Source organism: Bradyrhizobium sp. AUGA SZCCT0177, from assembly GCF_018130125.1.
Lineage (GTDB): Bacteria > Pseudomonadota > Alphaproteobacteria > Rhizobiales > Xanthobacteraceae > Bradyrhizobium.
Genome location: NZ_JAFCMA010000007.1, coordinates 1 through 57,671 on the forward strand (window position 1 = coordinate 1; position 57,671 = coordinate 57,671).

The following is a 57,671-nucleotide window of genomic DNA, read 5'->3' on the forward strand; positions in this document are numbered from 1 at the left end:
GTGCGATTGTGCTAAAGAAGCTGCACACGAGCATACAGGGCAGCGGAGAGCATCCGACATTCCCTGCGCAGTGGCTTTACGACTTATGACGCGCTCTCCCCGGTGAGACGGCCTCTATTGCCACCGTCGCCCCTCGGAAGCGTTGGCTCCCGAAAGACTTGACGCCGTTACGGGCGCCAGGACCACACGCTTTCGCCGTACGCCTTTGCCGCGACCGTCAATCGCAACATCAGCGTCCACCGCAACCCGCCCCTCGTTGTGACGATGGCCAACGCCCCTCTGAGTGGGACGGGATGCGGAGGATGTAACCGGTGAGTCGGGGGTGGCGTCAAGATAAAATTCTGAAAATCGGAACACGATGTCGGCGGCAGCGCATCTCTCACCATTCGTCATGGCCGGGCTTGTCCCCGCCATCCACGAGTTGCTTCATTGCCGCAAGTAAAGACGTGGATGCCCGGGTCATCTAGCGCGAAGACGCGCTTCGCGCTTTAGCCCGGGCATGACGGGCTGAGAGATCACGGCCTCCTAGAAAGTCTAAACCGGCAACCCGTTCTTCTTCGCCAGTTCCTTCAGCGATACCTGCGGCCGGGCACCGATGTGCTGGATCACTTCGGCCGCCGCGAGCGCGCCGAGGCGGCCGGAATTTTCATGACCGGCGTTGCGGACGAGGCCGAACAGGAAACCGGCGGCGAACAGATCGCCGGCGCCTGTGGTGTCGACGAGTTTTTGAATCGGGAAGGCCGGCACCGCGACGACGCCGTCTTTCGACGCCACGACGCAGCCCTTCTCGCTGCGGGTGACGATGCCAAGTTTGGTGTCGGCGCGCAGCTGCTTCAGTGCGGCGTCGAAATCCGCCGTCTCGTACAGGGATTGCAGTTCGGCCTCGTTGGCGAACACGAGGTCGACCGTGCCCTTGCGCATCAGGTCGAGAAACTCGTCGCGGTAGCGGCCGACGCAGAACGAATCCGACAAAGTCAGTGCGACCTGACGGCCGGCGCCATGCGCGATGGTCGCGGCCTTGACGAAGGCTTCCTTGGCGTTTTTCGGATCCCAGAGATAGCCTTCGAGATAGATGATGCCGGACGCTTCGATCTGCGCCGCGTCGATATCGTCAGGCATGAGTTCCTGCGCCGCGCCGAGATAGGTGTTCATGGTGCGCTCGCCGTCCGGCGTCACCAGGATGTAGGAGCAGCCGGTGGCGGGGCCGCCGCTTGCGGCTTTGGTTTCGAACGCGACACCGGCGGCGCGGATGTCATGGGTATAGAGGCCACCGATCTGGTCGTCGCGAACCTTGCCGACATAGGCCGCACGCGCGCCGAGATTGGCGATGCCGACGATGGTGTTGGCAGCGGAGCCCCCGGACATTTCGGTGGCCGGGCCCATATCGGCGTAGATCGCCGTGGCGCGCGCCTCGTCGATCAGCGCCATGCCGCCCTTGGTCATGCCATGGCGGCCGAGAAAGGCATCGTCGGTCTGCACCAGCACGTCGAAAATCGCATTGCCGATCCCGAGAACGTCATATTTTGCGTCGGCCATCTCACCGTCCTGTTGCAGCCATCATGAAGGGCTGGGGCTATCACGGCCGGCGCAGGGCGTGAACCCATAAATGGCGTGAATCGATAGATTCAGATTGCCGGCCGACGTCCGCCTCGCGCGCAGGACCGACACAAGCCGGACACCACGCCAGGTCCGCTTTGCCACCATAAGGGCGCTATCGCAGCGGCATGACAAAGGTGAAGCGGGTTTCCTCAGCCGTCGACGTCACGTTAAGCGAACCCTCGTGGGCCTTTGCGATCTGCGACGCGATGTGGAGCCCAAGGCCAAGCCCCTGCCGGCTGGCACGAACCTCGCCGCGAAAGAATGGCTCAAACAGCTTCTCCATCGCGGCCTCGGGTATTGGCTCCCCGCCATTGGCGACCGACAATTTGAACAGCCCATCCTCCGTCACCGCGCGGACGCGCACCGGTTCATTGGTCGCGCCGTGGCTGAGCGCGTTTCCGACCAGATTGGAAACCAGCTGTCCAATCCGGATTCGATCGCAATTCACGGGAACGTCGATGGCATACTTGGCTTCGATCTGGCGTCCCGGCGACGACAGCCGCAGTTCATCGATCACCTGATGCAGCATCTGTTCCACGGGCGCGTTGGCATTGCGGTCCAGAATAATGCCCCCACCGAGCCGGCCTCGCGCAAAATCCAGCACGTTGTCGATCAGCCCGGCCATCCGCATCACGGTGGTCTCCAGCATCGCCAGGATCTGGTGCTGTTTCTCCGTTGTTGCATCCCGTCCCAGAATGCGCGCGCCGGCGCTGATCGACGCCAGCGGGTTGCGCAGGTCATGCCCCAGCACCGCGATGAACTGCTCGCGCAACTCCGAATTCTCGCGCTCGCGCGCAAGGCCCATAGCGGCCGTGTCGCGCGCTTCCAGAAGTCCCCGCTCATATAGCCTTCGATCGACGGCCTTGATCAGGGCAATCCGCGTGAACAGAGTTTTTCCGCCGGCGTCCCGGCCATCGGTGGCGCTCGCAATCATCTGCAGATGCTCGCCGGCCGCGGTCACCATGTCGATGGCGAACCCGTCGAAGAAACCCTGCATCCGCAACAGCGGCGCGATGTGGGTTTCGTAGTAGATGCGGCCCGCCATGTTGAGGAAGCCAGAGAACGGCTTGCCGATCATTTGATCTGAGGTGTGGCCGGTCCAGCCAAGAAGCGTCCGGTTCACCCGCGCGATACGGCCGTTGGTCAGCAGCGTGACATAGCCGCAAGGGGCGTTGTCGAACATGTCCTGGAAATCATCGATGCGGGGACTGTCCACCGCGCCGCTCAGACGAACGTCTTCATGGCGGCGATCACTTCATCAGGAGCGCTCAAATTGGGACAATGCCCGGTCGCCTCCAATATGATGAGTTCGCTGCCCGGAATTCCGCGGTGAACAAACTCTCCAACCTCCTTTGAGGCGATGACGTCCTCGCTGCATTGTAAGACCAGCGTTGGAATATCGACTTTGGCCAGATCGGCGCGATTGTCCGATTTGAACGTGACGCGGGCGAACGCCTTGGCGATTTCGGGATCGGTTCGGCAAAAGCTGTTGGTCAGCTCTTCGCCAAGTTCAGGGCGATCGGGATTGCCCATGATCGCCGGCGCCATCTGGGCCGACCATCCCATGTGGTTGGAATCAAGAAACTGCAGAAGTTCCTCGATCTGCTGTTCGCTGAATCCGCCGACGTAATGGTCATCGTCGATGTACCGGGCGGAAGGCCCGACCATGACAAGCTTGCCAAACATGCCGGGCGCCTTCTGCACCGCCAGCGCGCCGATCATGCTGCTCACGGAATGCCCGACAAAGACGGCATCCTTCAGGCCGAGTTCGCGACCGATCTCGACGACGTCGTCGGCATAACCGGCAAGCGTGGCATATTTCGATCTGTCGTAAGCCTTGAGGTCTGAGCCGCCCGCGCCGACGTGATCGAACAGCACGGTCTTGAAGTCCCCGGCGAACGTCGGCTCCACGAACCGCCACATGTTCTGGTCGCAGCCAAAACCGTGGGCGAACACCATCGCCTTCTCACCCGTCCCGCGGACGCGGACGTTATTTCGCGCAACGACGCTCATATCCTGCACCGGTCTGAGCCATTTAGCCGCGAGGCTAACACCATTGCTTCCGCGCGCACCACTCACTCCGGCGAACAGCCATCGAATGAGTTAGCGCTGGATTGCATGGAACCGGCAGACCCAAGACGATCGATGCTGTTGGACACCGGTGTCCGGATCGTCATCAGGTCAGCCACCCGGTCGCGAACGATACAACTTCAGATGGGCCGGCCGACGTCCGCTTGGAAGCACCGAACGGACTCAAAGCCGGACCCCAGCGCCATCGCCGCCGGCTTTCACGCCCGCCGGTGCTTGCACATGCACACCCCATTTGATCCAGTACGGCGAGCGCATCGGACCAGCGCAGGGAGCAATGAGTGGCGGCGCAGTTCAACATCGATGCCTATAGCGACGCGCTCGTCCTGCTGGGGACGGCCGGCATTGTCGTTCCCATGGTGCGCCGCTTTGGGCTTAGCCCCGTGCTCGGCTTTCTGGCCGCAGGCGCGCTGCTCGGCCCGCTCGGACTGGGCTCGCTGATCCACGCGCTCCCGTTCTTGTACTGGCTTACCGTCGTCGATGCCAAGAACGTGGCCGGCATCGCCGAACTCGGCGTTGTCTTCCTGTTCTTTCTGATTGGCCTGGAGCTGACCTACGAACGTTTGAAGGCGATGCGCCGGCTGGTGTTCGGCCTCGGAAGCCTGCAGTTCATCCTGACGACGGCCGTAATCGCCGGCATCGCGGCCCTTTTCGGCAACCCATCCGCCGTATCGATCATCCTCGGCGCCTGCCTTGCGTTATCCTCGACCGCGATCGTCATCGAGGTCCTTTCCAACCAAGGCCGGCTTGGCACCACGGCAGGCCGAACCAGCTTCGCCATTCTGCTGGCGCAGGACCTCGCGGTGATTCCGGTCCTGGTCTTCATCTCCATCCTGGGCAAAGGCTCGAGCAGTTCGGTCATGGCCAGCCTCGCCCTCGCGCTGGTCAATGCCACCGTCGCCGTTGTCGCGATGGTCATCCTCGGACGTCTGTTGCTGCGGCCGCTGTTCCGGCTGGTCGCCGCCACCGGCGCCAGTGAATTGTTTGTCGCGGCCACCCTGTTCGTCATTATCGGGACCGGTGTCGCCGCCGCCGTGGCCGGCCTTTCCATGGCGCTGGGCGCCTTTATCGCGGGGTTGCTGCTCGCCGAGACGGAATTCCGCAAGGCCATCGAAACAACCATCGGCCCTTTCAAGGGACTGCTGCTTGGCTTCTTTTTCTTTACCGTCGGCATGAATATCGATGTGCGCGAAATCGCACGCGAACCATTCTGGCTCGTTGCCTCCGTCATCGGCCTGATCGGCATCAAAGCCATCCTGCTCGCCGGCCTCGCCCGGACCTTTCGACTGCCTTGGCATGCGGCGATCGAAACCGGTCTGCTGCTGGGCCCCGGCGGCGAGTTCGCCTTCGTCGGCATCGGCCTTGCCACCTCGCTCGGCCTGATCAGCGCCAATGTGTCGAGCTTCACCCTGGCGGTGACATCGATCACGATGGCGCTGATTCCGGTGCTGGCCCTGGTCGCACGGCGGCTGGCGCCGAAGTTTCGCGAGCTCAAGGCGCTCGATCCGGAACTGGGCATTGCGCCGAGTGGAGGCGCCGGACATGCCATCGTGATCGGGCACGGCCGGGTTGGCGAAGTCGTCTGCTCTCTGCTGGGCCGGCACAACTGTACCTACCTCGCCGTCGACAACGACGCCGACGCAGTCCCGGGCCACCGCAGGAGCGGGCGCGAGGTCTATTACGGTGACGCGACAGACCCGGAATTTCTGAAGAGCTGCGGCGTGATGGACGCAAAGGCGGTCATCGTAACGGTAGCCGCCAAGGCTGCGATCGACGAAATCGTCCGGCAGGTACGCGCGCTGAGAGCGGATATCGTTATCGTCTCGCGCGCCCGCGATGCCGACCATGCACGCCACCTTTACGAGATCGGCGTGACCGACGCCGTGCCCGAGACCATCGAAGCCAGCCTGCAACTGTCGGAGGCGGCGCTGATCGGACTGGAGCAGGCGATCGGACCGGTGATTGCCTCCATTCACGAGAAGCGGGATGAATTTCGACGCGAGCTGCAGCAGGCGGCTGCAAAGAGCCCCGCCGAAACCACGCGTGCGATCCGCCCGAAAAGCTTTCGATCGCCCAGGGCAGGACTTTAGCGACAGCATCGCCAGGTCCGCTTTGTTTCGTTCGCCGGGGCTAGCGCCAGCACCGCAAACCGCTGCTATAGAGCAGTCATGATCCGCTCCTTTCTCACGGTATCGACGGGAACGCTGGCCTCGCGCCTGCTCGGATTCGTGCGCGATTCACTGGTCGCCGCGCTGCTCGGCGCCGGCGCTGTCGCGGATGCGTTCCTGGCGGCCTTTCAACTGGTCAACGTGATCAGGCGCCTGCTTTCCGAAGGCGGGCTGAACGCGGCGCTGGTGCCGGCATGGCTGCGCGTGCGCGAGACCGGCGGTGCTGTGGCGGCGGCCGCATATGCGGGCCGCGTGCTCGGCACCGTCACGGCCGCCTTGTTCGTCGCCACGCTGCTGCTCGGATTGCTGATGCCGCTGGTGATCATGGCGCTGGCGCCGGGGTTTTCTGGCCATCAGACGCTGCAGCTCGCCGTCGACAATGCCCGCCTGATGCTGCCGTACCTCGCCTTTGCCGGGCCGGTGACCGTGATGATGGCGCTATTGAACGCGCAAGGCCGCTTTGCACTTACCGCGTTCTCGCCGCTGCTGTTCAATATCGCGTTGATCGCGGTCATGGCCGTGCTGCTGGCATCGCGGCCGGGTGCGGTGCTCGCCGCACAGATCCTCGCCGCCACCGTCGGCGTCGCCGGCCTGCTGCAGCTTTCCGTTCTGGTGCTGCGGCGTGGCGGCAACATCGCAACGCCGCTTCGGGTCTCGTTCGATGCGGAAATCCGCGACTTTCTCGGCAAGGCTATCCCCGGCATGATCGCGAGCAGCACGCCGCAATTATTGATGGTCGCGGGTGCGATCGTCGCATCGTCGTCGCCCTCGGCGGTGTCGTGGCTCTATTTCGCCAACCGCCTGGTCGAGCTGCCGCTCGGCATTGTCGGCGTCGCCATGGGCACGGTCCTGATTCCGGAAATGACGCGCGCGTTGCGCGGCGGCGATCCGGCCGCGGTCGCGCATGCGGAATCGCGCGGCCTCGAACTCGCGGTCGGGCTGGCCCTGCCGGCGATGCTGGGGCTGATCGTGCTGAGCGAGCCTGTCGTGCGCATGCTGTTCGAACACGGCGCCTTCACCGCAGTAGACACCACCGCGACATCTCGTGCGCTGATGTGGCTGGCGCTGGGGCTGCCCGCCAATGTGCTGGTGAAAGCGCTGTCGCCGGCGTTCTTTGCGCGCGAGGACACGCTGACGCCGCTACTCGCGACGCTTTGGGGCGTCGTCCTTGCCATCGTCCTTTCCGTCCTGCTCGGCCGTTGGTTCGGCGCCGGCGGCATCGCCGCCAGTCTCGCGATCGGGGCCTGGAGCACGGCCTTCAGCTTGATCGTAAGGGGCGGCGGAACGTTCGGATTTTCGATCGACGCCGCCGCACGGCGGCGGCTGCCCGGCATTCTCGCGGCTGCACTGGCGATGGGCGCGGCCTTGTGGCTGGCGACGCGGTTCACGCCGGCCCTCGCGCCTGATGCCCACGGCCTGGTGCAGGCGATCATCCTGCTCCTCCTGATTATCGCGGGTATTGCGATTTACGGCCTGTTTCTGCGGCTTTTCGGCATCACGGACTGGCGCCAAGCGGTTAAGGCGATCCGGCAGAACCAGCCCCGCGACTTGCGCGACTAAGGCTTGCGTGGCAAACGAGCGCGCCAAACCGACAATTCGCAGGAAGCATTACCATGGCCATGGTTGAACGGGTTTTTTCAGGCGTCCAGCCGACGGGCAATCTGCATCTCGGCAATTACCTCGGCGCGTTCGTCAACTTCGTGAAGCTGCAGGAAACGCACAACTGCATCTATTGCGTCGTCGACATGCACGCGATCACGCAAGGGGTCGACGTCTGGGGCGGTCCGGCCGAACTGACGCGCTGCACCCGCGAGGTGACCGCGGCCTTTATCGCCAGCGGCATCGATCCGAAAAAGCATATCGTATTCAACCAGAGCCAGGTCACCGGTCATGCCGAGCTCGCCTGGATCTTCAATTGCGTGGCGCGGATGGGCTGGCTCAACCGCATGACGCAGTTCAAGGACAAGGCCGGCAAGGATCGCGAGGCGGCCTCGGTCGGGCTGTACGATTATCCGGTGCTGATGGCCGCCGACATTCTGGTGTATCGCGCCACCCACGTGCCTGTCGGCGAGGACCAGAAGCAGCATCTCGAACTCTCCCGCGACATCGCGCAGAAGTTCAACAACGACTTCGGCGACTCGATCCGCGGCCATGGCTTCAACGACGGATTGTTCTTTCCGCTGCCGGAGCCCGTGATCACCGGGCCCGCGACGCGGGTGATGAGCCTGCGCGACGGCACCAAGAAAATGTCGAAGTCGGATTCGTCTGACAATTCGCGGATCAACCTCACCGACGATGCCGAGACCATCGCGGCGAAGATCCGCAAGGCCAAGACCGATCCGGAACCGTTGCCGTCGGAAGAAAAGGGGCTGGAAGGCCGCCCGGAGGCCGACAATCTCGTCGGCATCTATGCGGGGCTGTCGGGCCGCAGCAAAGCCGAGGTGCTGGCCGAGTTCGGCGGCGGACAGTTCTCCAACTTCAAAAACGCGCTGGTGGAACTTTGCGTCACCAAACTCGCGCCGATCGCCTCGGAAATGAAACGGCTGGTCGCCGACCCCGGCCACGTCGATTCGATCCTGATCGACGGCGCCGAGCGCGCCGAGGCGATCGCCGCCGAAACCATGAAGGCCGCCAAGGACATCGTCGGCTTCATCCGCAAGCGGTAGTATCCGGCGTGATCACAGGATTTGCAACGGCGCTTGTCTGACACGGCTGCGCCGTGGCAGCATGCGTCGGTTTGGCGCAGCACCGGGACATGCATGACCACCCAGCGACGAAGCTACGAGACGGGTCACAAGCCAAAATGTCTTGTCATCGTTGACGACACCGCGGAGTGGGACCGCGCGGTTTACTATGCCAGCCGCTGGGCGATCCGGGTCGGCGGCGGCGTGGTGATGCTGCGCATCATCGAAATCGAGGACCAGAACCAGCAATGGCTGGGGGTCGCCGACATCATGCGCGCCGAAGCCGAGGACGCTGCCAATGAGGCGCTCGACCGCGCCTCCGGCCGCGCCAACGGCATTGCCGCGATCACGCCGGAACGGGTGATTCGCGAGGGCAATCCGACCGAACAGATCCTCGACGTGATCGACAAGGACGTCGATATCTCGATGCTGGTGCTGGCGGCCAATCCGGGCGCCGAAGGCCCCGGCCCGCTGATCGCCCTGATCGCACAGGCCGCCGGCTCGTTCCCGATCCCGGTCACCATCGTTTCCGGCGACCTCAAGGACGCCGAAATCGACGCACTTTCCTGAGCGGAATTAAGGGAATAGGGGCTTGGAAGGGCTGCCCTGCGCCCCTTGATCGTGCGTTGGCCGTCGCCATCTGCTAAAGGGAAACCCACGCGCCGGCCTTGAACCGGCGACGCCGGAGAAATCAGATGTTTATCCAGACCGAAGCGACCCCTAACCCCGCCACCCTGAAATTCATTCCGGGCCGTACCGTGCTCGACACCGGCACGATGGAATTCTCCAACCGCGAAGCAGCCTCCCGCTCGCCGCTGGCCGAACGGCTGTTCGACGTGCAGGGCGTGAAAAGCGTGTTTTACGGTGCCGATTTCGTCACCGTGACCAAGGACGACAGCGACTGGCAGCATCTCAAGCCGGCAATCCTCGGCGCCATCATGGAACATTATATGTCCGGCGCGCCGCTGCTGGCCGACGGCACGGCCGGCAATGACGAGGCGCTCGACGAGGAAGACGAGTTCTTCAACGAGGCCGACGCCGACACGGTGGCGACCATCAAGGATTTGATCGAGACGCGGGTGCGCCCCGCGGTCGCCAATGACGGCGGCGACATCACCTTCCGCGGCTTCAAGGACGGCGTCGTCTATCTCAACATGAAGGGCTCCTGCGCCGGCTGCCCGTCCTCGACGGCAACCCTGCAGCACGGCATTCAGAACCTGCTCAAGCACTTCGTGCCGGACGTGGTCGAAGTCCGGCCGATGTAAGCCGGGCGTCGAAAATACGCGATTTGTCTCTACGTGATGCCCGGGCCCTCCCGGGCATTCACATTTTATGAGCTGCGACAAAGCCGTGGATGGCCGGGACATAGGCGAGCGGAAGCGACGCCGTCCTTCCGGACGGCTATGGCGAGCGGAAGCGACGCCGTCCTTCCGGACGGCTATGGCGAGTGGAAGCGACGCCGTCCTTCTGGACGGCTATGCCCGGCCATGACAGCAAGAACACCGCGCCTTTCATCGTGAAAAATGTTACCAATCGTCCATGTTAATCCTAGCCATCGATACCGCGCTTGATGCCTGCGCTGCGGCCGTGCTCGATACCGACACGACGAAGATCATCGCGCAGGAATCGCAGCCGATGAAGCGCGGCCACGCCGAAGCCCTGATGCCGCTGATCGCGCGGGTGATGAAAGCATCCGGCATCGCGTTCACGTCGCTCGACCGTGTCGCCGTGACCAAGGGGCCCGGCAGCTTTACCGGATTGCGTGTCGGCCTCTCGGCCGCCCGCGGCATTGCGCTGGCGGCCGGCAAGCCGGTGGTGGGATTGACGACGCTGACCGCCTACGCGGCGCCTTTCGTCGGCGAGAACAGCGAGCATCCGATCATTTCCGCGATCGATGCGCGCCACGATCATGTGTATTTCCAGGTTGTCAGCGGCGACGGTGGCTCGCTGGTCAAGCCGAAAGTGGCGCCGATATCGGAAGCACTCGACGCCTCCCGCTTCGGCGCGCCGCACCTGGTCGGCAACGCCGCCAGAATGCTCGCCGATCGCTGGCCGGCCAATGCGCCGCCGCCGTTCCGGGTCGACGCACAGCCGGCGCCCGACATCACCTGGGTAGCGTGGCTGGGCGCCGCCGTCAGCCCGGAGATGTCGCCGGCCAGTCCCTATTATCTGCGCGCGCCCGACGCCAAGCCGCCAAAGGACCCGTTGCCGCAAGCCTCGCAGCCAGCATCATAATGGCCGTGAAAATGGCCGTAACAATAGCCTTGGGATCCCTGATTTCAAAATGGTGGCGCGGCGGCACGCCGGTGGTCGAACCGGCCAGCCAGCGCGACGCGGCGCGGCTGGCGCAGCTGCATGGCGCCTCGTTTCACCGTGGCTGGGGTGAAGGCGAGTTCGAGGCGATGCTGACCGAACGCAACACGCTGGTTCATCGTCTCCGGCAAGGGCGCAAGGTGATCGGCTTTGCGGTCTCGCGCATGGCCGCGGACGAAGCCGAAATATTGTCGATCGCGATCGATGCCGGCGAGCGCGGCCGCGGCCTGTCGCGCAATTTGCTGCTGACCCACCTTGGCCATCTCGCCGGCCGCGGCGTGCGTTCCATCTTCCTGGAAGTGGAGGAAAACAATCAACCGGCGCGGCGGCTGTATGAATGGGCCGGATTCGGCGTCATTGGGCGCCGCGAGCGCTATTATCAGCAGCCCGGCGGGGAGCAATTGAATGCACTTCTGATGCGGCGTGACTTGTCGTAAACTGCACGGGGTGGCAAAACACCCCTGCCCTGCTCGCTAGAGCCAGTTCGGTTCTGATGAGATCAGAACCGGGCTCTCGATCTTTGTTTTTTGACGCGTTTTCTTCACGCGAACCGGTAGCCACTTCGCTCGAAAACGCCATGAGGCCAAGACACCATGTCCGTTCTGAAATCCCCGCCCGCGCACAAGAATACCGGTATCGAGGCACGCTGCGCCGCCACCGGCATGCGCATGACCGAGCAGCGCCGTGTCATCGCGCGGGTGCTGGCGGATTCGGTGGATCATCCCGACGTCGAGGAACTCTACCGGCGCTGCGTCGAGGTCGACGACAAGATCTCGATCTCGACCGTGTACCGCACCGTAAAGCTGTTCGAGGACGCCGGCATCATCGAACGGCATGATTTCCGCGAGGGCCGGGCGCGCTACGAGCAGATGCCGGACAGCCATCACGATCACCTGATCAACCTGCGCGACGGCAAGGTGATCGAATTCACCTCGGAAGAAATCGAGAAGCTGCAGGCCGAAATCGCCCGCCAGCTCGGCTACAAACTGGTCGATCACCGGCTCGAACTGTATTGCGTGCCGCTGGACGAAGATAAGTCGTCATAGCGTTTTCAAGCGAAGTGGGTACCGGTTCGCGTGAAGAAAACGCGTCAAAATAAAATGCAGATTCCACAGCTCATCATTTTCGATTGCGACGGCGTGCTGGTCGACAGCGAAGTCATTTCATGCCGCGCGCATGCGGAGACGCTGACGCGCCACGGCTATCCGATCACGGCGGATCAGGTGCTGCAGCGGTTCCTCGGCGTCTCCGATCGTGAGGCGCGCCTGACCGTCGAGGCCGAACTGGGTTGCAGTCTCCCGGACGATTTCGAAGCGCAGATGAAACAGGCTGCACTGCAACGATATGCTGACGAGCTGGGAGCAATCCCCCATATCGGCGAAGCGATTGCCGCAATCGATCTTCCGAAATGCGTGGCATCGAGCGGTACCCCGGAGAAGATTCGCCATGGCCTCACCTGCGCGGGGCTCTACGACGTCCTCGCGCCCAACATCTTTTCCGCCACGCAGGTCACGCGCGGCAAGCCTGCCCCGGATCTGTTTCTGTTCGCTGCCGAGCAGATGAATATCCGGCCGGCCCAATGCCTTGTCATCGAGGACAGCGTGGCCGGCGTCACCGGTGGCCGGGCCGCCGGGATGACCGTGCTCGGCTTTCACGGCGGCAGCCATTGCAGCGCAGGTCACGCTGAATTGCTTCGCGACGCAGGCGCCGCGGTCACTTTCGGCGATATGCGGCAATTGCCTGATCTAATTGCCCGGATTGGGGCCGATTAGACATGGTCATTCCGGGACGCGCGAAGCGCGGACCCGGAATGACGGGGCTAATAAGCTGGATTTTCGGCCATTTAGGCTATAATTGACCCCCAGACTGGGCGCCGCATGGGCGCCGACCAACCCCGCACTCCGGTTCCATGAATCGCCAAGGATGAGGCCGCGTGCAAACGTTGAACGCCAATTTCGATCTCATCATTTTCGATTGCGACGGCGTGCTGGTCGACAGCGAGGTGATCTCGTGCCGCGTTCATGCCGAGGTGCTGACGCGTCACGGCTATCCGATCACCGCCGAGCAGGTGCATCAGCGATTTCTCGGACGCACATCGCTCGATGCAACCACCGAAGTCGAGCGGGAACTCGGGCGGCCGTTGGCCGAAACGTACGAGCATGAACGGCAAACGACATTGTTTGCAGCGCTCGCGGAGGCTGTTGAACCAATTCCGCATCTTCACGAGACGCTCGACGCCATCGACCTGCGCAAATGCGTCGCCTCCAGTGCCGTGCACGAAAAGATTTTCGCGAGCCTGTCACGGGTGAAACTGTACGAGCGCTTTGCCCCGCATATTTTTTCGGGATCGCAGGTGCGCAACGGCAAGCCGGCACCGGATCTGTTTTTGCTCGCGGCGGGGCAGATGAAAGTCCCGCCGGCGCGATGCCTCGTGATCGAGGACAGCGTGGCCGGCGTCACCGGGGGCTGGGCCGCCGGCATGACCGTGCTCGGGTTTCACGGCGGCAGCCATTGCCGTCCGGACACCGCAGATACGCTGCGTGCCGCAGGCGCCGCGGTCACTTTCGACGATATGCGGCAATTGCCCGATCTAATTGCCCGGATTGGGGCCGATTAGGCCCGGAATGACCGGCGCAAGTCGCTGGATTTTCGGCCATTTAGGCTATAATTGACCCCCAGAGCGGGCGCCGCATGGGCGCCGACCAAGCCCGCATTCAGGTTCCATGAAGCCGCCGCGCAAGCTGCATATCAAGTCATATGGCTGCCAGATGAACGTCTACGATGCGCAGCGCATGGTGGACACGCTGGCGGGCGAAGGCTTTGTCGAGACCGACAGTGCCGAGGATGCGGATCTCGTCATCCTCAACACCTGCCATATCCGCGAGAAGGCTTCCGAAAAGGTCTACTCCGAACTCGGGCGCTTGCGCGTCGCCAAGGATGAAGCCGCGCGCCAGGGACGCGAGATGCGCATCGCGGTCGCCGGCTGCGTCGCGCAGGCCGAGGGCGAAGAGATCATCCGCCGCGCGCCGACCGTCGACGTCGTGGTCGGCCCGCAGAGCTATCATCATCTGCCGCAGCTACTCGCCCGCGCCAAAAGCCATGGCCGCGCGCTGGAGACTGAATTCCCGGTCGAGGACAAGTTCGGCTTTCTGCCGCCGCCGAAGCCCGCGGCGATCCGCGCGCGCGGCATCTCGTCGTTCGTCACCGTGCAGGAAGGCTGCGACAAGTTCTGTACCTTCTGCGTGGTGCCTTACACGCGTGGTGCGGAAGTCTCCCGGCCAGTTGCAAAAATCATCGACGACGTGATGCGGCTCGCCGACAATGGCGTGCGCGAGATCACGCTGATCGGGCAGAACGTCAACGCCTATCACGGCGAAGGTCCGGACGGACGGACCTGGCCGCTTGGCAGGCTGCTCACTCGTCTCGCCGAAATCCCCGGTATCGTGCGCCTGCGTTATTCGACCAGCCATCCCCGCGACGTCGATGATTCGCTTCTGGAGGCACATCGCGACCTGCCCGAACTGATGCCGTTCGTGCATCTGCCGGTACAATCCGGCTCCGACCGCATTCTGGCTGCCATGAACCGGAAGCATACCGCCGATGATTACCGCCGCGTCATCGACCGATTTCGCGAGAGCCGCCAAGATATTGCATTTTCATCGGATTTTATCGTCGGCTTCCCCGGCGAAACCGAGGGAGAATTTGCCGCCACCCTCGCGCTTGTCACGCAAATCGGATACGCTGGGGCTTATTCGTTCAAATATTCGCCGCGGCCCGGCACGCCGGCGGCGGACATGCGGGAGACGGTGTCAGCGGCAGAAATGGACGAGCGATTGGGGCGGCTTCAGGAATTGATCGACAGCCAGCAATCGGCCTTCAACAAGGCCATGATTGGCAAGACTGTCGATGTGCTGTTCGAACGCGCGGCCCGCAACCCCGGCCAGATCGTCGGCCGCACCGCTTATCTGCAGCCCGCGCATGTGATGGCATCACCTGACATCATCGGAAAAGTGGTGCCGGTCTCCATCGACAGCCTGGAGCGCTACAGCCTGCTCGGCGAACTCGCTGGCGCCTCCGCGCGACCCTCTTTATCGACGCTTTCACCCATGACCGATTCTTCTCGAATAACAACGGGAGCCTGAACCCTTGCCCAAAAGCGCATCGGATTCACCTTCGCTTGCTCCCAGCCGCAAATTTGATCGCGACATGCAAATTCCGCCCGAAACCCAAGTCGTCATCGACTTCGACGACAACCGTGCCGCTTCCGCGCTGGTCGGCCCTTACGGCCAAAATCTCGCGCTGATCGAGCGCCGTCTCGGCGTCGTCGTGGATTCGCGCGGCAATCACATCACCATCGCCGGATCGCGCGACGGCTGCGACGCGGCGCGGCGCGTGCTCGAGACGCTCTACGCCCAGGCGGTGCAGGGACAGGATCTGGCGCAGGGCGACGTCGAAGGCGCCATCCGCGCCGTGATCGCGCAGGGATCGCTGTTCGAATTCGATCCCAAGGCCGCCAAGACCGCGTTCGAGACCATCAATCTGCGCAAGCGCCCGGTGCGGGCGCGCACCGCCGCGCAGGATTCCTACATCCGCGCACTGAAACGCAGCGAGATGGTGTTCGGCGTCGGCCCGGCCGGCACCGGCAAGACCTGGCTTGCGGTGGCGCATGCCGCGCAATTGTTCGAGCGCAAGGAAGTCGATCGCATCATCCTGACGCGACCCGCGGTCGAAGCCGGCGAACGGCTCGGCTTCCTGCCCGGCGACCTCCGCGAAAAAGTCGATCCCTATCTGCGGCCGATCTACGACGCGTTGTACGACCTGATGGACGCGCGGGTGGTGGAACGCGCGCTGCAGGGCGGCGAAATCGAGATCGCGCCGCTCGCCTTCATGCGCGGCCGCACGCTGACCAACGCCGTCATCATCCTGGACGAGGCGCAGAACACCACCTCGATGCAGATGAAGATGTTTTTGACCCGGCTTGGCGAGAACAGCCGCATGATCATCACCGGCGATCCCTCGCAGGTCGACCTGCCGAATGGCCAGACCTCGGGACTTGCCGAGGCCGTCAAGCTGCTCGATGGCGTCGAGGGGATCGCGCAGGTGAAGTTCACCGCCGAGGACGTCATCCGCCATGAACTGGTGGCGCGGATCGTCGCCGCCTATGAGGGCTTGCCGCAAAAACCGGCGACCGGCAGATCCTGATGGCCAGACCTTTGGCTTTGGGCCCGCAGCAGGCGGGCCCGGGCCGCAACCCGAATGCTGGACTGCAAAACCCTGGAACGAAATTGTCTTCCGTCCACCCCGTAACCGAAGTCCTCGTGGTCGCCGATTGCTGGCAGACCGAGCCCGACGCCGAGGCGGTGATCCATCGCGCCATCAACGCGGCCGCCGAAATCGCCGATGCCGATGTCGGCGAAGCGGAACTGGCAGTCATGCTGACCGACGATTCCGGGATCCGAACCCTGAACAGCAATTGGCGCGGCATCGACAAGCCGACCAATGTGCTATCGTTTCCGGCGTTGCAGCCGACCGGTGCGGGAACGCCCGACGATGCACCGCGCATGCTCGGCGATATCGCCATCGCCTATGAGACGACGCGCAAAGAGGCCGACGACGAACAAAAACCGTTCGATCACCATCTCAGCCATCTTGCGGTGCACGGGTTCCTGCATCTGATCGGCTACGATCACGAAAAAGACGACGACGCCGAAGCCATGGAGGGTCTCGAGCAGGAGATCCTCGCGCAACTCGGCATTCCGGATCCGTATGCGGATCGCGATCCCCATGCGGACCGGGAGCGGATGGACTGACATGCCGGACTCCGACCCTACCCACGACAATCCGCGCAACACGTCCAACCTTCCGGCCGTGGTGCAGGAAGGCGAGGTGCTGCGCCCGACAGCGGAGAACTGGCTGACCCGCGCGATCCGCACGCTGTTCGGCTGGAAGCCGGGATCGGTCCGCGCCGATCTGCAGATCGTGCTCGATGCCTCGACGCCGGACGAGGTGGGCTTTTCCGCCATCGAGCGCACCATGTTGCGCAATATCCTCGGGCTGCACGAACGGCGCATCGCCGACGTGATGGTGCATCGCGCCGACATCGTCGCCGTCAAGCGCGACATCCCGCTCGGCGAATTGATGAGCCTGTTCGAGAGCGCGGCGCATTCGCGCCTCGTCGTCTACAACGAGACCCTCGACGACCCCGAGGGCATCGTGCACATCCGCGACCTCCTGGCGTTCATGACCGCGAAGGCGCGGGTCGGCGACACCACCAAGGCGAAGCGCAAGAAGCCTTTCCCCGCGGGCCTCGATCTGCGCGCGGTCGACCTGGCGCAGCCGCTGGCGGACGCCAACATCATCCGCAAGCTGCTCTACGTGCCGCCGTCGATGCGGGCGATCGACCTTCTGGCGCAGATGCAGGCCTCGCGCATCCATCTGGCGCTGGTGGTCGACGAATATGGCGGCACCGACGGGCTGGTGTCGATCGAGGACATCGTCGAGCAGATCGTCGGCGAAATCGACGACGAGCATGACAGCGACGAGCCGCCGGCGATCGTGCGGCAGGCGGATAATTCATTCATCGCCGATGCCCGCGCCAGCCTCGAGGACGCCCGTTCAGTGATCGGCGAGGACTTCATCACCGGCGAGGCCGGCGAAGAGGTCGCGACCCTTGGCGGCTATCTGGTGTCGCAGGTCGGCCGCCTGCCGGTACGCGGCGAAGTCATTTCAGGGCCCGGTACTTACGAGATCGAAGTGCTCGACGCCGATCCGCGGCGGGTCAAGCGGCTGCGCATTGCGGTTCGCAAGGAACGGCCCGCCCCCCGCACGCAGCGCGAAAGCCGCCGCCGTGAAGCTGCGCCCGACACCAATGCGCCGCAGGCCAATGACAACGCGCCGCCATCGTCCAGCGATGGAGCCGGTTCGCAGTGATTCCCGCCAGCAAACTTCGCGCCGCCGGTCTTGCGATCATCCTGGCCTGGGGATGGAAGCGCGCCGCTCTTGCGCTGGTGGCCGGCGCATTGTCGGCACTGGCAATGGCGCCGTTCAATGCATGGCCGCTGCTGTTCCTGACCTTTCCGGTCGCGGTCTGGCTGATCGACGGCGCCGGTGCGGGGCGATGGCGCGGCGTGCCGGCGGCGGCGATGTCGGGCTTCTGGTTCGGGCTCGGCTATTTCGTCGTTGGACTTTACTGGATCGGGTACGCCTTCCTGGTCGATGCGCCAACGTTCGCCTGGCTGATGCCGTTCGCGGTGCTGGGCCTGCCGGCCTATCTCGCGCTGTTCACCGCGGCAGGCTTTGCGCTGGCGCGCCTGCTCTGGACCCGCGACGCTTCGCGCCTGCTCGCGCTCGCGATCAGCCTGACGATAACAGAGTGGCTGCGCGGCCACCTGCTGTCGGGATTTCCCTGGAATTCGTTCGGCTACGCGCTGTCGGAGCCGCTGGCGCTGGCCCAGACGGCATCGCTGATCGGGCTGTGGGGGATGACGTTCCTCACCGTGGCGATCTTCGCAAGCCCGGCGGTCCTGATCGATGGCACCTCGCGCGGGCGAAAACCCTGGCTCGCGCCGGTGGCGGCGCTCGGCTTGCTCGCGGTCATGGCCGTGTTCGGCGCCGTCAGGCTGTCGATGCAGCCGACCGTGCTGGCAAAGGTCAAGCTGCGCATCATGCAGCCCAATCTGCAGCAGGACGTCAAATTCAATTACGCCGCCAAGGCGGAGGTGATGCAGAAATATCTGACACTGTCCGATCGGGCTTCGGGGCCGCAATCGACCGGCGTGAGCGATGCACAGATTTTGATCTGGCCGGAATCGGCGTTCCCGTTCTTTTTGACCCGCGAAGCCGATGCGATGGCGCAGATCGCCGACCTGCTGCCGAGGGGTACCGTGCTGATCACCGGCTCGGTGCGCGCGCCCGACCTCCCGCCCGGCGTGCGAATCACGCGCGCCTACAACTCGATATATGCGATCGACCACGACGGCAGCGTGCTGTCGGTTTATGACAAGCTGCATCTGGTGCCTTTCGGCGAATATCTGCCGTTTCAGGATTGGATGGAAAAACTCGGCTTCGTGCAGCTAACGAGAGTCCAGGGCGGCTTCATTCCGGGCACCCGCCGCCGCGCCATGGACATCCCGAACGCGCCGCGGGCGCTGCCCCTGATCTGCTACGAGGCGATATTTCCCGGCGATATAACGACACGCGACGATCGCCCGGGCTGGATCATCAACGTCACCAATGATGGCTGGTTCGGAATTTCGACCGGCCCCTATCAGCATCTGCAGCAGATGCGCCTGCGCGCCGTCGAAGAAGGCTTGCCCGTTGTTCGTGCAGCCAACACCGGCATTTCAGCCGTGATCGATCCCTCGGGGCGTATTGTCGCACGGCTCGGCCTTGGCATTGAAGGCGTCCTGGATGCCAACCTGCCATCGGCTTTGCCGCCGACGATTTATGCCCGTGTTAGAGACATTCCAACGGGCATGATTCTGGCTGTTGCGTTGCTGCTGGTCATCCGGCGCCGCTTTGCAAGGCGAAAGTCCTGAGACTTGCATGTTGCTGGTTGTTGCTGTCGCGGAAAAAAGCGGCCCGCGCGAATCCACTAACTAGTTGACAGACCGACCGCGCAATTCGCATTCTGGGTTCCGCAACCAAAAACAAGAACCAGTCAGTTCATTGCTCAAATTGTCCGCAGTTCAACCCGATCCTCCGAGCAGGATTTGACGGTACCGGCGCCTGAGGCATAGTCCGCTTATGCCTCATTCCCCGGCGCGTAATCCCAGGAGTGTTGGAGATGTCCACCAAAGCGCCAGACCCTGTTGACAAATATGTCGGCAGCCGCGTTCGCATGCGACGCATCATGCTGGGCATGAGCCAGGAAAAACTCGGCGAGGCATTGGGCCTCACCTTCCAGCAGGTTCAGAAATACGAAAAGGGCACCAACCGGGTCGGCGCCAGCCGCCTGCAGCGGATCTCGGAAATCTTGCAGGTGCCGGTATCGTTTTTGTTCGACGGCGGGCCGAGCGGTGCTGTCAATGCCGACGGCTTCAGCGAATCCGGTTCGCCCGCCTACGTTTCCGACTTTCTCGCCACCTCCGAAGGCCTGGCGCTGACGCGGGCGTTCACGCGCATTACCGACGCCAAAATGCGCCGCAGTATCGTCGAACTGGTCGAACAGATCGCCGCGCGCGAAGGTCCCGACCAGCGCTGATATCAGCTGCCATAACCGGATGTTCCGATTGACGCGCCCGCCGGCGCGAGCGCATGACATTGGAGCGTTTTTGAGCGAAGTGGGAACCGGTTCGCAAAGCAATCAAGTTTACGCAGATTGCGTAGACTTATCTGCGGTAGAAAACGCGTCAAAGCAAGAATCTAGAGTTTCGGTTCTGATTCAATCAGAACCGAAGCTCTAGCCGAATTCCATGAAGGCAAAGCGCTGATGACCGGAACCACCGCCAATCCGTTTGATCCCAGTTCGATCCTCGACGGCATCCGCCGCTGGGTCGAAATCGAGACGCCGACCGAGGTGCCCGCACAGGTCAACAAGCTCGCCGACCTCGTTACTGATGGCTACCGCGACCTGCCCGTGACCGTTGAGCGGATCGCAGGAAAAGACGGATGCGGCGATCATCTGGTCGCGCGTTCGTCATGGGGGCAGGACGCGCCGGGCATCCTGGTGCTGAGCCATCTCGATACCGTGCATCCGCTGGGATTCATCGAGCGGCTGCCGTTCAAGATCGAGGGCGACAGCGCCTTCGGTCCCGGCATTTATGACATGAAGGGCGGCGCCTATCTCGCCTACCATGCCTTTCGCCAGATTTGTGCCGACAGCGCGCGACCGCCGCTCGGCATCACCCAGATGTTCGTCTCCGACGAAGAAATCGGCAGCCCGACGTCGCGCGCACTGATCGAGGTCGAGGGGCGCAAGGCCAAGTATGTGCTGGTGACCGAGCCCGCCCGCGACGGCGGCAAAATCGTCACCGGACGCAAGGGCGTCGCGCGCTTCGAAGTCTTCATCAAGGGCGTGCCGTCGCATGCCGGCACGCGGCCCGAGGACGGCCGCAGCGCCATCCGCGAACTCGGCAACGTCATTCAGACGCTGGAGGCGATGAACGACCTCAAGCGTGGCGTGTCCGTCAATGTCGGCGTCGTCAGGGGCGGCACCAAGCCGAACGTGATCGCGGAGGAGGCCTATGCCGAGGTCGACATGCGCGTGCCCGGTATTGCCGAATCCGACGAGTTGGTGCCGAAGATCCTCGGCCTGAAATCACGCACCGAGGGCGTCAGCATCACCGTCACCGGCGAACTGAATCGCCCGCCTTACGAAAAGAGCAACGCCGGTGCGGCGCTTTATGAGCACGCCAAAACGCTGGCGGCCGAAATCGGTTTCGATCTCGTCGACACCTTCACCGGCGGCGGCAGCGACGGCAATTTCACCGCGCCCCACACGGCGACGCTCGACGGCCTCGGGGTCGACGGCAAGGGCGCGCATACCCATTACGAGCAGATGTACATCTCCTCGATCGAGCCGAGGGCGCGGTTGCTGCACCGGCTGTACCAGACGCTGCGATGACGGTCTCACCCCGCGACATCGGCGATCACGACGCGCCGCCGGATGACGGCGCCGCCGCGCATGCGCACGGCTCGTTCTTCGGCCGCCGCAAGGGCCACAAGCTGCGCATCCATCAGGCCGACCTGATCGACAATCTGCTGCCGCATCTGGCGCTCGATATCAGCATGCCCGCGCCTGAGGATCTCACCGACATCTTCGAGTCGAAGCCTGATGCTGTCAGGCTGGAAATCGGATTTGGCGGCGGCGAACATCTGATCGCCGAAGCGCAGGCCTTTCCCGATATCGGATTCATCGGCTGCGAGCCCTATGTCAACGGCATGGCGAAAATCCTGACGCAGATTGAAGCCCACAACATCGGCAATATCAGGCTCTACGCCGGCGACGCCGCCGAATTGCTGGCATGGGCGCCGCCGCGATCTCTGGCGCGGATCGATCTGATCCATCCCGATCCCTGGCCGAAGCGCCGGCACTGGAAGCGGCGCTTCGTGCAGGATGCCACCGTGGCCGCGATGGCCCGCATCCTCAAGCCCGGGGCTGAATTTCGTTTCGTCAGCGACATCGACGATTATTGCGCGTGGACGCTGGCGCATCTGCTGCGTTCGCCGGATTTTTCCTGGATGGCGGAACGCGCCATCGACTGGCGCGAGCCGTGGGCCGGTTACACGATGACGCGCTATGGGCGGAAGGCCGAGCGCGAGGGACGTGTCGCGGCGTATCTGCGGTTTCGGCGGGCGGGCTAAGGCCTGAGAACTCAAACCGTCGGGCGGGTCTTCCAGAAGCCGACGACGCGCTCGGCAGTCGTGGGCATCAGGCGCGCGAAATTCACGCGCGCGCTTTCGATATCGGCCGGCGACGCCGTCCGGTTCGGGCCCAGCCGCAGCAGGATCAGTGCGCGCACGGTGGCCCATTCGAGGCCGATCGCCTTGCCGGCGATCAGGATCGGATCGTAGCGGTCGCCGGCAATCAGCCGGTCGAGGGTCGCGATCTTCACGCCGGTCATCGCCGCCAGCGCGGCGACGGATTCCTCGTATTTGTTTGCCTTGGCGAAATTGAGCAGCGCGCTTTCAACCAGCTGACCATCGCGGTGCAGCGCGAGGACCGTGCGCTGCGCCGCCTCGAAGTTGCGGCCGCTGTCTGTTCGTTCGACGGCGCCGGAGATTTCGTTGATCGCCCGCTTGATCGCCACCTGCCGCGCCGGCTTGACGACTGTGAACAGGCGGCGGCGGACCACATCGATCGTTCCGGCCAGAAGGTCTTTCAGTTGTTCGGTAGAAAGATCGTCGCGCTGGCCGATCTTGAGCGTCAGCACGCCGTCCTGGCCGGCGCGCTTGATCAAGGTCGAATAGCCGTCCGACGAGAACGCTGCACCGGCATTGCCCGCCGTGCGCCTGACGACATCGCGGTCGCCGCGGCGCACGATGACATCGGTGAGGTCGGGAGAGAGCGTCGGCCGATCCGACATCGCCAGCAGATGGCCCTGCCCCTTCACGCCAGCGATTTCGATCAGGATCTGTTCGTCGATCACCGGCGAACGCCGCAGCAGCGGACCGGCGATGGCAATTTCGTCCTCATGGGCGAGCTGCCCGACCAGCCCACGCGGCGCGTTGACAAGCAGCGACAGCCGCTCGGCGAGCTCGGCTCGCGCGGCAATGTCGGCATGGGGGACCAGGCTGCTCAATACGCCGTCGAACAGATCGACGTGATCGGCGCCGAAATTGGCAGCCCCCTGCAGGAATAATTCACTGATCCGGCGCGCCGCATCGGCGCGGCGCTTGGGATCGCCGCCCCTGACGATGTCGTCCAGTCCTGGGATCAGCGTTGTCGCTGGCGTCATAAACCTATCCAAACCGGCCGAATTGGCTGGTTTTCGGCAATCTAGGTACCGTTCGTGAATGAAGGGTTAGGCTTTGGCCCGCTCGGACAGGACTCAAAATCTCCCTTAACGAGGCGTGCAAGGCCTTGCCGGATTGCGGGAAAACCGCTATATCCGCCGCAACTTATGGTTCTCATACGATCGCGTATTGAGAGTGGGCCCTTCGGGACCCGCTCTTTTTTATTACCTGAACGAGCCCAGCCCAGAAGGGCCTCACGGCACGGTTCAGGGAACCGGCCGGATCCGGGTTAGACCCGGCCTAACCTCATGTAAGTAAAGACGCTTTTGACCCTGGACATGACCGAGCCAACTGCTGTTTCAGAGGATCTTGACCTGCTCGCCGAGCCGCGGCTCGTGGTCGAGCCGGGCGTCGCCGCGCGGGTTTCCGCCGTGGCAGGGCCGGTATTGCAGGGTATGGGCTACCGGCTGGTGCGGATCAAGATTTCCGGCGAGGCCGGCTGCACGGTCCAGATCATGGCCGAACGGCCCGACGGCACCATGCAGATCGAGGATTGCGAGGCGATTTCGCGGGCCTTGTCGCCGGTGCTCGACGTCGCCGATCCGATCGAGCGCGCCTACCGGCTGGAGATCTCATCGCCCGGCATCGATCGTCCGCTGGTGCGCCGTTCGGACTTCGAACGCTATGTCGGTCATCTCGTGAAGATCGAGATGGCGCTCGCCTATCAGGGCCGCAAGCGCTTTCGTGGTACGCTGCAGAGCGTCGAGGGCGACGCGGTGCGGCTTCATCGCGATGACATCCGCGCGGACGAAGATGCCGACGTGCTGCTGGTCATGGAAGACATCGCCGACGCCCGTCTGGTTCTCACCGACGAGCTGATCGCGGAATCGATGCGGCGCGGCAAGGCCGCCGAGCGCGAGCTGCGGCAGAATCTCGGGCTTGAGCCACCACCGCCGCCGCACGCCAAAAAAAGCGATCCGGCCAAGAGCAACAAGCCGAAGCCCAAGACACTGAACAAGCCGCTGAAGAAGCCGTTACCGAAGAATACCAAGAAACATCGCCTCGCCGCGCAAGGTTTGCCCGGCGGCGAATTCGATCCCACCGAAGGAGACTGAGCCATGGCAGCTGTCAGCGCCAATAAACTCGAACTGCTGCAGATCGCAGATGCGGTTGCCCGCGAAAAGTCGATCGACCGCGGCATCGTGATCGCGGCGATGGAAGACGCCATCGCGAAAGCGGCCCGCGCCCGCTACGGCAGCGAGACCGATGTTCACGCCGAGATCGACGCCAAGAAGGGCGAACTCCGGCTGTCGCGCCACATGCTGGTCGTCGACGTGGTGGAGAATTCGTCGAACCAGATTTCGCTGGCCGATGCGCAGCGCGCCAATCCGGGCGCCCAGGTCGGCGACACCATCGCCGACACCCTGCCGCCGCTGGAATATGGCCGCATCGCCGCGCAATCCGCCAAGCAGGTGATCGTGCAGAAGGTGCGCGAGGCCGAGCGCGACCGGCAGTATCAGGAATTCAAGGATCGCATCGGCGACATCGTCAACGGCATCGTCAAGCGCGTCGAATATGGCAGCGTGATCGTCGATCTCGGCCGCGGTGAAGCCATCGTGCGCCGTGACGAGATGCTGCCGCGCGAAGTATTCCGCAACGGCGACCGCGTCCGCGCCTATATCTTCGACGTCCGCCGCGAAACCCGCGGGCCGCAGATCTTCCTGTCCCGCACCCATCCGCAGTTCATGGCAAAACTTTTCGCGCAAGAAGTGCCGGAAATCTATGACGGTATCGTCGAGATCAAGGCGGTCGCCCGCGATCCCGGTTCGCGCGCCAAAATCGGCGTTATTTCGCGGGATTCCTCGGTCGATCCGGTCGGCGCCTGCGTCGGTATGCGCGGTTCGCGCGTGCAGGCGGTGGTGAACGAACTGCAGGGCGAGAAGATCGACATCATTCCGTGGTCGCCCGATATCGCGACCTTCGTCGTCAACGCGCTGGCGCCCGCCGAAGTCGCCAAGGTCGTGATCGACGAAGACCGCGAGCGTATCGAGGTCGTGGTGCCTGACACCAACAACCAGCTGTCGCTGGCGATCGGTCGCCGCGGACAGAATGTACGGCTCGCTTCGCAGCTCACCGGCTGGGACATCGACATCCTCACCGAGCAGGAAGAATCCGAGCGCCGTCAGGCCGATTTCGAGAACTCGACGCGGGTGTTCATGGAAGCGCTGAATGTCGACGAAGTGGTCGGCCAGTTGCTGGCATCGGAAGGCTTCACTTCGGTCGAGGAACTCGCGCTGGTCGACGTCAAGGAACTCGCCGGCATCGAGGGCTTCGACGAGGAGACCGCCAACGAACTGCAGAGCCGTGCAAAAGAATACCTGGAGCAGCTCGAGACCGAGCTGGAAAACAAACGCAAGGAACTCGGTGTGGATGACGCTTTGAAGACAGTACCCGGCGTGACCTCGAAGATGCTGGTCAAGTTCGGCGAGAATGACATCAAGTCGGTCGAGGATCTGGCCGGTTGCGCCACCGACGATCTGGTTGGCTGGACCGAGCGCAAGGAAGGCGCCGAGCCGACCAAGTTCCCCGGCATTCTCGACGCCAACGAAATCTCGCGCGACGATGCCGAGCGCATGATCATGCAGGCCCGCGTCATCGCCGGCTGGATCACCGAGGCCGACCTTGCCAAGCAGTCCGAGGCGGCGGAAGCCACCGAAGACCAGACGGCGTAAGGAGATGCCCCGCGCATGCTCGCCATGGCTGACCCCGATCTCGACAACGGACCGCGGACCGACAGGTCCGCGACGATGCGGATGTGCGCGGTCACCCGTGAGGTGCGCCCGATCGACGAACTGATCCGATTCGTGGTCTCGCCCCAGGGCGAGGTCGTTCCGGATCTGAAGCGCAGGCTCCCCGGCCGTGGCCTGTGGGTCTCGGCATCGCGCCGGACCGTTGCGGAAGCGGTGCGGCGTAACCAATTCAGCAAGGGTTTCAAGCGCGACATCCGGGCCGCCGCGACCCTCCCCGCCGACACCGAGGCTTTGCTGGTTCGCGGCGCGACCGAGGCGCTGGCGATGGTCGCCAAGGCCGGCCAGGTCGTCTCCGGTTTCAGCAAGGTCGAGGGCGCGCTCCGGGACGGGGAGGCCCAGGCCCTGATCCACGCTTCGGACGGTGCGGCCGACGGAATCCGCAAATTGGACGCGATCGTGCGGCAAAAGCGCGGAAATGCGGATGAATCGGAGGAATTTTCGACCAGATTTCCGATCGTCAATGTTCTGACGTCGGGAGAATTGGATTTGGCACTGGGGCGGTCAAATGTGATACATGCTGCCCTGCTCGCGGGCCCGGCGAGCAAGACGTTCCTGTCGCGCTGCCAGATCCTGGTCCGATACCGGATGGCCGATGACGACAAGACCGAAGGAAGCGGCCAGAAATTCTGACTAACAAGATGTGCTTTAACGACTGTGCGAATGCGCACTACGCAACAAGATTAGGACTGCTGAATGGTTGATACCAAAACGCCTGGCGACAAGACTTTAAGTGTCCCGACCAAGACCTTGACGCTCAAGCCGCGCGTCGAGACGGGCACCGTACGCCAGAGCTTCAGCCATGGCCGGACCAAGCAGGTCGTGGTCGAGAAGCGCGGCAAGCGCCGCCTCGGTGGCGACGCGCCCGCCGGCGAAACCCATGCGCCCGAACCTGTGGTCGCCAAGCCGGCGCCGGTCGTCGCCAAAGCGCCAAGCCGCCCCTCAGCGTCAGCCGCGCCCCGCGCCGGCTCCGGCGTGGTGTTGCGCACGCTGACCGAGGATGAACGTTCCGCGCGCGCCAGCGCGCTGGCCGATGCCAAGGTCCGTGACATCGAGGAACGTCGGCTGGCGGAAGAAGAAGCCAAGCGCCGCAGCAGCAAGGAAGGCATCGAGCAGGCCGAACGCGAAGCCGCCGAAGCGCGCCGCAAGGCCGAGGAAGAACGTCACCGCCTGGAAGAAGAAGCCAAGCGCAAGGCCGAACTCGAAGCCAAGAAGCGTTTTGGCGAGGCCGAAGCCAAGGCCGCAACAACCGCAGCACCCGGCACCACCACTACCACCGCGCGCCCCGCGGCCCGGCCGACGGCCTCGGCAGTGCCGCCCGCGCGCGCGCCGGGCGTTGCCGCCGATGCCTCCGATGAGGATGAAGGTCCGCGCCAGATCCGCCGTGGCCCCGGCGGCGCCATGCGCCCCGCCGTGCCGCCGAAGACGACCCACAAGCCCGGACCGCAAAAGGAACGCGGCCGCCTGACGCTGGTCACCGCCCTGGACGCCGACAATGTGCGCGAGCGTTCGATCGCCTCGTTCCGCCGCCGCACCCAGCGCCTGAAGGGACACGCCTCGAACGAGCCGAAGGAAAAGATCATCCGCGAAGTGGTGATCCCGGAAGCGATCAACATCCAGGAACTCGCCAACCGCATGTCGGAACGCGCGGTCGACGTCATCCGCCTGCTGATGAAGCAGGGCGCGATGCACAAGATCACCGACGTGATCGACGCCGACACCGCGCAGCTGATCGCCGAGGAACTGGGCCATACCGTCAAGCGCGTGGCCGCGTCCGACGTCGAAGAGGGTCTGTTCGACATCGTCGACGATTCCACCGACACCGAACCGCGGTCGCCGGTCGTGACCGTGATGGGCCATGTCGATCACGGCAAGACCTCGCTGCTCGACGCGCTCCGCCATGCCAACGTGGTTTCGGGCGAAGCCGGCGGCATCACCCAGCATATCGGCGCCTATCAGGTGACTTCACCGGAAAGCGGCAAGAAGATCACCTTCATCGATACGCCCGGCCACGCCGCGTTCACCGCGATGCGTGCGCGCGGCGCCAAGGTCACCGATATCGTGATCCTGGTGGTGGCGGCCGATGACGGCGTCATGCCGCAGACCATCGAGGCGATCAACCACGCCAAGGCGGCGAAGGTTCCAATGATCATCGCGATCAACAAGATCGACAAGCCCGACGCCAAGCCGGAGCGCGTGCGCACCGAGCTGTTGCAGCACGAGGTTCAGGTCGAGTCGTTCGGCGGCGACGTCGTCGACGTCGAGGTATCAGCCAAGAACAAGACCAATCTCGACAAGCTGCTGGAAATGATCGCGCTGCAGGCCGAACTGCTCGACCTCAAGACCAACGCGGAACGTCCCGCCGAAGGTACCGTGATCGAAGCCAGGCTCGATCGCGGCCGGGGTCCGGTTGCGACCGTGCTGGTGCAGCGCGGAACCTTGCGCATCGGCGACATCATCGTGGCCGGCGCCGAAATGGGCCGCGTCCGCGCCCTTATCAACGATCAGGGCGTGAACATCGACGAGGCCGGACCTTCAGTGCCGGTCGAGGTGCTCGGCTTCAACGGTCCGCCGGAAGCCGGCGACCGCCTCGCGGTGGTCGAGAACGAAGCCCGCGCCCGCCAGGTCACGAGCTATCGCGCCCACCAGAAGCGCGAAAACGCGGCTGCCTCGATTTCCGGCATGCGCGGCTCGCTCGAACAGATGATGTCGCAGCTCAAGACGTCGGGCCGCAAGGAATTCCCGCTGATCATCAAGGCCGACGTGCAAGGTTCGCTCGAAGCCATCTTGGGATCGCTGGAAAAGCTCGGCACCGACGAAGTTGCCGCGCGCATCCTGCATGCGGGCGTCGGCGGCATCTCCGAATCGGACGTGACGCTGGCGGAAGGTTTCAACGCCGCCATCATCGGCTTCTCGGTTCGTGCCAACAAGGAAGCGGCGGCCGCCGCCAAGCGCAACGGCATCGAGATCCGCTATTACAACATCATCTACGATCTGGTCGACGACATCAAAAAGGCGATGTCCGGCCTGCTCGCGCCGACGCTGCGCGAAACCATGCTGGGCAATGCGCAGATCCTGGAAGTGTTCAACATTTCCAAGGTCGGCAAGGTCGCCGGCTGCCGCGTCACCGACGGCACCGTGGAACGCGGCGCCAATGTACGCCTCATTCGCGACAACGTGGTTGTGCATGAAGGCAAGCTCTCGACACTGAAGCGCTTCAAGGACGAAGTGAAGGAAGTGCAGTCCGGCCAGGAATGCGGCATGGCGTTCGAGAATTACGGCGACATGCGCGCCGGCGACGTTATCGAGTGTTATCGCGTGGAGACGATCCAGCGGAGCCTGTAAGTCTGAACCTTACGGCTTCGTCGGAAGACATTGTAATAGTTCGACGTCATGCCCGGACAAAAGCGCGAAGCGCGTCTTCGCATTAGTGTTCCGGGCATCCACGTCCCAGAGAATTCAGCAGCAAGAAAGACGTAGATGGCCGGGATTAGCCCGGCCATGACGGATTTGTTTTTGAGAGACGGCCATGCCCCGCCACCACAGCAAGAGTTCCGCCCCCGGCGGCTCACAACGCCAATTGCGCGTCGGCGAAACCGTGCGCCATGCGGTCGCCGATATTCTGTCGCAAGGTAACGTGCATGACCCCGATCTCGAGGGTCACATCATCACGGTTCCGGAGGTGCGCATGTCACCGGACCTGAAGCTTGCAACCGTCTATGTGATGCCGCTCGGCGGACGCGACACCGATGTCGTGATCGCAGCGCTCGCGCGCCACAAGAAATTCCTGCGCGGCGAGATCGCGCACCGCGTTAACCTAAAGTTTGCGCCTGATCTTCGCTTCCGCGTCGACGAACGATTCGATGAAGCGGAACGGATCGAGAAATTACTGAGAACACCTGCGGTGCAAAGAGACCTCGCACCCGATTCGGACGACAAGTGATGGTTGTGAACACTGCAAACAGCGTCATCGATTCGCAAAATGCCGAATCGCATGACGCCGAAAAAAATATTTTTACCGAACCGCGCAACGAAGATTCCCGGCGCGGCGACGATACGCGGCGCGGCAATAACGATCCGCGCCAGAACAAGCATCAAGGCAAACAGCAACGGCAGAATAATCAGCCGCGCCGCGACAAGCGCGACGTCCATGGCTGGGTGATTCTCGACAAGCCGATCGGCATGACCTCGACGCACGCGGTCGCGGTGCTCAAGCGCCTGTTCCAGGCCAAGCGCGCCGGCCATGCCGGTACCCTCGACCCGCTCGCCTCCGGCGGTTTGCCGATCGCGCTGGGCGAAGCCACCAAGACGGTCCCGTTCGTGATGGACGGCCGCAAGCGCTACCGCTTCACCGTGAGTTGGGGCGAGGAACGCGATACCGACGACACCGAGGGCCGGGCGACCAGGACCAGCGATCTCAGGCCCTCCGCCGAGGCGATCCGGGCGCTGCTGCCGCAATTCACCGGCCTGATCGAGCAGATCCCGCCGCAATATTCCGCGATCAAGGTCCAGGGCGAACGGGCCTATGATCTGGCCAGAGACGGCGAAACCGTCGAATTGAAGCCGCGACCGGTCGAGATTCACGAATTAACCCTTGTAGAACATATAGATAGCGGCCAATCCGTGTTCGAGGCCGAGTGCGGCAAGGGAACCTATGTCCGGGCGCTGGCCCGCGATATCGGCCGGATTCTGGGCTGTTTCGGCCATATCAGCGCCTTGCGGCGGACCCTGGTAGGTCCATTCCGCGAAACGGACATGATTCCGCTGGAACAGTTGGAGGCTTTGTGTAATAGAGCCGCGTCGGGCGAGGGCAGCCTCGCCGACGCGCTTTTGCCCGTTGAGACCGCGCTGGACGACATCCCGGCACTGGCCGTCACACGGGCTGATGCGGCAAGGCTCCACCGGGGCCAGGCCGTTTTGTTGCGCGGACGGGATGCGCCCAATTGTAGCGGCACAGTCTATGTCACGGTGGCAGGCCGGCTTCTGGCCCTCGCCGAAATTGGCAATGGCGAACTCATCCCCAAGCGTGTGTTCAACCTGACCGGACTGACTGCCAGTTCCGGTCGTAACAACGAGAAAGTTTGACGATGTCGATTACCGCCGAACGCAAAGCGGAAGTCATCAAGACGAATGCCAACAAGACCGGCGACACCGGCTCGCCCGAGGTTCAGGTTGCGATCCTTTCGGAACGCATCAACAACCTCACCGGGCACTTCAAATCCCACGTGAAGGACAATCATTCGCGCCGGGGTCTTTTGAAGATGGTCGCCACGCGCCGTTCCCTGCTCGATTACATCAAGCGGAAGGACGAGGCGCGCTACAAGGCGCTGCTCGAAAAGCACAACATTCGTCGTTGATCCCAGAGTACGCGCGCGCCTGTTGCGCGCGTTTTCGTATGGTCTTCCGGAAGAAACCCGGACTCCGGATTTTCGGAGACGATCATGCGCAAGGGCATGAAGAAACGCATGCTCAATAGACGTCCAGCAGCAATCCGGCCGCTGGGCAGGGCAAGGTGCCCGGACTACCGAGAGGATGGACGCCATCCGAAATATAAAGACCATGGCAGGATCGCCGGATGCTGATCTCGTGTTGCGATCAGTGTCTCGCAATCTTGCGCATGGTCTTTGTGTTTCAGGCGTCCCTGCTTTCGCTAAACCATGAAAGAAATCGAAATGTTTAATGCTCATTCAGTCGAGATCGACTGGGGTGGACGTCCCCTCAAGCTTGAAACCGGAAAGATCGCCCGTCAGGCCGACGGCGCCGTGCTCGCGACCTATGGCGAGACCATCGTGCTCGCCACGGTCGTCGCCGCCAAGAACCCGCGCGAAGGCGTCGACTTCCTGCCGCTGACCGTCGACTACCAGGAAAAGACCTATGCCGCGGGCCGTATTCCCGGCGGTTATTTCAAGCGCGAGGGCCGGCCGACCGAAAAGGAGACGCTGGTCTCCCGCCTGATCGACCGTCCGATCCGTCCGCTGTTCGTCGACGGCTGGCGCAATGAAACCCAGGTCATCGTCACCGTGCTGTCGCATGACATGGAGAACGATCCCGACATTCTGGCGCTGGTCGCGGCCTCCGCGGCGCTGACGATCTCGGGCGCGCCGTTCAAGGGCCCGATCGGGGCGGCCCGCGTCGGCTTCGCCAACGACGAATATGTGCTCAACCCGACGCTCGACGAAATGCTCGAGACCCAGCTTGATCTGGTCGTCGCCGGCACCGCCGACGCCGTGCTGATGGTGGAATCGGAAGCCAAGGAACTCAACGAAGACATCATGCTCGGTGCTGTGATGTTCGGACACCGGCACTTCCAGCCGGTGATCAAGGCGATCATCGAGCTGGCCGAGAAGGCCGCGAAAGAGCCGCGCGAAGTCAAGGTCGTCGACGAGAGCGCGCTCGAGAAGGAAATGCTCGGCCTGATCGAGCAGGAGCTGCGCTCGGCCTACGCTATCCCGATCAAGCAGGACCGCTACGCGGCGGTCGGCAAGGCCAAGGAAAAGGTGATGGCTCACTACTTCCCGGAAGGGCAGGAGCCGCAATACGACAAGCTGCGCATCGCCGGCGTGTTCAAGGAACTCGAATCCAAGATCGTCCGCTGGAACATCCTCGACACCGGCAAGCGCATCGACGGCCGCGATTCCAAGACCGTGCGCAGCATCATCGCCGAAGTCGGCGTGCTGCCCCGCGCCCACGGTTCGGCACTGTTCACCCGCGGTGAAACCCAGGCGATGGTCGTGACCACGCTCGGCACCGGCGAGGACGAGCAGTACATCGACTCGCTGTCAGGGACCTACAAGGAGCAGTTCCTGCTGCACTACAACTTCCCTCCCTACTCGGTCGGTGAAACCGGACGCCTCGGCGGCACCAAGCGCCGCGAAATCGGCCACGGCAAGCTCGCCTGGCGCGCGATCCATCCGGTCCTGCCGCCGCACCACGAATTCCCCTACACGGTGCGCGTGGTTTCCGAGATCACCGAATCCAACGGATCGTCGTCGATGGCATCGGTCTGCGGCGCTTCGCTGGCGCTGATGGATGCGGGCGTTCCCCTGAAGCGGCCGACCGCGGGCATCGCGATGGGCCTGATCCTGGAAGGTTCGCGCTTTGCGGTCCTGTCCGACATTCTCGGTGACGAGGATCATCTCGGCGACATGGACTTCAAGGTGGCCGGCACCGACCAGGGCATCACCTCGCTGCAGATGGACATCAAGATCGAGGGCATCACCGAAGAGATCATGAAGGCGGCACTCGGCCAGGCCAAGGATGGGCGTATCCACATCCTCGGCGAAATGTCGAAGGCGCTGACCAATGCGCGCGCCGAGCTCGGCGAGTACGCGCCGCGCATCGAGACCTTCAAGATCCCGACCGACAAGATCCGTGAAGTGATCGGCACCGGCGGCAAGGTGATCCGCGAGATCGTCGAGAAGACCGGCGCCAAGGTCAACATCGAGGACGACGGCACCGTGAAGGTCGCCTCCAACGACGGCGAGGCGATGAAGGCCGCGATCAAGTGGATCAAGTCGATCGCCTCCGATCCGGAGATCGGCCAGATCTACGAAGGCACCGTGGTCAAGGTGATGGAGTTCGGCGCGTTCGTGAACTTCTTCGGCGCCAAGGACGGCCTCGTCCACATCAGCCAGCTCGCCGGGGCCCGGGTGCAGAAGACCTCCGACGTCGTCAAGGAAGGCGACAAGGTCAAGGTCAAGCTGCTCGGCTTCGACGATCGCGGCAAGACGCGGCTGTCGATGAAGGTGGTCGATCAGGCGACCGGCGAGGACCTCGAAGCCAAGCAGAAAGCGGCGGAAGCCTCGGCGCCCCGCGAAGCGGCCGGCGAGTAAGCGCCTCGACATCGAAAATCAGAAGGGGGCGGCTGCAAAGCCGCCCTTTTTATTTGCCGCAGATGTGATCGTGCGCTCTTACGCCGCAGCGCCTAACCCATTTAAAATGAAACCGGAATGGGGCTGACTTCGCAGCTGGAAGCTGGACCCGTTACGATCGTCCGAACCGAGCAGCAGGCTCGTCACGCAGGGAGAGACTTATGTCCGCACTTTCGCGCCGTCATTTTTTCAGCGCCGCCGCCGGCCTCGTAGCCGTCGCGGCGGCACCGCGTGTCGCCTTTGCCCAGGCCGCCGCACCGGCGGCTGCCCCGGCCGCGGCAGGCCCGTTCACGCTGCCGCCGCTCCCTTACGCCTTCAACGCGCTTGAGCCGCATATCGATGCCAAGACCATGGAAATCCACCATGGTCGGCATCATGCCGCCTACGTCAACAATCTGAACACCCTCGCCAAGACCAATGCGCAGCTCGGCACCAGCAAGGTGACGGACATCCTCGGCAATTTGAACGCCCTGAACGACGACATCAAATTCGGTGTGCGCAACAATCTCGGCGGCCATGCCAACCACACCATGTTCTGGGAAATCATGGCCCCGGGCGGCGGCAAGCCGGAAGGCGAGGTGCTGGCCGCGATCGACAAGGACCTCGGCGGCCTGGAGAAGTTCCAGAACGACTTTAATGCCGCGGGCGGACGTCAGTTCGGCTCCGGCTGGGTGTTCGTGACCGTTGCCAAGGACGGCAAGCTTGCGATCGAGACCCGTCCGAACCAGGACAATCCGATCATGGACGGCAAGCGCGCGCTGCTTGGCAACGACGTCTGGGAGCACGCCTATTATCTCAACTACCAGAACCGCCGCGCCGATTATCTCAAGGCGTGGTGGAACACGGTGAACTGGACCAAGGTCGCCGAGCGTTTTGCGGCGGCGAAGGCCGGTACGCTCGGCGTTTGATCGCGCGCTCCATCTTGAAAAGCGAAAGGGCGGCTTGTGAGCCGCCCTTTTTTGTCAGTGTTGCGTTCGTCCAGCGCTCAGCTGATCAGAACCGATCGAGGTTCATCACCTTGGTCCAGGCGGCGGCGAAATCCTTGGCGAACTTCTCTTTGGAGTCCGCGCAGGCATAGACCTCGGCGAAGGCGCGAAGCTGCGCATGCGAACCGAAGATCAGGTCGACGCCGGTGGCGGTCCACTTGACCGCCTTTGTCTTCCGATCTCGGCCCTCGTAGGCATCGCCCGACGGCTGCCACTCCGTGCTCATGCTGAGCAGATTGACGAAGAAATCGTTCGTCAATGTCCCCACCTTGCTGGTGAAGACGCCGTGCTTTGATCCGCCGGCATTCGCGCCGAGGACGCGCAGGCCGCCGACCAGCGCCGTCAGTTCGGGTCCCGTCAACCGCAGCAATTGCGCGCGGTCAATCAGCGCTTCCACCGGCCCCAGGAACTGATGCTTCTTGCCGTTGACATAATTGCGGAAGCCATCGGCACGCGGTTCGAGCGGAGCAAAGGAAGCGACGTCGGTTTGATCCTGCGACGCATCCATGCGCCCCGGCGTGAACGGCACCTTGACGTCGACGCCGGCGTCCTTTGCGGCCTTTTCGACCGCCGCGGAGCCGCCGAGAACGATCAGGTCGGCAAGCGAAACCTTCTTGCCGAACTCCTTCTGGATCGCCACCAGCTTCTGCAGCACCGTGTTCAGCTCGGCGGGCTGGTTGACCTCCCACTCCTTCTGGGGGCTGAGACGAATACGCGCGCCATTGGCGCCGCCGCGCTTGTCGGAGCCGCGGAACGTCGACGCCGACGCCCATGCGGTCGAAACGAGCTGCGACACCGACAGACCCGAGCTGAGAATCTTGGTCTTCAGCGCGGCGATATCCGCGTCTCCGATCAGCGGATGATCCGCCGCCGGAATCGGATCCTGCCAGATCAGCGTTTCCTTCGGCACCAGCGGGCCGAGATAACGCACGACCGGACCCATGTCACGGTGCGTGAGCTTGAACCAGGCACGCGCAAACGCGTCCGCGAACTGGTCCGGGTTTTCGTAGAAGCGCCGCGAAATCTTCTCATAAGCCGGATCGAAGCGCAGCGACAAGTCGGTCGTCAGCATCATCGGCACATGCTTCTTCGACTTGTCGAAGGCGTCCGGGATCGTCGCTTCCGCGCCCTTCGCCTTCCACTGCTTGGCACCGGCCGGGCTCTTGGTCAGCTCCCATTCGTTCTCGAACAGGTTCTTGAAGAACAGATTGCTCCACTGCGTCGGCTGCTGCGTCCAGGTGACTTCCGGACCGCCGGTAATGGTATCGGCGCCGATGCCGGTACCGTGCTTGCTCTTCCAGCCGAGGCCCTGATCCTCGAGAGCGCCGCTTTCCGGGTCTGACCCCACCAGCGACGGATCGCCGGCACCATGGGCCTTGCCGAAGGTGTGGCCGCCGGCAATCAGCGCAACGGTCTCTTCGTCATTCATCGCCATGCGGAAGAACGTTTCGCGGATGTCTTTCGCCGCTGCGAGCGGATCCGGGTTGCCGTTCGGGCCTTCCGGATTGACGTAGATGAGACCCATCTGCACGGCGCCGAGCGGCTCGGAGAGTTCGCGTTCGCCACTGTAGCGTTCGTCGCCCAGCCAGGTGCCTTCGGGGCCCCAGAATAGCTCCTCGGGCTCCCAGACGTCGGTGCGGCCGCCGGCGAAGCCGAACGTCTTGAAGCCCATCGATTCCAGCGCGACGTTGCCAGCGAGAATCATCAGGTCGGCCCACGAGATCTTGCGGCCGTATTTCTGCTTGATCGGCCATAGCAGCCGGCGCGCCTTGTCGAGATTGGCGTTGTCAGGCCAGCTGTTCAGCGGCGCGAAGCGCTGCTGACCAGCCCCGGCGCCGCCGCGGCCGTCCGTGATGCGGTAGGTGCCGGCGCTGTGCCACGCCATGCGGATCATGAGACCGCCATAGTGACCGAAATCGGCCGGCCACCACTCCTGCGATTCCGTCATCAACGCGGTCAGGTCCTTGACCACGGCATTGAGGTCGAGGGTCTTGAACTCCTTGGCGTAATCGAACGCCTCGCCCATCGGATCGGACAGAGTGGAATTGCGGTGGAGCAGCGAAACGTCCAGCGCGTCCGGCCACCAATCGCGGTTCGAGTGTCCGCCTTTTCCGCCCGAGAACGGGCATTTTGTTTTGTCGTCCATGATTGCCTCCTAAGGGCCGCTTCCAGTCAGATTGGAAGCACTCTAAGAGCCGCTTTCCATCAGGGGAAGTTGATTTTAATGATCGAACCGATAAGATATTCTGATGATACAGATGACGCTCAGACAGCTTCGCTATTTTGATGCGCTGGCCCGTCACGGCCATTTCGGGCGCGCGGCGGAAGCCTGCTCGATCTCGCAGCCGGCCCTGTCGATGCAAATCAAGGAAATGGAGCAAGCGCTCGGCGGCGCGCTGCTGGAACGAAGCGCGCGACAGATCACGCTGACGGAATTCGGCGAAGAGATCGTGCAGCGCGTCCGCGACATCCTGCGCTCGGTCGATGAACTCGGCGATTTCGCGCGCGCGGCACAGGACCGGCTTGCCGGCCGGCTGCGCATCGGCATGATCCCGACGATCGCGCCCTATCTGCTGCCGAAAGTGATCGAGAACCTCGCGCGCATGCATCCGGAACTCGACATCCACGTGCGCGAGACGCTGACGCCGAAGCTGATCAAGGAAGTGACCGAAGGCCGGCTCGATACGGCGATCGTGGCATTGCCGGTATCGGAGCCATCGCTGACCGAGATCGCGTGCTTTTCCGAGACCTTCCTGCTGGTGCGGCCGGGCGCGGACGAGGGCACACCGGTGCCGAGCCACGAGACGCTGCGCGAGATGCGGTTGCTGCTGCTCGAAGAGGGGCATTGTTTCCGCGACCAGGCGCTGTCGTTCTGCAACATGCAGTCGCCGCCGCGCGAGGTGCTGGACGCAAGCTCGCTGTCCACGCTCGTTCAGATGGTCGGCGCCGGCATCGGCGTCACCCTGATTCCGGAAATGGCGGTCACGGTGGAAACCCGTTCGGCACAGGTCTCGGTCGCGCGGTTCAGCAACCCGCAACCGTCGCGGACCATCGGCATGGTCTGGCGCAAGACCAGCCCGCTGGCCGCACAGCTGCAGCAAATCTCGGAAGTGGTCTGCCTCGCCGCCGATGCCTTGCGCGAACAGCGCAAGGTGAAACCCTCGTTGCGAAAATCGCGGGGGTGATCAGCAACGCGACAAGGTCCCGCCGATGACGGGATATGTGATGAAGTATTATCGATGGAAGAGGGGAGAGCTCCGCACGATAGACGAAGAGGCGCAAAACAACTTGCGGATGCCCGCGGTGCGCTCTAGTTAGACGCATCCCTGCGCACCAATCCCGTTCCCGAGTTTTCATGATCCGCGTCCTGGCCGTTGCACTTATCCTGTCGTGCTCCGTCACACCCGCATGGGCGCAAGCCCAGCCCGCGCCTATAGCCGCGCCATCCGCGCCGAAGCCCGCCAAGAAGGCGGCGGCAAAGACCAAGACCAGCGCGAGGCAAGCCGCGCCGACGGAAAGCGGTCCTTGTCAGATCGGCGTTATTCCAGCGGTCGGCGACCAGTTCGCGGTTCAGAAAATCGGCCTCACCGTATTCAACAACGATTATGCGGATGTACCGATCGAGAGCTGGGGTCTCGACGATCTCGTGGTCGCGCGCGTTCGCGCCGTGACGGGTTCCGGCGCCGGTGTCCGGCGAATAGCCTACTCGAAGCAGGCGTTCGCGCCTTACGACCGTCCTGCCCCGGCGCTGTTTCGCAATCCCGAGAGCGATCTGACCACCATTGTGCGGCAGATCACCGCGAACGCTGGTTGCGCGCGCTATGTGGCGGTTACAAAACTTGACAGCAAGTTGGACGGAACCAACCAAACCCTGCGCGGCATCGGCGTTTATCACCGCGGCATCGGCAGCCTCGTCGGCCATACCCGCTTGTACTCCAGCATCCAGGTCACGGTGTTTGACGGACAGACCTACGCGGTAAGCAAAAAGCCTTTTAACATCAATCTTGGCTTGGCACTTGCCAGGGGGTTTGGAGTCGAGGACCCGCTTACCAAACTCGAAAACTCTGCGTTTCCAGAGCCCGCAGCAGCGGCGGCGACGAGCGCGACATTGCGCGACGGCACCCGGGCATTGCTTGCTACGCATCTCGACAAGGCATTGTCGGCCGCGCTTGGACAATAACGCAAAGGATGCGCGAACAGCGCAAGCCGAAACCCTCGCCGCGAAATCGCGGGCGTGATGAGCGAAGGCCTCACAGCCGCGCTTAATTTTTTGCTAGCCATGCCTCCTGTTGCCCAACTACCTCAAAGACAATTGAGCGTGGCTCTCCGCGATTCGCCCGAAATCGCCGGCCAGTCGACCGCACGAAATAAAGTTGACCAACATATCGCTCGACGTTGAACCGTTCGTCCTAGGCGTAGTGCGTTGCCAATTCGCGTCAGACGCGCAATGAAGATGGCATTGTCCGCCTCCGCCGATGAAAGGTTCCGCCATGATGCAGCTTTATTGGTCGCCCCGTTCGCGTTCGTTTTCCTCGCTGTGGCTGTTCGAAGAGACCGGACAACCCTATGAACGCGTGCTGACGGACATCTCGACCGGCGCACAGCGCAAGCTCGAATATCTGGCGATCAATCCGATGGGCAAGGTGCCGGCGCTCCGGGATGGCGAGGCCACGCTTGCCGAAGCCGCCGCGATCGCGGCCTATGTCGCCGAGCGCTATCCGGAAGCGAAGCTGGCGCCGCCGCTCGGAGATCCGCTGCGCGCAAAGTATCTCTACTGGCTGTTCTTCAGCCCCGGTTGTATCGAGCCTGCGATCGTGCAGCTCGCGACCAAGATCGAAATGAATCCGGTCGCGGCCGGCTGGGGCGATTCGCAACGCGTGATCGACGTGCTCGACAACGCGCTGGAGAAAGGTCCGTGGATTCTCGGCGAGAATTTTTCCGCAGCCGACATCATCATTGGCTCCGGGCTGAATTTCGCCGTGCGGCTGTTCAAGATGGTGCCGTCGCGGCCGTCGTTCGACGCCTATATTGACCGATGCGCGGCGCGGCCGGCGTTCCAGCGCGCAGAGAAGATCGCGGCGGGATAGGCGTTCACGACTGTCATCACCGGAGAAAGCGGGTGACCCAGTATTCCCGAGATATCAGTAATTGAATCGAGAAGCCGCGGCGTACTGGATGCCCCGCTTTCGCGGGGCATGACAAATCACGCATCCATGCGCTTGAACACCAGCGTGGCGTTGGTGCCGCCGAAACCGAACGAGTTCGACAGCACGGTGCCGAGCTTGGCATTGTCGATGCGCTTGCGCACGATCGGCATGTCGGCGAACACCGGGTCGAGCTCGGTGATGTTGGCGCTCTCGCACACAAAACCGTTGTTCATCATCAGCAGCGAATAGATCGCTTCCTGAACGCCGGTGGCACCGAGCGAATGTCCGGTCAGCGCCTTGGTCGCCGAGATCGGCGGGCATTTTTCGCCGGTGCCGAACACCTTGCGGATCGCCTCGATTTCCGGCGGATCGCCGGCGGGCGTCGAGGTGGCGTGCGGATTGATGTAGTCGATCGGCGTCTTCACGGTCTCCATCGCCATCCGCATGCAGCGCTCGGCGCCTTCGCCCGAGGGGGCCACCATGTCGTAGCCGTCAGACGTCGCGCCATAGCCGACCACTTCGGCGTAGATGCGCGCGCCGCGCGCCTTGGCGTGTTCGAGCTCTTCCAGCACCACCACGCCGGCGCCGCCCGCAATGACGAAGCCGTCGCGGCTGACGTCATAGGGACGCGACGCGGTGGCGGGCGTGGCGTTGTATTTCGAGGACATCGCGCCCATGGCGTCGAACAGCACCGACAGCGACCAGTCGAGTTCCTCGCAGCCGCCGGCGAAGATCACATCCTGCTTGCCGATCTGGATCGTCTCATAGGCGTTGCCGATGCAATGGTTGGAGGTCGCGCAGGCCGACGAGATCGAATAGTTCACGCCTTTGATCTTGAACCAAGTCGCCAGCGTGGCTGAGGCGGTCGACGACATCGCCTTTGGCACCGCGAACGGCCCCACGCGTTTGGGACCCTTGGTCCTGGTGATATCGGCCGCTTCGACGATGGTGCGCGCGGACGGTCCGCCGGAGCCCATGATGATGCCGGTACGGACGTCGGAAACTTCGGTCGGGCTGAGACCGGAATCCTGGATCGCCTGCTCCATCGCAATGTGATTCCACGCCGCGCCCTCGCCGAGAAAGCGCATCGCGCGCCGGTCGATGACATCGGCGGGATTGAGGGACGGAGCGCCCTGCACCTGCGAGCGGAAGCCGAGTTCGGCGTATTTTTCCGCGCGCGTGATCCCCGATTTCGCCTCATGAAGGCTCGCAAGCACTTCCTGGGTGTTATTTCCGATGGATGAGACGATGCCCATCCCCGTGATGACAACCCGCCTCATGATCGCCTCGTCCTGTCGTTTGCGTTTTGTGTGATGGCCGCCGTCAAACCGAATTCCGCCTATTGGAGAGCGGGTAACTTACGCTCCCGGCAATGCGGCACCCTGCTTTAACAGCCCCACCCTCAGATCCTTCGCGCGATAGATAATCTCGCCGTCGGCCGAAAGCCAGCCGTCGGCGATACCCAGCCAGAGCTTTAGACGCATCACCCGCTTGATATCGACGTTGTACACAATCTTGCGGACATTCGGCATCACTTGACCGGAGAACTTCAGTTCGCCGAGGCCCAACGCCCGGCCGCGGCCCTCGCCGCCGGTCCAGCCGAGATAAAAGCCGACCATCTGCCACAGCGCGTCGAGGCCGAGACAGCCCGGCATCACCGGATCGCCTTTGAAATGGCAGCCGAAGAACCAGAGATCCGGGTTCACGTCGAGTTCGGCGCGAACGATGCCCTTGCCGTATTCCCCGCCGGTTTCGGAAATTTCGGTGATGCGATCGAACATCAGCATCGGCGGCAGCGGCAATTGCGCATTTCCCGGGCCGAATAGCTCGCCACGGCCGCACGCCAGCAAATCCTCGTATTCGTAACCGCCGCGGCGATCCAGCATCGTTTCAGCCTCTCTAAGATGTCCCGCAAAAAGTATCCTGGTCGCGCTTTCGAGCGAACTGGACCGGTTTCCCGCGGAAGAATGCCTGTTTCCCGCAAATTGGCGCTACTTGGGTGCCACCGGCAAATGTCCCTGCCGAATATGCATATGTGGTCCGCGCGCTCTGTAACATAGGCCTTGGCGGGCGGCAAAGCACTGGATAGGGCCTAAAAGCACCCTGTCCCATCGCGGGTTCCGCCTTTACCTTGGGATCGTTCTAGTTGCGAAAAACTTGCATCTAAAGGATTTCCTTTTATATTGGGCAAGAATATTGCCCAAGTTTGTCAGCGTGGTACCGAAGTGGAAATGAACGACCAGGTCTCGACTGTGAACGACGACGCCGCTGACTTAGCCGCGATGGATCCGGCCGCCCATGCCGCCGGACATCAACCGGCGTTGACCGGCTGTCCCTGGCATGACGTCAACGAAATGCTGCAAGCTGCCGGCCTGCGGCCGACCCGCCAGCGCATGGCGCTCGGCTGGCTGCTGTTCGGCAAGGGCGCGCGGCATCTGACCGCTGAAATGCTGTACGAGGAAGCGACGCTGGCCAAGGTGCCGGTCTCGCTCGCCACCGTCTACAACACGCTCAACCAGCTCACCGATGCCGGCCTGCTGCGCCAGGTCAGCGTTGACGGCACCAAGACCTATTTCGACACCAACGTGACGGCGCATCACCACTTCTATCTCGAGAACAACCACGAGCTGGTCGACATTCCAGATCCGCATCTGGTGCTGTCGCGGATGCCCGACGTGCCGGAAGGTTACGAAATCGCCCGCGTCGACATGGTCGTGCGGCTGCGCAAGAAGCGCTGAGCTCTATCAGCCCGTCGTCCCGGCCTTGAGCCGGGACCCATAACCACAAATGTTTATTGTTGAGGAAGGCGTCGGCCATTCGTGGCTAACGCGGAGCCGCGGGGTTTGGATCCCGGCCCCCCGTGCGCAATTGCGCACTAGGCCGGGACGACGACAATTGGTCGTCAACGGCGCAATCAATCCACCTTCTCGTCGGCGTAGACGCCCCACAGCCGCTGCTGTTCGATCCAGCCGTCAAATCCGTTGCCGATCACGCGGCACCAGCCGGCCGCGCATTTCTTGACCTGGGCGACGACGCCGGCCTGCAGGCGCGCGGCGACCGCGCTGGACGGATCGGCGCGATCGTAGAGCGGCGCGAGTCCGTCCTTGGTCTTCATGGTGACGACGGCGGTGCGGCGGCCCGACAGCAGGGAGTGATAGACCCAGCCCTCGGCGCCTTCGGAATCGCGCACCCGGCGCCAGTTCTCGAATTCAGCGGTGATTTCGACCGGCAGGCCGGAGCGGGTGTAAACCCAGGCGACGTCATTGTCCTTGGTCGGACCGGCCCTGACATTCACATGATCGGATTTGAGGCTGACATAACGCGGCACCGGGAGGCCGCTGGTGGTGGAGCCTGCTTCCTTGGCTGAAAAACCTGTGCTGACCGACGCACCCAGCATGCACCCTGCCAGCACCGCCATCGAACAGAAACGCCCCAACGCCATCAACTCGTCTCCTGCCGAGAACCTCTCAACTCGAATTCTTCGAGCTGAAACAATCCACTCAACGCCTGAAACCCAGGACCCTTAAACCCAAGACCCTTAAACTCAGGTCCCCCTGTGCCCGCCTTGGTCGCAACTCGGATTGTCGTTCCCGAGGGGTTCTTGTCTTGGCCCGGCCTTCTGCTAGAGAGGACGGAACGCTTGAGAACCAGAACGCCCGAATTTCCCTGATTACCTTGACCCTTCCCTTGGCAACCCCGAGGTAAGGATCGGGGAACCCGAGGAAGCGCTAAGGAAACCTAAGGAAACGACCAGGTAGCCGTTCGAACCGCGCAGCGAATGCAGTGTCGAACAACCAGGTTAATGAGGCCTCAACGGCGAAGCTTCTGACTCGTCAAAGGTTGGACGAGCCATTGCCTCATGAGAGCAGGACATGTCGGTTAAGAAAAAGCCTCTCGTCGTCGTCACCCGCAAACTCCCGGACTCGATCGAGACCCGGATGCGCGAACTGTTCGATGCGCGGTTAAATCTCGACGATACGCCGATGACGCCGGAACAGATCGCCGAGGCGGTCCGTACCGCCGACGTGCTGGTGCCGACCGTGACCGACCTGGTCAACGAGGAAATTCTCAAGCAGCCCGACTGCAAGCTGCGGATGATCGCCAATTTCGGCAATGGCGTCGACAATATCGACGTCACGGCGGCGCATGCGCGCGGCATCACCGTGACCAACACGCCGAAAGTCTTGACCGAAGACACCGCCGACATGACCATGGCGCTGATTCTCGCGGTGCCGCGGCGGCTGATCGAGGGCGCCTCGATTCTCACCGATGGCAAGCACTGGCCGGGCTGGTCGCCGACCTGGATGCTCGGTCATCGCATCGGCGGCAAACGCCTCGGCATTATCGGCATGGGCCGCATCGGCCAGGCGGTGGCGCGCCGGGCCCGCGCCTTCGGCCTGCAGATCCACTATCACAACCGCCGTCCCGTCGCGCCCGTGATCGCCGACGAATTGGGCGCGACCTATTGGGAAAGCCTCGACCAGATGCTGGCGCGGATGGACATCATCTCGGTGAACTGTCCGCACACCCCGGCGACGTTCCACCTGCTGTCGGCGCGGCGCTTAAAACTGATCCGGAAAGAGGCCTATATCGTCAACACCGCGCGCGGCGAGGTGATCGACGAGGACACGCTGATCAAGCTGATCGAAGGTGGCGAGATCGGCGGCGCCGGGCTCGACGTCTACGAGCACGAGCCCGCCGTCAATCCAAAACTGGTTCGGCTGGCCAAGGCCGGCAAGGTCACGCTGCTGCCGCACATGGGCTCGGCCACGATCGAAGGCCGTGTCGAGATGGGCGAGAAGGTGATCATCAATATCAGGACCTTCCTCGACAACCACAAGCCGCCGGACCGCGTGCTGCCCAGCATGCTGTGAGGCGGCCACCGAGGACGATGTGAGCGAAGCCCACGCATCGCTGCTGAACCGTCTCGCCGCCACCGTCGTCGCACTACATCCCACGCGGATCATCCGCGTCGCGATCGATGGCGTCGATGGCGCGGGAAAGACCACGCTGGCGGATGCGCTAGCGCCGCTCGTGGCGGCACAAGGCCGCCCGACGATCCGCGCTTCCGTGGATGATTTCCATCATCCACGCTCGGTACGATACGCGCGTGGCCGGTATTCACCTGATGGCTTTTTTCTCGACTCGTACGACTACGATTCATTTCGGACACTGTTGCTCGATCCCTTGAGTCCCGGTGGCTCCGGTCGATACGTCGCAAGGCGTTTTGATCTCGACAACGACCGGCCGTTCGAACCGGTCACGCAGCAGGCGCCGCCAACCGCCGCGCTGATCGTTGACGGCATCTTCCTGCACCGCCCCGAGCTTCGGGCCTGTTGGGACCTCTCGATCTTTCTGAAGGTCGACTTCAATGTCTCCGTGCCGCGCGGCGCGCAGCGCGGCCCGGATTTTGGCGCGCCCGATCCTGCTGCGCCGCCGAACCAGCGTTATGTCGGCGGCCAGCAGCGATATCTGCGTGAGTGCGCCCCGGAAGAACATGCCGATATTGTCATCGGCTACAATGATCTGCGGGAGCCAAAAATACTGAAGTGGCGTGCTTCACCCAGTTGAGCCGCCCCGGCCCTTCCGTCTCTCCTGCTTGCGCCATTCCCCGACAAACGTGACGAACGCGCCCAGCGCCGGCGGCGGCTGGCGGCGGCTCGGATAGTACAGAAACGGTCCGGGAAACGGCGCGCACCAGTCGTCGAGCACGCTGACCAGCGCACCCGATTTGATGCCAAAGCGCACATAACCTTCAAACGTCAACCAGAAGCCGATCCCATCGTGGACGGCGCGCAGCGCAAGGCCGAGATAGGTCGCGACCAGTTTTGCCGGCGGCGAAACCACCACGACACGTCCCGCCTTCTCGAATTCCCAATCCAGCATGGCGCCGCTGCCGAACCGGGTGCGGATGCAGGCGTGATCGAGCAGATCCTTCGGCTGCATCGGCTTGCCGTGTCGCGCCACATATTCCTTCGATGCCACCACCGCGTAGCGCTGCGGCGCCCCGAGCGAAACCGCAATCATGTCCTGTGCCAGATGCTCGCCGTAGCGCACGCCGGCGTCGAAACCGCCGGCGACGATATCGACGAATGCACTCTCGCCGACGATCTCCAGTTCGATCTGCGGATACTTTGCAAGAAACGGCGCGACCATCGGCGCCAGCACCAGATCGATCGCCGGCGGCGGCGCATTGATGCGCAGGCGGCCCGACGGCACGCCGCGCAGTCCGCGCACCTGATCGAGCGCGGCGCCGACATCCGACATCGCCGGCCCGACCCGGGCCAGCAGCAGCTCGCCGGCTTCGGTTAGCGCAACGCTGCGGGTGGTGCGGTTCATCAGGCGGACGCCAAGCCGCTCCTCCATGTCGCGCAGCCGCTGGCTGAGACTCGAGACGGAGACGCGCTGCTCGATCGCGGCGCGCCGGAAATTCCTGGTGCGCGCCACGGCGACGAAGGCATCGAGATCGCGGAGGTCAAAATCCTGCATTGTTCGGTATACTGAACAAGCTATTTAGCATTGTCCAGCTTATCGCTCTAATCGCGATCGGCCATACCAGCCTCGTCAACCCGGCACGGGAATCCCGCCGCCAATACGAGGAGCACCACCATGGAACACCGCAAACTCGGCAAAACCGGCCCCAACGTCGCCGCCATCGGTCTCGGCTGCATGGGCATGTCCGACTTTTATGGTCCGGCCGACCGCGGCGAGAGCATCGCCACCATTCATGCCGCGCTCGACGCGGGGATCACCCTGCTCGACACCGGTGACTTCTACGGCATGGGCCACAACGAATTGCTGATCCGCGAGGCCCTCACCGGCCCCGGCCGCGACGATGTGCAGATCAGCGTCAAGTTCGGCGCGTTGCGCGATCCCGCGCGCGGCTTTATCGGAATGGACGGCCGCCCCGCGGCGGTGAAGAATTTCATCGCCTATTCGCTGCAGCGACTCGGCGCCGATCACATCGACATCTACCGGCTGGCGCGGCTCGATCCGGCGGTGCCGATCGAAGACACGATCGGCGCCATCGCCGACATGATCAAGGCTGGCTATGTCAGGCATATCGGCCTGTCCGAAGTCGGCTCCGACACCATCCGTCGCGCCCATGCCGTGCATCCGATCGCCGATCTGCAGATCGAATATTCGCTGATCTCGCGCGGCATCGAGGACGATATCCTGCCGACCTGCCGCGAACTCGGTATCGGCGTCACCGCTTATGGCGTGCTGTCGCGCGGCCTGATCAGCGGACACTGGTCGAAAGACAAGTCCGGCGGACAGGACTTCCGGCAGATGACCCCGCGTTTCCAGGGCGCCAATCTCGACGCCAATCTGGCGCTGGTCGAGCCGCTGCGCGAGGTCGCCGCCGATCTCGGCGTATCGGTGGCGCAGGTCGCGATTGCCTGGGTGGCGGCGCAGGGCAATGACATCGTGCCGCTGGTCGGCGCCCGCCGCCGCGACCGGCTGACCGAAGCGCTTGGCGCGCTCGATGTGAAGCTCTCGGCGGCGCATCTGGACAAGCTCGCGAAGGCATTCCCGCCGGATGCAGCCGCCGGCACGCGTTATGCGACGGAGCAAATGGCGCATCTGGACAGCGAGAAGAAGCGGGCCTGAATGCAACCGCACGAGTTCCTCGCGCCCCCATTCGCCGGGGCGCGAGGGTTCCGTGAGCAAAATCACGGTAACTCATCCAATCTGTCCCTAGCCTCCTGTAGCAGCCGAAGCGGATGGCCCCTTCGTCTCGCGACAAGGAGAAGACAGATGAAGAAGTCCGACATCAACGCAGTCGAGCCTGCGAAGTCCGAGCTCGAAGCGCCGGTTCAGCTCACCCCGGAACAGCTTGAAATCGTCGCAGCCGGTTTCAGGGCTGCGATCAACCGCGGATCGCTGGGCGATATCATCAAGGATATCACCATCTTCGGCAGATTTCCGACGCCGACGATGCCGGTGCCCACAAAGACGGTTCTATTCTGAATCGATCAAGAGACGAGATGGCGTTCGGCGCGTCGTGCGTCGGACGCCATCCCGGACGCCTTTTCATTTCAGGATAGACGCAGCTCACCCGGCACGCGCAGCGAGATAGAGGGATTCATGTCCAAGGATTTAAAGAAGCAGATCGACTGCCCGAGTTCGCAGGCGACCGACGAGGGCGCCCGAATCTTTGGCGTAATCACCGGTACGCCGGAGCAGCACCGGGTCGGATATCTCACCGAGACCGTGCCAATCTCCGAACAGGTCCTTGCCCTTGCGGGAGATGCCAAGCCCACGGAACTGTTCCGCATCGCGGCACCCTGCGCGGGCGCCAGCGGCGGCTGCAAGCATTTCAAAGGTAACACCTGCAGTCTGGCCAAAAGGATCGTTGAAGGCGTTCCGGCTGTCGTCAACGCGCTTCCCGCCTGCGAGATTCGCCCCACCTGCCGCTGGTTCCGTCAGGAAGGCAAAGAGGCCTGCTTCCGTTGCCCGCAGGTCATGACGGATAAATCAAACGCGTCTGACTACGAGAAGCAGATTGCCGACATCGACTGACGGCGGATGCCCGCCAGTCCTCACCGGTGCGCACTTAGATCAGTGATCGTGGGCGTATCGCCGTTGAGCGGGTTCGCGGGATCGCGCCGGTAGCGCAGAGTTTCGAACCGCATCGCGCGGGCGTCCACCATCACCAGCCGTCCGACCAGGCTGTCGCCGAACCCGACGATTTCGCGAATCGCTTCCAGCGCCATCATCGAGCCCAGCATTCCCGCGAGAGCGCCCATCACGCCGGCCTCGGCGCAGGCCGGCACTGTGCCCGGCGGCGGCGCCTCTGGAAACAGACAGCGATAGGTCGGATTGAACTCGCCGTCGGCGCCCCGCTCATGGGCGCGGATCGTGGTCAGCGATCCGTCGAACTGGCCCAGCGCCGCCGTGATCAGCGGCTTGGCCGCGAGGAAGCAGGCATCGGAAACCAGATAGCGGGTTTCGAAATTATCTGACCCGTCGAGCACCAGATCATAGCCGCCGATCAGCGACATCGCGTTGCCGGCATCGACACGCACCGCATGCGCCTCGAAGTTGACATGCGGGTTGAGCGCGTCGATCTGCTGCGCGGCGCTGTCGACCTTGCGCTTGCCGATATCGGGCGTGGTGTGGATGATCTGGCGCTGCAGATTGGACAGCGAGACAATATCGTCGTCGACCACGCCGAGCGTGCCGATCCCTGCGGCGGCGAGATACATAAGCACCGGCGCGCCGAGACCGCCGGCGCCGATCACCAGCACGGACGCCTCCTTCAGGGCAGCCTGGCCGGGGCCGCCGACCTCGCGCAGCACGATGTGGCGGGCATAGCGTTCGAGTTCGTCGGCGGTCAGCATCGTCGATCTATTCCCATGCGCCGTTCCGTGAACCGGGGCGCTGTTGTTGCTGACCAAGCAGATGTGCTTAATTGACCCGAGGTCAATGATCGCTCCAATATTCCCTCCCGATTCCGAGTATTCCCTGGGATTTGTCATGAGATCGGTGTTTTCAGCAACATTGATGGTCTCGGCCGCCATTTTCGCGAGCCTGGGATCGTCAGCTCAGGCCCAGTTGACGCCGCCCTCCACGGCCGGCGCCAAGCCGAAGCCGGTCGCGACGGTGCCGATCCGGCCCGCGCTGCAAAAGCCCGAGGAGACCGCCAACGCGATGTCGCAGGCCGAACGGCTGGCGCTGCAATCCGACCTCGCCTGGGTCGGGCAATATAACGGCGCGATCACCGGCGATGTCAGCGAGCGCATGGTCAAGGCGATCAAGGAGTTCCAGAAGAGCCGCGGGGCCAAGGAGACCGGCGTGCTCAATCCGCAGGAGCGCGGCATCCTCGCCGACACCGCCAGGAAGCGGCAGGAAAATGTCGGCTGGAAGATCGTCACCGATCCCCTCACCGGCGTGCGGCTCGGCATTCCCTCAAAGCTGGTGCCGCAGCAAGCCAGCGACGCCAACGGCACCAAATGGACGTCGCCGACCGGAACCATCCAGATTCAACTGGTGCGGCGCAAGGAAGCGACTCCCACCACGACGAAGCTCGCCGAGTTGGAAAAGAAGGAAGCCCAGCGCAAGATCGATTACACGGTGGTGAAGCCGGACTTCTTCGTGCTGTCCGGCCTGCAAGGCCTGAAGAAGTTCTATGTGCGCGGCACCTTCAAGGGCGATGAAGTCCGCATCCTCACCATCCTCTACGATCAGGCCACGGAAAATACCGTAGAGCCGGTGGTGATCGCAATGTCGAGCGCATTCAACGCGTTTCCAACCGGCCCGCAGGTCGCGGGCCCGCCGCCGCGCAAGACCGTGGAGTATGGCACCGGCGTCGTGGTCAGCGACGACGGCGCGATCCTGACCGACCGCCAGATCACCGACGGCTGCGTCGCCGTCGCGATCGCCGGCTTCGGCAATGCCGACCGTGTGGCCGAGGACAAGGAGCACGATCTCGCTTTGCTGCGCATCTATGGCGCGCGCGGACTGAAGCCGCTCAACCTCGCAAGCCCGGCCTCGAAGACGGCGCTCGACCTGACCGGCATTGCCGATCCGCAGAACCAGGGCGGTGGGAACGCCGCCAGCAGCGTCAAGGCTTCGGTCGCACAGCTTGGCGGCAGCAACGACGTCGCGTTGTCGCCGCCGCCCGCGCTCGGTTTTTCCGGCGCGGCCGCGCTCGACGGCGACGGCAAATTTGCCGGCATCGCGCTGCTGAAGCCGGTGGTCGTTGCAGGTCCAGCGAACGGCGCCGCACAGGCGGTGCTGGTGACATCGGATGCTGTGCGCGATTTCCTCAAGGCCAATGGCGTCACTGGCGCCAGCGGATCACCGGACGCAAAAGCATCCGTGGTGCGTGTGATCTGCGTGCGGAAGTAAACTGACGACGTCAGTCCGCCTCAGGCAGCCTTGATGTTGCTGAGGAAGGTTTCGACGTGGCTTCGCATTGTCTCGGACTGCCGCGACAACTCGCTGGAGGCCTGCAGTACCTGATGCGCGGCGGCACCGGTGTCGCCGGCGGCCTGCTGAACGCCACTCACGTTCGACGAGATTTCGCCGGTGCCGAGCGCAGCCTGCTGCACGTTGCGGGCGATCTCCTGGGTCGCCGAACCCTGTTCTTCCACGGCACCCGCAATCGCGGAGGCGATCTCGCTCATTTCGTTGATGGTCGCCGAGATCCCCTTGATGGCGGCGACGGCTTCGCTCGACGAAGCCTGGATCGACGAAACCTGAGCGCCGATCTGGTCGGTCGCTTTGGCAGTTTGTTCAGCCAGACTCTTGACCTCGGATGCCACCACGGCAAAACCACGGCCGGCCTCACCGGCACGCGCTGCCTCGATCGTCGCATTGAGCGCCAGCAGATTGGTCTGGCTGGCGATCTCGCTGATCAGCTTGACGACGTCGCCGATGCCGGCCGCGTCCTTGAACAGCCCCTGCACCGTCGCATTGGTGCGATCGGCCTCACCCACGGCCTTCTGCGCGATCGAGGCCGACTGCGCCACCTGACGGCTGATCTCGGTAACGGAACTGGCCAGCTCCTCCGACGCAGCCGCGACGGTTTGCACGTTCGTCGAAGCCTCCTCGGTCGCAGCCGCCACCGCGGTCGCCTGGTTGCTGGTCTCTTCCGCCGTCGCCGTCATTGACGACGCGGTCGCCTGCAGTTCGGTCGAGGCCGACGCCACCGACCTCAGCACGGTCGATATGTCGGCATCGAACGTCTGGGTCAGTTCATTGACCCGCGCCGCCCGCGCCACGCGCGCGCTGATGGCTTCGGCCTCCTTTTCGGCGAGCTCCTTGGCCTTGATCATGTTCTCCTTGAAGATCAGGACCGCCCGCGCCATCAGGCCGATTTCGTCCTTCTTGTCGGTCGCCGGGATCGCGACCGAATGATCGCCGCCGGCAAGCTGGCCCATGGCGCCGACCATCTTCAGAATCGGCGGCACGATCGAACGGTTGGTCAGATACACGACAGTCGCCGCAACGCCGATGCCGACACCGAGCAGCACCCAGAGCAGCGTCATCAGGAAACTGGTTTCAGCGAGAACCGCCGCACCGTCGCGTTTCAGACTGTCTTGCTGGCGCGCAACCATCCCGCCGGAACGTGATCCGGTGGCGTCCTTTGTTCCCGCGAAGATATCGAGCAGTTTGTTGGCGCGGGGAGCCGCCTCGTTGGTCAGGAACCACTGCGCCATGTTCCAGCGGTCCGAGGCCCGGATCTCGAACATCTTCTGCGGCATCGGCGCGAACTTGGCGCGGGCATCGACCAGCGCGTCAAACGCCTTCTGCTGCTCGCCTGTCATTTCCGCGCGTCGCTTCGAGAGCGCCTCGAACTTTGTCTGGTTGAGCGCCCAGAGATCCTCAAACTCCTTCTTGAAGGCCATGTCCGCGGTCAGCAGATAGGCGCGGATCGCGCCGATGGCCATCGCCATACTGCCGCGCATGTCTGCAAAACCGATCAACAGGCTCTTGCGCGAATCCGTCGAGGCAATGCCGCCCTCCTCGTCGATGATCGACGTCGCTTTTTGCAGCATGAGTTTCGCCAACGGCGCGGCTTCGGTGGCGAGAATCTTTGCTGCGGGCTGCTCGTCGATGGTGTGGGCAATTGCTTCGGCCTTGTCCTGCGCGCTGCGCAGTTCGTCGAGCAGTGGCTTGGCTTGCTTCCAGTCCGTTTTGTTCTGCTCGTTGGTCCAATGGCTCGAGAGGTTGTCCATCGCGGAGCCATGGCGTTGAATGTCTTTCCAGAGCATCACGCGCTCGGCCTTGAACGCATCGTTGCCGGTGATCAGCCAGCCGCGCAGCGATGCGAGTGAGGCGTACACCCCGGCCACCACGTCATTCGCGGCCATCGCGGTCGGCACGCGAAGATTGACGGTCCGCTCGGTGGAATCGTTGACGTTGCGAACTTTGACGATGGTGATGACGACCACGCATGCAAGCAATGCGCAAAGCACGCTGAAGCCCAGGATCAAACGCCCACGAATACTCAGTTTCAGAATTGCCATGGCGAAGCCCCTTTGTGCAGACCGATAGCTACCGGCAGCGCATCAGGGTGGGCATTAACCATGAAGAATGGAGAAACAGGCGGCCCGTACTAGTACGCAATTCCTGCCGCATCGACGGAATCGCACGAAAATATTTGCGCTATTTTCAACCACAACGAAAGTGCGACAATCTTCGAATCCGAGAAATTGCGTCCACCTATTTGCTAGGCCAGCCCGAACCTCACGCCGGCGCGCGCAAGCCCGCCTGCGATGCCGATCGGTGTGCCGTCGGCGCGCCAGCAGGCTGCGCCCGACATCTGGCCGTCGTCGTGGAATTGAATGGCATTCATGCCGCCGGCGACCGTCGGCACCGCCTGCACTCTGTGGCCCATGGCCGTGAGTTTGGCGCGAACGCTTTCCAACACCGCCGATTCCACTTCCAGCGCATTGCCCTCGGTCCAGACCCGCGGCGCCTCGACGGCTTCCTGCAGGCTCATGCCATGGTCGATCAGATTGATCAGCGCCTGCATCGCGCTCGGAAAGATCCGCTTTCCACCGGGCAGGCCGAGCGCATAGACCAGCTTGCCGTCGCGCAGCGCCATCATTGGCGACATCGAGGTGGTGACGCGCTTGCCCGGCGCCAAGGACAACGCGTGGCCGGGCCGGGGATCGTAGAGGTTCATGTAGTTGTTCGGCACGGTGCCGAGACCGGGGATCATGATCTTGGCCCCGAACAGATTGTTGATGGTCTGCGTGGTCGCGACCACGTTTCCAAACGCGTCCGCGGCCGTCATATGCGTGGTGTGCGCGCCTTCGAGCTGCGCGACGCCAGCGGCCCATTGCTGCGCGCGACCGGAATCGATCGCGCGGCGGCGCTCCTCGGCATAGGCCTTCGACGTCAGCCGCTCCACCGGCACGTTGATGAAGTCAGGATCGCCGCTGGCGGCCGCGCGATCGGCAAAAGCGATCTTCAGCACTTCGGCGAGGTAATGGATCGTCTCCGCGGAGCCGAAGCCGAGCCTGGCGATATCGTAGCCTTCCAGAATGTTGAGCATCTGGGCGATATGCACGCCGGAGGCGGCGGGCGGCGGCGGTCCCTGAATTTCCCAGCCGCGATAATCGGCGCGGATCGGCCGGCGCTCGACCGTTTTGTAGCTGGTGAGGTCTTCACGGCTGATGAAGCCGCCATTCGCCTTCATGTAGTCGACCAGGATATCGCCGAGCGGTCCCTGATACAGCGCCGCCGCGCCATGCTGCGAAATGTGAGTCAGCGTCTCCGCATATCCCGATTGCACCACGCGCTCGCCGGCCTTCAGCGGCACCCCTTTGGGCAGAAAGACCGCCGAGATCGCCTTGTCCTTCAACATATCCGCCGCGCTGTCGCTGATGCATTCATGCAGATAGGGCGTCGCCGCATAGCCGCGCGCGGCGTGCTTGATCGCGGGCTGCATCACCTCGGCAAGGCTCATGGTGCCGAACCTTTGCAGCGTTTCGCACCAGGCTTTCAGCGAGCCCGGTGTCGCCACCGCTTTCGGACCGTTTAGATTTTCGTTGCCAACCGTTTCGAACACGTCATGTGCCGAACCCGGTTGCGATCTGAAGGTGTCGGGACGGACCGAAAGAGGCACGGTGCTCTGGCCGTCGATGAAGCGATGGCTGCCGTCGGCGAGGCGAATATGTGCCATGCCGCCGCCGATGATGCCGACCATCATCGGCTCGACCACCGTCAGCGTGAACAGCGTCGCGATCGCCGCATCGATGGCGTTGCCGCCGGCCGCCAACATCTCGGCGCCCGCGCTCGAGGCCAGCGGATGATTGCTCACCACCATGCCGCGGCTGGAAGTCGCCGGCTGCTTCTGACATTGAAAAGTGGTGGCCGCGCGATCCCGCCAGTTGCTGGTCATGTTGTTTCCCGTTTCTTTGTTGTTCTGCGGCAGGGGCACGTTGCGCGTCTTACTTCTGGCATTTCGGGCACCAGAAGGTCGAGCGGCCGTTCTGGACGAAGCGCCGCACGACGCCACCACAGCGCGCGGTCTTGCATTTCTCGTCTTCGCGGTCATAGACCTGAAACGAGTGCTGGAAATAACCGAGTTCGCCTGAGGTCTGGCGATGGTCGCTGATCGAGGAACCGCCGGCCTTGATCGCCTGGTTCAGGACATCGTGGATCGAGCCGACCAGACGCTTGGCATGATCCGTCGGCTCGGCCTTCTTTGTCGCCAGGGTCGCAGCGAGCCGGCGCGGCGACAGATGGGCGCGATAAAGCGCTTCGCAGACATAGATGTTGCCAAGTCCCGCCACCACGCGCTGGTCGAGCAAGGCGGCCTTCAGGCTGGTTTTCTTGTTGTGGCAGGATTGCGCCAGCATCGACGCGTCAAATTCATTGCCGAGCGGCTCGGGACCGAGCCCTTTCAGCAGCGGCTCCTCGTCCAGGGCGTTGCGGGCGATGATCTTCATGTAACCAAAACGGCGCGGATCGTTGAACACGACGGAGGCGCCCGATGACATGTGGAACACGACATGATCATGGGCGCGGTCTTCGCTGCGCGGGAGATGGAATTGGCCAGGTGTGTTTTGGCCTGTGCTGTTGGCGCCGTTTTCCAGCACGCGAAACGAGCCGGACATGCCCAGATGCATCAGCAGCACGTCGCCCGAGGTCAGGTCCGCCATCAGATATTTGGCGCGGCGGCCAAGGCCGGTCACGGTCTGGCCCTCCAGCCGCGCGATAAAGTCTTTTTGAAAGGGAAACCGCAGATCTTTCCGCCGGGCTTCCGCCTTGACGATTTTTGACCCCTCCATGGCGGGTTGCAGGCCGCGGCGGACGGTCTCAACTTCGGGTAATTCAGGCATGCAGGTATTCACCTTATGAAGGTGACGTGATAGCGCCATTGCGGCGGGCGCGCTATGGTCAGGCCATGGAGATAAGTTGATGGATCGGCCGGACCAAACGACGCATTTTGGCTTCAGGGACGTCCCCCTTGGGGACAAGCAGACGCTGGTGAACGACGTGTTTCACAGCGTGGCGTCGCGCTATGATTTGATGAACGATCTGATGTCGGCGGGCCTGCACCGGGCCTGGAAAGACATCATGATCAATAAGCTCAATCCGCCAAAGGGCGATGCGCCGTTCGCGCTGCTGGATGTTGCCGGCGGCACCGGCGATATCGCGTTCCGCGCCGCCAAGGCGGCAGGCACCGGCTTCGGCGCCACGGTCTGCGACATCAATACCGAGATGCTCGGCGTCGGCCGCAACCGTGCATTGGCGCGGCATCTCGACCAGCAGGTTTCGTTCGTCGAGGGCAATGCCGAGGGGCTGGAATTTCCGGATCGCGCGTTCGACGCCTATACGATCGCGTTCGGCATCCGCAACGTGCCGCGGATCGATGCCGCGCTGAAGGAAGCCTACCGCGTGCTGAAGCCCGGAAGCAGATTCCTGTGCCTGGAATTCTCCACCGTCGATGTTCCCGGGCTCGACCGGCTCTATGACTTCTTCTCGTTCAAGGTGATCCCGCCGCTCGGCCGCGCCGTGACCGGCGACGCCGACTCATACCAATACCTCGTCGAATCTATCCGGAAATTTCCGAGGCCCAACGCCTTTGCCGAGATGATCAGCGCCGCCGGCTTCTCGCGGGTGAAATGGGAAAGCCTCTCCGGCGGTATCGTGGCGCTGCATTCGGGCTGGCGTTTGTGATTTCTGCGGCGACCCACATCGCGCGGCTTGTCCGCGCCGGCTTTGTGTTCGCACGCGAGGGCGTGTTCGGCGTTGTCGATCCGAGCTTGGTGCCGCCGCCCGGGCAACTTGCGCTCAAGCTGGCGCGGATCATCGAGCGGCCCGGCGCCAAATCCGGCCCGCGGCTGTCGCGGGCGCTGACCCGGCTTGGTCCCGCCTATCTCAAGCTCGGACAATTCCTGGCGACGCGGCCCGACGTGGTCGGCGTTGCGATGGCGCGCGATCTGGAAGCCTTGCAGGACCGGCTGCCGCCGTTTTCACAGATCGAGGCCGAGGCCGTCATTGCGACATCGCTGGAACGCCCTGTGGCGCAGGCGTTTGCGAGCCTCGGGCCGTCGGTCGCCGCTGCTTCGATCGCGCAGGTGCATCGCGGTGAAGTCGAGCGCGACGGCGTGCGCAAATCGGTCGCTGTCAAGGTGCTGCGCCCCAACGTCGCCGCGCGCTTCCGCCGCGACCTCGCAGATTTCTTCTTTGTCGCGCACAATGCCGAAGCGCATTCGGCCGAAGCGCGCCGGCTGCGGCTGATCGAGGTCATCAACACGATGTCGCGCTCGGTCGCGATGGAGATGGATCTGCGGCTGGAAGCGGCTGCGATGTCCGAGATGGCGGAGAACACGCGCGACGATCCGGATTTCCGCGTGCCGGCGGTGGATTGGGACCGCACCACCCACAACGTACTGACGATGGAGTGGATCGACGGCATCGCGCTCAACGACCACGCGCGCCTCGCACAATCGCAGATCGACCTGCCCGATCTCGGGCGCAAGGTGATCCAGAGTTTCCTGCGCCACGCGCTGCGCGATGGCTTCTTTCATGCCGACATGCATCCCGGCAATCTGTTCCTCGATGAGGCCGGCCGCCTGGTCGCCGTCGATTTCGGCATCATGGGCCGGCTTGGCCTGAAGGAGCGGCGCTTCCTCGCCGAAATT

General features: G+C 63.3%; 53 protein-coding genes (1 of these 53 running past the window's edge). 40 read left to right on the top strand and 13 right to left on the bottom strand.

Going from position 1 to position 57,671, the window contains the following annotated elements; translation table 11 throughout:
- Positions 1–534: 534 nt before the first annotated feature.
- The 3 genes from JQ597_RS09900 to JQ597_RS09910 all read right to left on the bottom strand — a co-directional run bounded on the left by JQ597_RS09900 (position 535) and on the right by JQ597_RS09910 (position 3,612).
- Positions 535–1,536 carry an adenosine kinase gene (locus JQ597_RS09900; protein ID WP_212264014.1) on the bottom strand — a complete coding sequence of 334 codons (1,002 nt, stop codon included), beginning with the start codon at positions 1,534–1,536 and terminating at the stop codon, positions 535–537.
- Positions 1,537–1,711: 175 nt separating this feature from the next.
- On the bottom strand, positions 1,712–2,782 hold the full coding sequence (locus JQ597_RS09905; RefSeq protein ID WP_212264214.1) for a PAS domain-containing sensor histidine kinase: 1,071 nt from the start codon (positions 2,780–2,782) through the stop codon (positions 1,712–1,714).
- 41 nt (positions 2,783–2,823) lie between these two features.
- On the bottom strand, positions 2,824–3,612 hold the full coding sequence (locus JQ597_RS09910) for an alpha/beta fold hydrolase (protein WP_212264015.1): 789 nt from the start codon (positions 3,610–3,612) through the stop codon (positions 2,824–2,826).
- Positions 3,613–3,968: 356 nt separating this feature from the next.
- Here JQ597_RS09910 and JQ597_RS09915 point away from each other — a divergent pair, with 356 nt between their 5' ends.
- The 18 genes from JQ597_RS09915 (at position 3,969) to JQ597_RS10000 (ending at position 22,156) form a co-directional block, all read left to right on the top strand.
- Positions 3,969–5,777: a cation:proton antiporter domain-containing protein gene (locus JQ597_RS09915; protein ID WP_212264016.1), complete on the top strand. Its 1,809-nt coding sequence runs from the start codon at positions 3,969–3,971 to the stop codon at positions 5,775–5,777.
- Positions 5,778–5,855: 78 nt separating this feature from the next.
- Positions 5,856–7,415 carry a murein biosynthesis integral membrane protein MurJ gene (gene murJ, locus JQ597_RS09920; RefSeq protein ID WP_212264017.1) on the top strand — a complete coding sequence of 520 codons (1,560 nt, stop codon included), beginning with the start codon at positions 5,856–5,858 and terminating at the stop codon, positions 7,413–7,415.
- A 53-nt stretch (positions 7,416–7,468) separates the two neighbouring features.
- Positions 7,469–8,521 (top strand): tryptophan--tRNA ligase, encoded by a 1,053-nt coding sequence (gene trpS / locus JQ597_RS09925; protein WP_212264018.1) that lies wholly within the window; start codon positions 7,469–7,471, stop codon positions 8,519–8,521.
- A 93-nt stretch (positions 8,522–8,614) separates the two neighbouring features.
- A complete protein-coding gene (locus tag JQ597_RS09930) occupies positions 8,615–9,109 on the top strand; it encodes a universal stress protein (protein ID WP_212264019.1) in 495 nt (164 codons plus the stop codon).
- Between the two features lie 125 nt (positions 9,110–9,234).
- Complete coding sequence (locus JQ597_RS09935) at positions 9,235–9,804, top strand: NifU family protein (RefSeq protein WP_212264020.1); 570 nt, start codon at positions 9,235–9,237, stop codon at positions 9,802–9,804.
- 274 nt (positions 9,805–10,078) lie between these two features.
- Complete coding sequence (gene tsaB / locus JQ597_RS09940; protein WP_212264021.1) at positions 10,079–10,774, top strand: tRNA (adenosine(37)-N6)-threonylcarbamoyltransferase complex dimerization subunit type 1 TsaB; 696 nt, start codon at positions 10,079–10,081, stop codon at positions 10,772–10,774.
- An 11-nt stretch (positions 10,775–10,785) separates the two neighbouring features.
- Entirely contained in the window at positions 10,786–11,289 is a 504-nt protein-coding gene (gene rimI / locus JQ597_RS09945) for a ribosomal protein S18-alanine N-acetyltransferase (protein ID WP_212264022.1), read from the top strand.
- A gap of 156 nt (positions 11,290–11,445) precedes the next feature.
- Entirely contained in the window at positions 11,446–11,898 is a 453-nt protein-coding gene (locus JQ597_RS09950) for a Fur family transcriptional regulator (RefSeq protein WP_212264023.1), read from the top strand.
- Positions 11,899–11,952: 54 nt separating this feature from the next.
- Complete coding sequence (locus JQ597_RS09955) at positions 11,953–12,624, top strand: HAD family hydrolase (RefSeq protein ID WP_212264024.1); 672 nt, start codon at positions 11,953–11,955, stop codon at positions 12,622–12,624.
- A 161-nt stretch (positions 12,625–12,785) separates the two neighbouring features.
- Positions 12,786–13,469 (top strand): HAD family hydrolase, encoded by a 684-nt coding sequence (locus JQ597_RS09960; protein ID WP_312010892.1) that lies wholly within the window; start codon positions 12,786–12,788, stop codon positions 13,467–13,469.
- 106 nt (positions 13,470–13,575) lie between these two features.
- Complete coding sequence (gene miaB / locus JQ597_RS09965; RefSeq protein ID WP_212264025.1) at positions 13,576–14,994, top strand: tRNA (N6-isopentenyl adenosine(37)-C2)-methylthiotransferase MiaB; 1,419 nt, start codon at positions 13,576–13,578, stop codon at positions 14,992–14,994.
- A 4-nt stretch (positions 14,995–14,998) separates the two neighbouring features.
- A complete protein-coding gene (locus JQ597_RS09970; protein ID WP_212264026.1) occupies positions 14,999–16,054 on the top strand; it encodes a PhoH family protein in 1,056 nt (351 codons plus the stop codon).
- Positions 16,055–16,137: 83 nt separating this feature from the next.
- Positions 16,138–16,662 (top strand): rRNA maturation RNase YbeY, encoded by a 525-nt coding sequence (gene ybeY / locus JQ597_RS09975; RefSeq protein ID WP_249133323.1) that lies wholly within the window; start codon positions 16,138–16,140, stop codon positions 16,660–16,662.
- Position 16,663: 1 nt separating this feature from the next.
- A complete protein-coding gene (locus tag JQ597_RS09980) occupies positions 16,664–17,782 on the top strand; it encodes a hemolysin family protein (protein ID WP_249147680.1) in 1,119 nt (372 codons plus the stop codon).
- A complete protein-coding gene (gene lnt / locus JQ597_RS09985) occupies positions 17,779–19,389 on the top strand; it encodes an apolipoprotein N-acyltransferase (RefSeq protein ID WP_212264029.1) in 1,611 nt (536 codons plus the stop codon). The genes JQ597_RS09980 and lnt overlap by 4 nt, the downstream gene beginning before the upstream one ends.
- 248 nt (positions 19,390–19,637) lie before the next feature.
- A complete protein-coding gene (locus JQ597_RS09990) occupies positions 19,638–20,054 on the top strand; it encodes a helix-turn-helix domain-containing protein (protein ID WP_212264030.1) in 417 nt (138 codons plus the stop codon).
- 228 nt (positions 20,055–20,282) lie between these two features.
- A complete protein-coding gene (locus tag JQ597_RS09995) occupies positions 20,283–21,416 on the top strand; it encodes a M20 family metallopeptidase (protein WP_212264031.1) in 1,134 nt (377 codons plus the stop codon).
- A complete protein-coding gene (locus JQ597_RS10000) occupies positions 21,413–22,156 on the top strand; it encodes a tRNA (guanine(46)-N(7))-methyltransferase TrmB (RefSeq protein WP_212264032.1) in 744 nt (247 codons plus the stop codon). Before JQ597_RS09995 ends, JQ597_RS10000 begins: the two co-directional genes overlap by 4 nt.
- Positions 22,157–22,167: 11 nt before the next feature.
- Here the strand turns inward: JQ597_RS10000 and JQ597_RS10005 are convergent, their stop codons facing one another.
- A complete protein-coding gene (locus JQ597_RS10005; protein ID WP_212264033.1) occupies positions 22,168–23,250 on the bottom strand; it encodes a DUF2336 domain-containing protein in 1,083 nt (360 codons plus the stop codon).
- A gap of 336 nt (positions 23,251–23,586) precedes the next feature.
- On the opposite strand from JQ597_RS10005, the gene rimP reads away from it, so the two are divergent.
- The 10 genes from rimP (at position 23,587) to JQ597_RS10050 (ending at position 34,834) form a co-directional block, all read left to right on the top strand.
- Positions 23,587–24,363, top strand: coding sequence for a ribosome maturation factor RimP (gene rimP / locus JQ597_RS10010; protein WP_212264034.1), 777 nt, complete (start codon positions 23,587–23,589; stop codon positions 24,361–24,363).
- A 3-nt stretch (positions 24,364–24,366) separates the two neighbouring features.
- Positions 24,367–25,980 carry a transcription termination factor NusA gene (gene nusA, locus JQ597_RS10015; RefSeq protein WP_192736271.1) on the top strand — a complete coding sequence of 538 codons (1,614 nt, stop codon included), beginning with the start codon at positions 24,367–24,369 and terminating at the stop codon, positions 25,978–25,980.
- Between the two features lie 15 nt (positions 25,981–25,995).
- Positions 25,996–26,688, top strand: coding sequence for an RNA-binding protein (locus tag JQ597_RS10020; RefSeq protein ID WP_212264035.1), 693 nt, complete (start codon positions 25,996–25,998; stop codon positions 26,686–26,688).
- Between the two features lie 63 nt (positions 26,689–26,751).
- Positions 26,752–29,400, top strand: coding sequence for a translation initiation factor IF-2 (gene infB / locus JQ597_RS10025; protein ID WP_212264036.1), 2,649 nt, complete (start codon positions 26,752–26,754; stop codon positions 29,398–29,400).
- Between the two features lie 184 nt (positions 29,401–29,584).
- A complete protein-coding gene (rbfA, locus tag JQ597_RS10030) occupies positions 29,585–29,998 on the top strand; it encodes a 30S ribosome-binding factor RbfA (RefSeq protein WP_212264037.1) in 414 nt (137 codons plus the stop codon).
- A gap of 39 nt (positions 29,999–30,037) precedes the next feature.
- A complete protein-coding gene (locus JQ597_RS38470) occupies positions 30,038–30,217 on the top strand; it encodes a hypothetical protein (protein ID WP_502754368.1) in 180 nt (59 codons plus the stop codon).
- Positions 30,214–31,140: a tRNA pseudouridine(55) synthase TruB gene (gene truB / locus JQ597_RS10035; protein ID WP_502754370.1), complete on the top strand. Its 927-nt coding sequence runs from the start codon at positions 30,214–30,216 to the stop codon at positions 31,138–31,140. Before JQ597_RS38470 ends, truB begins: the two co-directional genes overlap by 4 nt.
- A gap of 2 nt (positions 31,141–31,142) precedes the next feature.
- Positions 31,143–31,412, top strand: coding sequence for a 30S ribosomal protein S15 (rpsO, locus tag JQ597_RS10040; protein ID WP_212264039.1), 270 nt, complete (start codon positions 31,143–31,145; stop codon positions 31,410–31,412).
- Positions 31,413–31,727: 315 nt separating this feature from the next.
- A complete protein-coding gene (gene pnp / locus JQ597_RS10045; RefSeq protein ID WP_212264040.1) occupies positions 31,728–33,887 on the top strand; it encodes a polyribonucleotide nucleotidyltransferase in 2,160 nt (719 codons plus the stop codon).
- 200 nt (positions 33,888–34,087) lie between these two features.
- Positions 34,088–34,834, top strand: a complete 747-nt coding sequence (locus JQ597_RS10050; RefSeq protein ID WP_212264041.1) for a superoxide dismutase — start codon at positions 34,088–34,090, stop codon at positions 34,832–34,834.
- A gap of 85 nt (positions 34,835–34,919) precedes the next feature.
- Here the strand turns inward: JQ597_RS10050 and katG are convergent, their stop codons facing one another.
- Positions 34,920–37,058, bottom strand: coding sequence for a catalase/peroxidase HPI (gene katG / locus JQ597_RS10055; RefSeq protein ID WP_212264042.1), 2,139 nt, complete (start codon positions 37,056–37,058; stop codon positions 34,920–34,922).
- A gap of 103 nt (positions 37,059–37,161) precedes the next feature.
- Between katG and JQ597_RS10060 the strand changes: the two genes are divergently transcribed.
- From JQ597_RS10060 to JQ597_RS10070, 3 genes are all read left to right on the top strand, one after another.
- Positions 37,162–38,097, top strand: a complete 936-nt coding sequence (locus JQ597_RS10060) for a LysR substrate-binding domain-containing protein (RefSeq protein ID WP_212264043.1) — start codon at positions 37,162–37,164, stop codon at positions 38,095–38,097.
- A 170-nt stretch (positions 38,098–38,267) separates the two neighbouring features.
- On the top strand, positions 38,268–39,092 hold the full coding sequence (locus JQ597_RS10065) for a hypothetical protein (RefSeq protein WP_212264044.1): 825 nt from the start codon (positions 38,268–38,270) through the stop codon (positions 39,090–39,092).
- A gap of 310 nt (positions 39,093–39,402) precedes the next feature.
- On the top strand, positions 39,403–39,999 hold the full coding sequence (locus JQ597_RS10070) for a glutathione S-transferase family protein (RefSeq protein WP_212264045.1): 597 nt from the start codon (positions 39,403–39,405) through the stop codon (positions 39,997–39,999).
- Between the two features lie 116 nt (positions 40,000–40,115).
- Here the strand turns inward: JQ597_RS10070 and fabB are convergent, their stop codons facing one another.
- The gene (gene fabB / locus JQ597_RS10075; protein WP_212264046.1) at positions 40,116–41,339 is read right to left on the bottom strand and encodes a beta-ketoacyl-ACP synthase I; all 1,224 of its coding nucleotides are present in this window, start codon (positions 41,337–41,339) and stop codon (positions 40,116–40,118) included.
- 78 nt (positions 41,340–41,417) lie between these two features.
- Complete coding sequence (fabA, locus tag JQ597_RS10080) at positions 41,418–41,945, bottom strand: 3-hydroxyacyl-[acyl-carrier-protein] dehydratase FabA (RefSeq protein WP_192736260.1); 528 nt, start codon at positions 41,943–41,945, stop codon at positions 41,418–41,420.
- A gap of 396 nt (positions 41,946–42,341) precedes the next feature.
- Between fabA and irrA the strand changes: the two genes are divergently transcribed.
- A complete protein-coding gene (irrA, locus tag JQ597_RS10085) occupies positions 42,342–42,797 on the top strand; it encodes an iron response transcriptional regulator IrrA (protein ID WP_283813409.1) in 456 nt (151 codons plus the stop codon).
- 176 nt (positions 42,798–42,973) lie between these two features.
- Here the strand turns inward: irrA and JQ597_RS10090 are convergent, their stop codons facing one another.
- Positions 42,974–43,501 carry an SH3 domain-containing protein gene (locus JQ597_RS10090; protein ID WP_212264047.1) on the bottom strand — a complete coding sequence of 176 codons (528 nt, stop codon included), beginning with the start codon at positions 43,499–43,501 and terminating at the stop codon, positions 42,974–42,976.
- 430 nt (positions 43,502–43,931) lie between these two features.
- Between JQ597_RS10090 and JQ597_RS10095 the strand changes: the two genes are divergently transcribed.
- Both JQ597_RS10095 and JQ597_RS10100 read left to right on the top strand, forming a co-directional pair.
- On the top strand, positions 43,932–44,933 hold the full coding sequence (locus JQ597_RS10095) for a 2-hydroxyacid dehydrogenase (RefSeq protein WP_212264048.1): 1,002 nt from the start codon (positions 43,932–43,934) through the stop codon (positions 44,931–44,933).
- A 19-nt stretch (positions 44,934–44,952) separates the two neighbouring features.
- Positions 44,953–45,630, top strand: coding sequence for a nucleoside/nucleotide kinase family protein (locus tag JQ597_RS10100; RefSeq protein ID WP_349628806.1), 678 nt, complete (start codon positions 44,953–44,955; stop codon positions 45,628–45,630).
- On the opposite strand, the gene JQ597_RS10105 is transcribed toward JQ597_RS10100, so the two are convergent.
- Positions 45,619–46,548 (bottom strand): LysR family transcriptional regulator, encoded by a 930-nt coding sequence (locus JQ597_RS10105; RefSeq protein WP_212264049.1) that lies wholly within the window; start codon positions 46,546–46,548, stop codon positions 45,619–45,621. The two genes, JQ597_RS10100 and JQ597_RS10105, sit on opposite strands and share 12 nt — an antisense overlap.
- Before the next feature lie 120 nt (positions 46,549–46,668).
- Here JQ597_RS10105 and JQ597_RS10110 point away from each other — a divergent pair, with 120 nt between their 5' ends.
- The 3 genes from JQ597_RS10110 (at position 46,669) to JQ597_RS10120 (ending at position 48,582) form a co-directional block, all read left to right on the top strand.
- Positions 46,669–47,670 (top strand): aldo/keto reductase, encoded by a 1,002-nt coding sequence (locus JQ597_RS10110; protein ID WP_212264050.1) that lies wholly within the window; start codon positions 46,669–46,671, stop codon positions 47,668–47,670.
- Positions 47,671–47,817: 147 nt separating this feature from the next.
- Positions 47,818–48,030: a hypothetical protein gene (locus tag JQ597_RS10115; RefSeq protein ID WP_212264051.1), complete on the top strand. Its 213-nt coding sequence runs from the start codon at positions 47,818–47,820 to the stop codon at positions 48,028–48,030.
- A 117-nt stretch (positions 48,031–48,147) separates the two neighbouring features.
- The gene (locus JQ597_RS10120) at positions 48,148–48,582 is read left to right on the top strand and encodes a hypothetical protein (protein ID WP_192736253.1); all 435 of its coding nucleotides are present in this window, start codon (positions 48,148–48,150) and stop codon (positions 48,580–48,582) included.
- A gap of 20 nt (positions 48,583–48,602) precedes the next feature.
- Here the strand turns inward: JQ597_RS10120 and JQ597_RS10125 are convergent, their stop codons facing one another.
- Complete coding sequence (locus JQ597_RS10125) at positions 48,603–49,403, bottom strand: HesA/MoeB/ThiF family protein (RefSeq protein WP_212264052.1); 801 nt, start codon at positions 49,401–49,403, stop codon at positions 48,603–48,605.
- A 136-nt stretch (positions 49,404–49,539) separates the two neighbouring features.
- Here JQ597_RS10125 and JQ597_RS10130 point away from each other — a divergent pair, with 136 nt between their 5' ends.
- Positions 49,540–50,913 carry a serine protease gene (locus tag JQ597_RS10130; RefSeq protein ID WP_212264053.1) on the top strand — a complete coding sequence of 458 codons (1,374 nt, stop codon included), beginning with the start codon at positions 49,540–49,542 and terminating at the stop codon, positions 50,911–50,913.
- 20 nt (positions 50,914–50,933) lie between these two features.
- Here JQ597_RS10130 and JQ597_RS10135 read toward each other — a convergent pair whose 3' ends face one another.
- The 3 genes from JQ597_RS10135 to mutM all read right to left on the bottom strand — a co-directional run bounded on the left by JQ597_RS10135 (position 50,934) and on the right by mutM (position 55,862).
- Positions 50,934–53,036 (bottom strand): HAMP domain-containing methyl-accepting chemotaxis protein, encoded by a 2,103-nt coding sequence (locus tag JQ597_RS10135; RefSeq protein WP_212264054.1) that lies wholly within the window; start codon positions 53,034–53,036, stop codon positions 50,934–50,936.
- 203 nt (positions 53,037–53,239) lie between these two features.
- Complete coding sequence (gene ggt / locus JQ597_RS10140) at positions 53,240–54,919, bottom strand: gamma-glutamyltransferase (RefSeq protein ID WP_212264055.1); 1,680 nt, start codon at positions 54,917–54,919, stop codon at positions 53,240–53,242.
- Positions 54,920–54,968: 49 nt separating this feature from the next.
- On the bottom strand, positions 54,969–55,862 hold the full coding sequence (gene mutM, locus JQ597_RS10145; protein ID WP_212264056.1) for a bifunctional DNA-formamidopyrimidine glycosylase/DNA-(apurinic or apyrimidinic site) lyase: 894 nt from the start codon (positions 55,860–55,862) through the stop codon (positions 54,969–54,971).
- Positions 55,863–55,941: 79 nt separating this feature from the next.
- Here mutM and ubiE point away from each other — a divergent pair, with 79 nt between their 5' ends.
- Both ubiE and ubiB read left to right on the top strand, forming a co-directional pair.
- The gene (gene ubiE, locus JQ597_RS10150) at positions 55,942–56,703 is read left to right on the top strand and encodes a bifunctional demethylmenaquinone methyltransferase/2-methoxy-6-polyprenyl-1,4-benzoquinol methylase UbiE (protein WP_212264057.1); all 762 of its coding nucleotides are present in this window, start codon (positions 55,942–55,944) and stop codon (positions 56,701–56,703) included.
- On the top strand, positions 56,700–57,671 hold the 5' portion of the coding sequence (gene ubiB / locus JQ597_RS10155; protein ID WP_212264217.1) for a 2-polyprenylphenol 6-hydroxylase. Its footprint extends 603 nt past the window's final position; the window shows 972 of its 1,575 coding nt (coding positions 1–972); its start codon is at positions 56,700–56,702; its stop codon lies off the right edge, out of view. Before ubiE ends, ubiB begins: the two co-directional genes overlap by 4 nt.

Coding starts and splice junctions, on each gene's coding strand:
- JQ597_RS09910 (WP_212264015.1), bottom strand. CDS start 3,612: ATGAGCGTCGTTGCGCGAAATAACGTCCGCGTCCGCGGGACGGGTGAG.
- JQ597_RS10000 (WP_212264032.1), top strand. CDS start 21,413: ATGACGGTCTCACCCCGCGACATCGGCGATCACGACGCGCCGCCGGAT.
- JQ597_RS09990 (WP_212264030.1), top strand. CDS start 19,638: ATGTCCACCAAAGCGCCAGACCCTGTTGACAAATATGTCGGCAGCCGC.
- pnp (WP_212264040.1), top strand. CDS start 31,728: ATGTTTAATGCTCATTCAGTCGAGATCGACTGGGGTGGACGTCCCCTC.
- JQ597_RS10135 (WP_212264054.1), bottom strand. CDS start 53,036: ATGGCAATTCTGAAACTGAGTATTCGTGGGCGTTTGATCCTGGGCTTC.
- JQ597_RS10120 (WP_192736253.1), top strand. CDS start 48,148: ATGTCCAAGGATTTAAAGAAGCAGATCGACTGCCCGAGTTCGCAGGCG.
- JQ597_RS09950 (WP_212264023.1), top strand. CDS start 11,446: ATGTCCGTTCTGAAATCCCCGCCCGCGCACAAGAATACCGGTATCGAG.
- irrA (WP_283813409.1), top strand. CDS start 42,342: ATGGATCCGGCCGCCCATGCCGCCGGACATCAACCGGCGTTGACCGGC.
- mutM (WP_212264056.1), bottom strand. CDS start 55,862: ATGCCTGAATTACCCGAAGTTGAGACCGTCCGCCGCGGCCTGCAACCC.
- JQ597_RS10005 (WP_212264033.1), bottom strand. CDS start 23,250: ATGACGCCAGCGACAACGCTGATCCCAGGACTGGACGACATCGTCAGG.
- JQ597_RS10095 (WP_212264048.1), top strand. CDS start 43,932: ATGTCGGTTAAGAAAAAGCCTCTCGTCGTCGTCACCCGCAAACTCCCG.
- miaB (WP_212264025.1), top strand. CDS start 13,576: ATGAAGCCGCCGCGCAAGCTGCATATCAAGTCATATGGCTGCCAGATG.
- JQ597_RS10090 (WP_212264047.1), bottom strand. CDS start 43,501: ATGGCGTTGGGGCGTTTCTGTTCGATGGCGGTGCTGGCAGGGTGCATG.
- JQ597_RS10125 (WP_212264052.1), bottom strand. CDS start 49,403: ATGCTGACCGCCGACGAACTCGAACGCTATGCCCGCCACATCGTGCTG.
- JQ597_RS10050 (WP_212264041.1), top strand. CDS start 34,088: ATGTCCGCACTTTCGCGCCGTCATTTTTTCAGCGCCGCCGCCGGCCTC.
- JQ597_RS10060 (WP_212264043.1), top strand. CDS start 37,162: ATGATACAGATGACGCTCAGACAGCTTCGCTATTTTGATGCGCTGGCC.
- fabB (WP_212264046.1), bottom strand. CDS start 41,339: ATGAGGCGGGTTGTCATCACGGGGATGGGCATCGTCTCATCCATCGGA.
- ggt (WP_212264055.1), bottom strand. CDS start 54,919: ATGACCAGCAACTGGCGGGATCGCGCGGCCACCACTTTTCAATGTCAG.
- katG (WP_212264042.1), bottom strand. CDS start 37,058: ATGGACGACAAAACAAAATGCCCGTTCTCGGGCGGAAAAGGCGGACAC.
- rpsO (WP_212264039.1), top strand. CDS start 31,143: ATGTCGATTACCGCCGAACGCAAAGCGGAAGTCATCAAGACGAATGCC.
- JQ597_RS10130 (WP_212264053.1), top strand. CDS start 49,540: ATGAGATCGGTGTTTTCAGCAACATTGATGGTCTCGGCCGCCATTTTC.
- JQ597_RS10105 (WP_212264049.1), bottom strand. CDS start 46,548: ATGCAGGATTTTGACCTCCGCGATCTCGATGCCTTCGTCGCCGTGGCG.
- JQ597_RS09995 (WP_212264031.1), top strand. CDS start 20,283: ATGACCGGAACCACCGCCAATCCGTTTGATCCCAGTTCGATCCTCGAC.
- rimP (WP_212264034.1), top strand. CDS start 23,587: ATGACCGAGCCAACTGCTGTTTCAGAGGATCTTGACCTGCTCGCCGAG.
- JQ597_RS09900 (WP_212264014.1), bottom strand. CDS start 1,536: ATGGCCGACGCAAAATATGACGTTCTCGGGATCGGCAATGCGATTTTC.
- JQ597_RS10110 (WP_212264050.1), top strand. CDS start 46,669: ATGGAACACCGCAAACTCGGCAAAACCGGCCCCAACGTCGCCGCCATC.
- JQ597_RS09955 (WP_212264024.1), top strand. CDS start 11,953: ATGCAGATTCCACAGCTCATCATTTTCGATTGCGACGGCGTGCTGGTC.
- JQ597_RS10070 (WP_212264045.1), top strand. CDS start 39,403: ATGATGCAGCTTTATTGGTCGCCCCGTTCGCGTTCGTTTTCCTCGCTG.
- tsaB (WP_212264021.1), top strand. CDS start 10,079: ATGTTAATCCTAGCCATCGATACCGCGCTTGATGCCTGCGCTGCGGCC.
- ubiE (WP_212264057.1), top strand. CDS start 55,942: ATGGATCGGCCGGACCAAACGACGCATTTTGGCTTCAGGGACGTCCCC.
- JQ597_RS10065 (WP_212264044.1), top strand. CDS start 38,268: ATGATCCGCGTCCTGGCCGTTGCACTTATCCTGTCGTGCTCCGTCACA.
- trpS (WP_212264018.1), top strand. CDS start 7,469: ATGGCCATGGTTGAACGGGTTTTTTCAGGCGTCCAGCCGACGGGCAAT.
- JQ597_RS10115 (WP_212264051.1), top strand. CDS start 47,818: ATGAAGAAGTCCGACATCAACGCAGTCGAGCCTGCGAAGTCCGAGCTC.
- JQ597_RS10020 (WP_212264035.1), top strand. CDS start 25,996: ATGCTCGCCATGGCTGACCCCGATCTCGACAACGGACCGCGGACCGAC.
- murJ (WP_212264017.1), top strand. CDS start 5,856: ATGATCCGCTCCTTTCTCACGGTATCGACGGGAACGCTGGCCTCGCGC.
- nusA (WP_192736271.1), top strand. CDS start 24,367: ATGGCAGCTGTCAGCGCCAATAAACTCGAACTGCTGCAGATCGCAGAT.
- rimI (WP_212264022.1), top strand. CDS start 10,786: ATGGCCGTAACAATAGCCTTGGGATCCCTGATTTCAAAATGGTGGCGC.
- JQ597_RS09980 (WP_249147680.1), top strand. CDS start 16,664: ATGCCGGACTCCGACCCTACCCACGACAATCCGCGCAACACGTCCAAC.
- infB (WP_212264036.1), top strand. CDS start 26,752: ATGGTTGATACCAAAACGCCTGGCGACAAGACTTTAAGTGTCCCGACC.
- JQ597_RS09905 (WP_212264214.1), bottom strand. CDS start 2,782: ATGTTCGACAACGCCCCTTGCGGCTATGTCACGCTGCTGACCAACGGC.
- rbfA (WP_212264037.1), top strand. CDS start 29,585: ATGCCCCGCCACCACAGCAAGAGTTCCGCCCCCGGCGGCTCACAACGC.
- JQ597_RS09935 (WP_212264020.1), top strand. CDS start 9,235: ATGTTTATCCAGACCGAAGCGACCCCTAACCCCGCCACCCTGAAATTC.
- fabA (WP_192736260.1), bottom strand. CDS start 41,945: ATGCTGGATCGCCGCGGCGGTTACGAATACGAGGATTTGCTGGCGTGC.
- JQ597_RS38470 (WP_502754368.1), top strand. CDS start 30,038: ATGCCGAATCGCATGACGCCGAAAAAAATATTTTTACCGAACCGCGCA.
- JQ597_RS09930 (WP_212264019.1), top strand. CDS start 8,615: ATGACCACCCAGCGACGAAGCTACGAGACGGGTCACAAGCCAAAATGT.